The 55,038-nt window shown below is 60.2% G+C and carries 59 protein-coding genes and 2 pseudogenes (1 of these 61 only partly in view); 36 read left to right on the top strand and 25 right to left on the bottom strand.

From position 1 onward, the window contains the following. From QCE73_RS00295 to dnaA, 4 genes are all read right to left on the bottom strand, one after another. On the bottom strand, nucleotides 1-529 hold the 5' portion of the coding sequence (locus tag QCE73_RS00295; RefSeq protein WP_404989756.1) for a phosphorothioated DNA-binding restriction endonuclease. The gene continues 395 nt to the left of window position 1, outside the view; the window shows 529 of its 924 coding nt (coding positions 1-529); the start codon lies at nucleotides 527-529; the stop codon falls past the left edge of the window. Between the two features lie 91 nt (nucleotides 530-620). Further along, complete coding sequence (gyrB, locus tag QCE73_RS00290; protein WP_035508738.1) at nucleotides 621-3,104, bottom strand: DNA topoisomerase (ATP-hydrolyzing) subunit B; 2,484 nt, start codon at nucleotides 3,102-3,104, stop codon at nucleotides 621-623. 112 nt (nucleotides 3,105-3,216) lie between these two features. After that, nucleotides 3,217-4,320: a DNA polymerase III subunit beta gene (gene dnaN, locus QCE73_RS00285; RefSeq protein WP_035508739.1), complete on the bottom strand. Its 1,104-nt coding sequence runs from the start codon at nucleotides 4,318-4,320 to the stop codon at nucleotides 3,217-3,219. Nucleotides 4,321-4,585: 265 nt separating this feature from the next. Beyond that, the gene (dnaA, locus tag QCE73_RS00280; protein WP_309879365.1) at nucleotides 4,586-6,166 is read right to left on the bottom strand and encodes a chromosomal replication initiator protein DnaA; all 1,581 of its coding nucleotides are present in this window, start codon (nucleotides 6,164-6,166) and stop codon (nucleotides 4,586-4,588) included. 404 nt (nucleotides 6,167-6,570) lie between these two features. On the opposite strand from dnaA, the gene rpmH reads away from it, so the two are divergent. The 4 genes from rpmH (at nucleotide 6,571) to yidC (ending at nucleotide 9,309) form a co-directional block, all read left to right on the top strand. Further along, nucleotides 6,571-6,705: a 50S ribosomal protein L34 gene (gene rpmH / locus QCE73_RS00275; RefSeq protein ID WP_004198824.1), complete on the top strand. Its 135-nt coding sequence runs from the start codon at nucleotides 6,571-6,573 to the stop codon at nucleotides 6,703-6,705. Between the two features lie 71 nt (nucleotides 6,706-6,776). After that, on the top strand, nucleotides 6,777-7,253 hold the full coding sequence (gene rnpA, locus QCE73_RS00270) for a ribonuclease P protein component (RefSeq protein ID WP_309879364.1): 477 nt from the start codon (nucleotides 6,777-6,779) through the stop codon (nucleotides 7,251-7,253). Between the two features lie 59 nt (nucleotides 7,254-7,312). Next, a complete protein-coding gene (gene yidD, locus QCE73_RS00265; protein ID WP_309879363.1) occupies nucleotides 7,313-7,630 on the top strand; it encodes a membrane protein insertion efficiency factor YidD in 318 nt (105 codons plus the stop codon). Nucleotides 7,631-7,638: 8 nt separating this feature from the next. Further along, nucleotides 7,639-9,309, top strand: coding sequence for a membrane protein insertase YidC (gene yidC, locus QCE73_RS00260; protein ID WP_309879362.1), 1,671 nt, complete (start codon nucleotides 7,639-7,641; stop codon nucleotides 9,307-9,309). Between the two features lie 70 nt (nucleotides 9,310-9,379). Here the strand turns inward: yidC and QCE73_RS00255 are convergent, their stop codons facing one another. Next, nucleotides 9,380-9,796: a transcriptional regulator gene (locus QCE73_RS00255; protein WP_035508747.1), complete on the bottom strand. Its 417-nt coding sequence runs from the start codon at nucleotides 9,794-9,796 to the stop codon at nucleotides 9,380-9,382. Nucleotides 9,797-10,107: 311 nt separating this feature from the next. Here QCE73_RS00255 and mnmE point away from each other — a divergent pair, with 311 nt between their 5' ends. The 19 genes from mnmE (at nucleotide 10,108) to QCE73_RS00160 (ending at nucleotide 26,246) form a co-directional block, all read left to right on the top strand. Then, nucleotides 10,108-11,496, top strand: coding sequence for a tRNA uridine-5-carboxymethylaminomethyl(34) synthesis GTPase MnmE (gene mnmE, locus QCE73_RS00250; protein WP_309879361.1), 1,389 nt, complete (start codon nucleotides 10,108-10,110; stop codon nucleotides 11,494-11,496). Between the two features lie 168 nt (nucleotides 11,497-11,664). Next, the gene (locus tag QCE73_RS00245; protein WP_309879360.1) at nucleotides 11,665-12,894 is read left to right on the top strand and encodes a tyrosine-type recombinase/integrase; all 1,230 of its coding nucleotides are present in this window, start codon (nucleotides 11,665-11,667) and stop codon (nucleotides 12,892-12,894) included. A 150-nt stretch (nucleotides 12,895-13,044) separates the two neighbouring features. Next, on the top strand, nucleotides 13,045-13,623 hold the full coding sequence (locus tag QCE73_RS00240; RefSeq protein ID WP_309879359.1) for a hypothetical protein: 579 nt from the start codon (nucleotides 13,045-13,047) through the stop codon (nucleotides 13,621-13,623). A gap of 131 nt (nucleotides 13,624-13,754) precedes the next feature. After that, nucleotides 13,755-14,066: a transcriptional regulator gene (locus QCE73_RS00235; RefSeq protein WP_309879358.1), complete on the top strand. Its 312-nt coding sequence runs from the start codon at nucleotides 13,755-13,757 to the stop codon at nucleotides 14,064-14,066. Further along, entirely contained in the window at nucleotides 14,066-14,311 is a 246-nt protein-coding gene (locus QCE73_RS00230; RefSeq protein WP_309879357.1) for a transcriptional coactivator p15/PC4 family protein, read from the top strand. The genes QCE73_RS00235 and QCE73_RS00230 overlap by 1 nt, the downstream gene beginning before the upstream one ends. 539 nt (nucleotides 14,312-14,850) lie before the next feature. Then, entirely contained in the window at nucleotides 14,851-15,027 is a 177-nt protein-coding gene (locus tag QCE73_RS00225; RefSeq protein WP_309879356.1) for a hypothetical protein, read from the top strand. Further along, nucleotides 15,020-15,229 carry a hypothetical protein gene (locus tag QCE73_RS00220; RefSeq protein WP_309879355.1) on the top strand — a complete coding sequence of 70 codons (210 nt, stop codon included), beginning with the start codon at nucleotides 15,020-15,022 and terminating at the stop codon, nucleotides 15,227-15,229. The genes QCE73_RS00225 and QCE73_RS00220 overlap by 8 nt, the downstream gene beginning before the upstream one ends. Beyond that, nucleotides 15,222-15,425 (top strand): hypothetical protein, encoded by a 204-nt coding sequence (locus tag QCE73_RS00215; RefSeq protein WP_309879354.1) that lies wholly within the window; start codon nucleotides 15,222-15,224, stop codon nucleotides 15,423-15,425. The genes QCE73_RS00220 and QCE73_RS00215 overlap by 8 nt, the downstream gene beginning before the upstream one ends. Before the next feature lie 135 nt (nucleotides 15,426-15,560). Next, a complete protein-coding gene (locus QCE73_RS00210) occupies nucleotides 15,561-15,953 on the top strand; it encodes a hypothetical protein (protein WP_309879353.1) in 393 nt (130 codons plus the stop codon). Then, nucleotides 15,946-16,242: a hypothetical protein gene (locus QCE73_RS00205; protein ID WP_309879352.1), complete on the top strand. Its 297-nt coding sequence runs from the start codon at nucleotides 15,946-15,948 to the stop codon at nucleotides 16,240-16,242. The genes QCE73_RS00210 and QCE73_RS00205 overlap by 8 nt, the downstream gene beginning before the upstream one ends. Next, complete coding sequence (locus tag QCE73_RS00200; protein WP_309879350.1) at nucleotides 16,239-19,145, top strand: toprim domain-containing protein; 2,907 nt, start codon at nucleotides 16,239-16,241, stop codon at nucleotides 19,143-19,145. The genes QCE73_RS00205 and QCE73_RS00200 overlap by 4 nt, the downstream gene beginning before the upstream one ends. Continuing rightward, entirely contained in the window at nucleotides 19,142-19,669 is a 528-nt protein-coding gene (locus QCE73_RS00195; RefSeq protein WP_309879349.1) for a hypothetical protein, read from the top strand. Before QCE73_RS00200 ends, QCE73_RS00195 begins: the two co-directional genes overlap by 4 nt. Beyond that, nucleotides 19,666-20,700 (top strand): hypothetical protein, encoded by a 1,035-nt coding sequence (locus QCE73_RS00190; RefSeq protein WP_309879348.1) that lies wholly within the window; start codon nucleotides 19,666-19,668, stop codon nucleotides 20,698-20,700. Before QCE73_RS00195 ends, QCE73_RS00190 begins: the two co-directional genes overlap by 4 nt. Continuing rightward, on the top strand, nucleotides 20,663-21,571 hold the full coding sequence (locus QCE73_RS00185) for a baseplate hub protein (RefSeq protein ID WP_309879346.1): 909 nt from the start codon (nucleotides 20,663-20,665) through the stop codon (nucleotides 21,569-21,571). Before QCE73_RS00190 ends, QCE73_RS00185 begins: the two co-directional genes overlap by 38 nt. Nucleotides 21,572-21,621: 50 nt before the next feature. Next, nucleotides 21,622-23,718: a phage tail tip lysozyme gene (locus tag QCE73_RS00180; RefSeq protein ID WP_309879345.1), complete on the top strand. Its 2,097-nt coding sequence runs from the start codon at nucleotides 21,622-21,624 to the stop codon at nucleotides 23,716-23,718. Between the two features lie 120 nt (nucleotides 23,719-23,838). Then, nucleotides 23,839-24,210 (top strand): hypothetical protein, encoded by a 372-nt coding sequence (locus QCE73_RS00175; protein ID WP_309879344.1) that lies wholly within the window; start codon nucleotides 23,839-23,841, stop codon nucleotides 24,208-24,210. Between the two features lie 407 nt (nucleotides 24,211-24,617). Further along, nucleotides 24,618-25,082 (top strand): hypothetical protein, encoded by a 465-nt coding sequence (locus QCE73_RS00170; protein ID WP_309879343.1) that lies wholly within the window; start codon nucleotides 24,618-24,620, stop codon nucleotides 25,080-25,082. A 380-nt stretch (nucleotides 25,083-25,462) separates the two neighbouring features. Beyond that, nucleotides 25,463-25,666 (top strand): hypothetical protein, encoded by a 204-nt coding sequence (locus QCE73_RS00165; RefSeq protein ID WP_309879342.1) that lies wholly within the window; start codon nucleotides 25,463-25,465, stop codon nucleotides 25,664-25,666. 73 nt (nucleotides 25,667-25,739) lie between these two features. Beyond that, on the top strand, nucleotides 25,740-26,246 hold the full coding sequence (locus QCE73_RS00160) for a hypothetical protein (RefSeq protein ID WP_309879341.1): 507 nt from the start codon (nucleotides 25,740-25,742) through the stop codon (nucleotides 26,244-26,246). 167 nt (nucleotides 26,247-26,413) lie between these two features. Here QCE73_RS00160 and QCE73_RS00155 read toward each other — a convergent pair whose 3' ends face one another. The 4 genes from QCE73_RS00155 to QCE73_RS00140 form a co-directional block, all read right to left on the bottom strand. Further along, nucleotides 26,414-26,830, bottom strand: a complete 417-nt coding sequence (locus QCE73_RS00155) for a DUF4279 domain-containing protein (RefSeq protein WP_309879340.1) — start codon at nucleotides 26,828-26,830, stop codon at nucleotides 26,414-26,416. A gap of 13 nt (nucleotides 26,831-26,843) precedes the next feature. After that, nucleotides 26,844-27,620, bottom strand: a complete 777-nt coding sequence (locus QCE73_RS00150; RefSeq protein WP_309879339.1) for a hypothetical protein — start codon at nucleotides 27,618-27,620, stop codon at nucleotides 26,844-26,846. Nucleotides 27,621-27,951: 331 nt separating this feature from the next. Further along, complete coding sequence (locus QCE73_RS00145; RefSeq protein WP_309879338.1) at nucleotides 27,952-28,422, bottom strand: SgcJ/EcaC family oxidoreductase; 471 nt, start codon at nucleotides 28,420-28,422, stop codon at nucleotides 27,952-27,954. Next, nucleotides 28,419-29,045: a LysE family translocator gene (locus tag QCE73_RS00140; protein WP_187608184.1), complete on the bottom strand. Its 627-nt coding sequence runs from the start codon at nucleotides 29,043-29,045 to the stop codon at nucleotides 28,419-28,421. Before QCE73_RS00140 ends, QCE73_RS00145 begins: the two co-directional genes overlap by 4 nt. A 399-nt stretch (nucleotides 29,046-29,444) precedes the next feature. Here QCE73_RS00140 and sap1 point away from each other — a divergent pair, with 399 nt between their 5' ends. Beyond that, nucleotides 29,445-29,789 (top strand): surface attachment protein Sap1, encoded by a 345-nt coding sequence (gene sap1 / locus QCE73_RS00135; RefSeq protein ID WP_035508792.1) that lies wholly within the window; start codon nucleotides 29,445-29,447, stop codon nucleotides 29,787-29,789. Nucleotides 29,790-30,041: 252 nt separating this feature from the next. Next, complete coding sequence (locus QCE73_RS00130; protein WP_309879336.1) at nucleotides 30,042-30,593, top strand: YaeQ family protein; 552 nt, start codon at nucleotides 30,042-30,044, stop codon at nucleotides 30,591-30,593. A 10-nt stretch (nucleotides 30,594-30,603) separates the two neighbouring features. Here QCE73_RS00130 and QCE73_RS00125 read toward each other — a convergent pair whose 3' ends face one another. Both QCE73_RS00125 and QCE73_RS39370 read right to left on the bottom strand, forming a co-directional pair. Then, entirely contained in the window at nucleotides 30,604-31,011 is a 408-nt protein-coding gene (locus QCE73_RS00125) for a VOC family protein (RefSeq protein ID WP_309879335.1), read from the bottom strand. Nucleotides 31,012-31,440: 429 nt separating this feature from the next. Further along, nucleotides 31,441-31,626, bottom strand: coding sequence for a helix-turn-helix transcriptional regulator (locus tag QCE73_RS39370; protein WP_404989755.1), 186 nt, complete (start codon nucleotides 31,624-31,626; stop codon nucleotides 31,441-31,443). A 2,045-nt stretch (nucleotides 31,627-33,671) separates the two neighbouring features. On the opposite strand from QCE73_RS39370, the gene QCE73_RS00115 reads away from it, so the two are divergent. The 3 genes from QCE73_RS00115 (at nucleotide 33,672) to QCE73_RS00105 (ending at nucleotide 35,929) form a co-directional block, all read left to right on the top strand. Further along, complete coding sequence (locus QCE73_RS00115) at nucleotides 33,672-34,502, top strand: hypothetical protein (RefSeq protein ID WP_309879334.1); 831 nt, start codon at nucleotides 33,672-33,674, stop codon at nucleotides 34,500-34,502. Continuing rightward, the gene (locus QCE73_RS00110) at nucleotides 34,499-34,639 is read left to right on the top strand and encodes a hypothetical protein (protein WP_309879333.1); all 141 of its coding nucleotides are present in this window, start codon (nucleotides 34,499-34,501) and stop codon (nucleotides 34,637-34,639) included. The genes QCE73_RS00115 and QCE73_RS00110 overlap by 4 nt, the downstream gene beginning before the upstream one ends. A gap of 708 nt (nucleotides 34,640-35,347) precedes the next feature. Beyond that, complete coding sequence (locus QCE73_RS00105; RefSeq protein ID WP_309879332.1) at nucleotides 35,348-35,929, top strand: hypothetical protein; 582 nt, start codon at nucleotides 35,348-35,350, stop codon at nucleotides 35,927-35,929. A 166-nt stretch (nucleotides 35,930-36,095) separates the two neighbouring features. Here QCE73_RS00105 and QCE73_RS00100 read toward each other — a convergent pair whose 3' ends face one another. Beyond that, entirely contained in the window at nucleotides 36,096-36,548 is a 453-nt protein-coding gene (locus QCE73_RS00100; protein ID WP_309879331.1) for a hypothetical protein, read from the bottom strand. A gap of 670 nt (nucleotides 36,549-37,218) precedes the next feature. Here QCE73_RS00100 and QCE73_RS00095 point away from each other — a divergent pair. Beyond that, nucleotides 37,219-37,392: a hypothetical protein gene (locus QCE73_RS00095; RefSeq protein WP_309879330.1), complete on the top strand. Its 174-nt coding sequence runs from the start codon at nucleotides 37,219-37,221 to the stop codon at nucleotides 37,390-37,392. Between the two features lie 10 nt (nucleotides 37,393-37,402). On the opposite strand, the gene QCE73_RS00090 is transcribed toward QCE73_RS00095, so the two are convergent. From QCE73_RS00090 to QCE73_RS00060, 8 genes are all read right to left on the bottom strand, one after another. Next, on the bottom strand, nucleotides 37,403-38,125 hold the full coding sequence (locus QCE73_RS00090; RefSeq protein WP_309879329.1) for a hypothetical protein: 723 nt from the start codon (nucleotides 38,123-38,125) through the stop codon (nucleotides 37,403-37,405). A gap of 554 nt (nucleotides 38,126-38,679) precedes the next feature. Continuing rightward, entirely contained in the window at nucleotides 38,680-38,880 is a 201-nt protein-coding gene (locus QCE73_RS00085) for a hypothetical protein (protein ID WP_309879328.1), read from the bottom strand. A 533-nt stretch (nucleotides 38,881-39,413) separates the two neighbouring features. Then, complete coding sequence (gene istB, locus QCE73_RS00080; protein WP_309879327.1) at nucleotides 39,414-40,247, bottom strand: IS21-like element helper ATPase IstB; 834 nt, start codon at nucleotides 40,245-40,247, stop codon at nucleotides 39,414-39,416. Next, entirely contained in the window at nucleotides 40,244-41,743 is a 1,500-nt protein-coding gene (gene istA / locus QCE73_RS00075) for an IS21 family transposase (protein ID WP_309879326.1), read from the bottom strand. Before istA ends, istB begins: the two co-directional genes overlap by 4 nt. Nucleotides 41,744-42,849: 1,106 nt before the next feature. Further along, nucleotides 42,850-44,235 (bottom strand): LAGLIDADG family homing endonuclease, encoded by a 1,386-nt coding sequence (locus QCE73_RS00070; RefSeq protein WP_309879325.1) that lies wholly within the window; start codon nucleotides 44,233-44,235, stop codon nucleotides 42,850-42,852. A 226-nt stretch (nucleotides 44,236-44,461) separates the two neighbouring features. Continuing rightward, the gene (locus QCE73_RS00065; RefSeq protein ID WP_309879324.1) at nucleotides 44,462-44,662 is read right to left on the bottom strand and encodes an antitoxin; all 201 of its coding nucleotides are present in this window, start codon (nucleotides 44,660-44,662) and stop codon (nucleotides 44,462-44,464) included. A gap of 13 nt (nucleotides 44,663-44,675) precedes the next feature. Continuing rightward, nucleotides 44,676-44,999 (bottom strand): hypothetical protein, encoded by a 324-nt coding sequence (locus QCE73_RS39365; protein WP_404989754.1) that lies wholly within the window; start codon nucleotides 44,997-44,999, stop codon nucleotides 44,676-44,678. Between the two features lie 133 nt (nucleotides 45,000-45,132). Further along, the gene (locus QCE73_RS00060; protein ID WP_309879323.1) at nucleotides 45,133-45,324 is read right to left on the bottom strand and encodes a hypothetical protein; all 192 of its coding nucleotides are present in this window, start codon (nucleotides 45,322-45,324) and stop codon (nucleotides 45,133-45,135) included. Nucleotides 45,325-46,286: 962 nt separating this feature from the next. Between QCE73_RS00060 and QCE73_RS00055 the strand changes: the two genes are divergently transcribed. The 5 genes from QCE73_RS00055 to QCE73_RS00035 all read left to right on the top strand — a co-directional run bounded on the left by QCE73_RS00055 (nucleotide 46,287) and on the right by QCE73_RS00035 (nucleotide 49,609). Next, nucleotides 46,287-47,222, top strand: coding sequence for a hypothetical protein (locus QCE73_RS00055; protein WP_309879322.1), 936 nt, complete (start codon nucleotides 46,287-46,289; stop codon nucleotides 47,220-47,222). 589 nt (nucleotides 47,223-47,811) lie between these two features. After that, nucleotides 47,812-47,985 (top strand): hypothetical protein, encoded by a 174-nt coding sequence (locus QCE73_RS00050; protein WP_309879321.1) that lies wholly within the window; start codon nucleotides 47,812-47,814, stop codon nucleotides 47,983-47,985. A 55-nt stretch (nucleotides 47,986-48,040) separates the two neighbouring features. Further along, nucleotides 48,041-48,439, top strand: coding sequence for a surface-adhesin E family protein (locus QCE73_RS00045; RefSeq protein ID WP_309879320.1), 399 nt, complete (start codon nucleotides 48,041-48,043; stop codon nucleotides 48,437-48,439). Between the two features lie 455 nt (nucleotides 48,440-48,894). Then, nucleotides 48,895-49,203: a hypothetical protein gene (locus tag QCE73_RS00040; RefSeq protein WP_309879319.1), complete on the top strand. Its 309-nt coding sequence runs from the start codon at nucleotides 48,895-48,897 to the stop codon at nucleotides 49,201-49,203. Between the two features lie 49 nt (nucleotides 49,204-49,252). Then, complete coding sequence (locus QCE73_RS00035) at nucleotides 49,253-49,609, top strand: hypothetical protein (protein WP_309879318.1); 357 nt, start codon at nucleotides 49,253-49,255, stop codon at nucleotides 49,607-49,609. A gap of 16 nt (nucleotides 49,610-49,625) precedes the next feature. On the opposite strand, the pseudogene QCE73_RS39360 reads toward QCE73_RS00035, so the two are convergent. Both QCE73_RS39360 and QCE73_RS00030 read right to left on the bottom strand, forming a co-directional pair. Then, a pseudogene (locus QCE73_RS39360) lies at nucleotides 49,626-49,874 on the bottom strand (surface-adhesin E family protein); the annotation flags it as partial. Between the two features lie 151 nt (nucleotides 49,875-50,025). Continuing rightward, on the bottom strand, nucleotides 50,026-50,448 hold the full coding sequence (locus QCE73_RS00030; RefSeq protein ID WP_309879317.1) for a surface-adhesin E family protein: 423 nt from the start codon (nucleotides 50,446-50,448) through the stop codon (nucleotides 50,026-50,028). A 361-nt stretch (nucleotides 50,449-50,809) separates the two neighbouring features. Between QCE73_RS00030 and QCE73_RS00025 the strand changes: the two genes are divergently transcribed. Beyond that, nucleotides 50,810-51,376, top strand: a complete 567-nt coding sequence (locus QCE73_RS00025; protein WP_309879316.1) for an NUMOD4 domain-containing protein — start codon at nucleotides 50,810-50,812, stop codon at nucleotides 51,374-51,376. Between the two features lie 647 nt (nucleotides 51,377-52,023). Continuing rightward, nucleotides 52,024-52,377 (top strand): hypothetical protein, encoded by a 354-nt coding sequence (locus QCE73_RS00020; RefSeq protein ID WP_309879315.1) that lies wholly within the window; start codon nucleotides 52,024-52,026, stop codon nucleotides 52,375-52,377. A gap of 70 nt (nucleotides 52,378-52,447) precedes the next feature. Here QCE73_RS00020 and QCE73_RS00015 read toward each other — a convergent pair whose 3' ends face one another. The 3 genes and pseudogenes from QCE73_RS00015 to QCE73_RS00005 all read right to left on the bottom strand — a co-directional run. Then, entirely contained in the window at nucleotides 52,448-53,347 is a 900-nt protein-coding gene (locus QCE73_RS00015) for a plasmid partitioning protein RepB C-terminal domain-containing protein (RefSeq protein WP_309879314.1), read from the bottom strand. Further along, nucleotides 53,344-54,261 (bottom strand): plasmid partitioning protein RepB C-terminal domain-containing protein, encoded by a 918-nt coding sequence (locus QCE73_RS00010; protein WP_309879313.1) that lies wholly within the window; start codon nucleotides 54,259-54,261, stop codon nucleotides 53,344-53,346. The genes QCE73_RS00015 and QCE73_RS00010 overlap by 4 nt, the downstream gene beginning before the upstream one ends. Further along, nucleotides 54,251-55,038: pseudogene (locus tag QCE73_RS00005) on the bottom strand (recombinase family protein); the annotation flags it as partial. The pseudogene QCE73_RS00005 and the gene QCE73_RS00010, both read right to left, overlap by 11 nt.

Genomic DNA, 55,038 nt, shown 5'->3' with positions numbered 1-55,038 from the left:
GCCGGCGCGTAACGGACTTGTCGTCGACGAGCGCGAGCGTTGCTTCGTCGTCGAGCGTAAGGCCGACTGCATCGAGAACGTCTCTGTGAATGCTCTCCGGAAAATGCCGGGCGAGCAGCAAGCGAGCGATTGCGTCGATCGCTTTCGGGTCGTGCTGCAGAAGTTGCTGTACCTCACGCGAGAAATGTCCCGTTGCGTTCAGCTCTCGCAGTTCCGTTTTTTTCACATCGTTTCGTCGCGCGATCGGATTGGGCGTCACGCCTGCGGTGACTTCCCAGATGTCGTCGTTTCTCAATCGAACGAACGGCATCTCGGGGTAGAGCGTGCGACGTTGGGGCGCGAATTCTTTTAGAAGGTCGCACAGTTTGCGCTCGTAGTTTCGGAAAGGTACATCTTTGATACCCCGCGAGAAGAGTCCGAGCGCGAGCAAGACGAGAAGCGGCTTATGAGGCGCGCGTTCGCCGTTGCTCTGCCAGACTTTCAACTCCGCGAAGCGCTGAAGAATTTCAGGAAGGCTGGCAGCACTCATGGTTTGAACAAATAATCGGCGACGAAGAAAAACCCGTGTGGCTCTGCGCGCACACGGGTTTGAATGAAGCGGGAGTGGGTCAAGCAAACACTCAAACGTCGATATTCCCCGCCCGCAACGCATTACTCTCGATAAACGCTCTGCGCGGTTCGACATCATCGCCCATGAGCGTCGTAAAGATGCCATCCGCCGCAATCGCGTCTTCGATCTGCACGCGCAACAGACGCCGCACGTTCGGATCCATCGTCGTTTCCCAGAGCTGCTCGGGGTTCATCTCGCCGAGCCCCTTATACCGCTGCTTGCTGACATTGCGTTCCGCGTCGGCGATCAGCCACTTCATCGCAGTCTTGAAATCCGTCACGGCCATCGACCGTTCGCCGCGCTTGATCAACGCGCCTTCGCCGATCAAGCCCTTGAACGTGTCCGCCGTCGAGACGAGCTGCTTGTAGTCCGCCGTCAACTGAAGGTCTTCATCGAGCACGGTGACCTTCACGTTGCCATGATGACGCCGCTTGACGTGTAGCGAGCGCAACTCGCGCACTTGATCGTAAGCCGCCTCGACGGTCACTTCCGGCTTCAACGGATCGGCGCGCAACCGCGCTTCCAGACGCTTCGCCGATGCATCGGCCGCCTCCTGCGACGAAAGATCGATGACGATGCCATCCATCACCGATTCGAGCGCGGCCGCGTCATAAATGCGGCTCAAACGATCGACAACCGCCTGCGCGAGCAGATACGCGCGCGCGAGCTCACCCAGGGCATCGCCCGAAATGGGATCGGCGCCCTCGTTCGGAATCAGTTCGGACCCTTGCAGCGCCAGCTTCAGCATATGCTGATTGAGCTCGTGCGCGTCCTTCATATACCGCTCGTCCTTGCCCGCCTTGATCTTGTAAAGCGGCGGCTGCGCGATATAGATGAACCCGCGCTCGACGATCTCCGGCATCTGCCGATAGAAGAACGTCAGCAGCAGCGTGCGGATGTGCGCGCCATCGACGTCAGCATCGGTCATGATGATGATGCGGTGATAGCGCAGCTTGTCGAGGTTGTAATCATCCTTGCCGATACCGCAGCCGAGCGCCGTCACCAGCGTGACGATCTGCTCGGACGAAATCAGCTTGTCGAAGCGCGCCTTCTCGACGTTCAGCACCTTCCCGCGCAACGGCAAAATGGCCTGGAACTTGCGATCGCGCCCTTGCTTGGCCGATCCGCCCGCCGAGTCGCCCTCGACGATATAAATCTCGGACTTCGCCGGATCCTTCTCCTGGCAATCCGCGAGCTTGCCCGGCAAGCCGACGCCATCGAGAACGCCCTTTCGACGCGTCATTTCACGCGCCTTGCGCGCCGCATCGCGAGCACGCGCCGCATCGACGATCTTGCCCGTGATGATCTTCGCGTCGCTCGGCGTCTCCTGCAGATAATCTTCGAGCGCCTTCGCCACGACTTCCTCGACCGGCGCGCGCACTTCCGACGACACCAGCTTGTCCTTCGTCTGCGAACTGAACTTGGGCTCCGGCACCTTCACCGACAGCACGCACGACAGACCCTCGCGCATATCGTCGCCGGTGGTTTCGACCTTGGCCTTCTTCGCGATCTCGTTATCGACGATGTACTTGTTGATGACACGCGTCATCGCCGCGCGCAGGCCCGTCAAGTGCGTGCCGCCATCGCGCTGCGGAATGTTGTTCGTGAAGCACAGCACGCTTTCGTTGAAGCTGTCGTTCCACTGCATCGCCACTTCGACGGTCACGTTCTCGCGCTCGCCAACCGCATGGAACACGGTCGGATGCAGCACCTGCTTCGCCTTGTTGATGTACTCGACGAAGCCCTTCACGCCGCCCGCGAACGCGAAATCGTCTTCCTTGCCGGTGCGCTGATCCGTCAAACGGATACGCACGCCGTTGTTCAGGAACGAGAGTTCGCGCATGCGCTTCGCGAGAATGTCGTAGTGAAACTCGACATTGCCGAAGATGGTGGCGTCGGCGAGGAAATGCACTTCGGTGCCGCGATTCTCCGTATCGCCGACGACGGGCATCGGCGAATACTGCACGCCATTCTCTTCGATGATCTCGCGGTTCTGCACGACGCCGCGCGCGAATTCCATGAAGTGCTTCTTGCCGTCGCGGCGCACCGTGAGGCGCAGCCACGCCGACAGCGCGTTCACGCACGACACGCCCACGCCGTGCAGGCCGCCCGACACCTTGTAGCTGTTCTGGTCGAACTTGCCGCCCGCGTGCAGCTCGGTCATCACGATTTCGGCGGCGCTGCGCTTCGGATCGTGCTTGTCGTCGCGCTTCAGGCCGGTCGGCACGCCGCGGCCGTTGTCGGTCACGGAAATCGAGTTGTCGGCGTGAATCGTGACGTGGATGTCGTCGCAATAGCCGGCGAGCGCTTCGTCGATGGAGTTGTCCAGCACTTCGAAAACGAGGTGATGCAAACCGGTGCCATCCGACGTATCGCCGATGTACATGCCCGGCCGCTTGCGCACCGCCTCCAGACCTTCGAGGATCTGAATGGACGATGCGCCATAGCTATTGTCAGGCTTGTTGTCGGGCTGCGAATTTGTGTTTTCAGTCATGGAATTTTCCGGTTCTGCGTCACTGCCTGGGTTGCTGCTCGAACTTTTCAAATCACCTTAAAAACGCCAAAGGGGCGCGCCGCCCCTTGGAGTGTTCTCGGTATTGCGTGCGTCAGATGCGCATCGGCATCACCACGTACTTGAATTCCTCGTTCTCGGGAATCGTGATGAGCGCGCTGGAATTGGCATCGCCGAGGCTCACCTTGAGCGTGTCGACCTTCAGATTCGCGAGCACATCGAGCAGATACGTGACGTTGAATCCGATATCGACGGTGTCGCCCTGATATGCGATCTCCAGCTCTTCCTGCGCCTCTTCCTGGTCGGCGTTGGTCGACATTATCTTCAACTGGCCCGGTTCGACCAGGCAACGCACGCCCTTGAATTTGTCCGAAGTCAGGATGGCCGCGCGCTGCAGCGAACGCTGCAATTCTTCACGGCCGATTTCGAACGTGTTCTTGTGCGACTTCGGAATCACGCGCTGGAAGTCGGGGAACTTGCCCTCGACGAGCTTCGACACGAGTTCCACCTGGCCGAAGCTGAACTTCACCTGCGTCGCCGCGATGTCGATGTTCAGGGAATCGTCGATGTCTTCGAGCAGGCGCTGGAGTTCGAGAATCGTCTTGCGCGGGATGATCACTTCCTGGCGCGGAAACGAGCCTTCGATCTTCATCGACGAAAACGCGAGACGGTGTCCGTCGGTCGCGACCGCCATCAGTTCGTCGCCGTCCACCACGAGCAGCATGCCGTTCAGGTAGTAGCGGATGTCCTGCTGGGCCATCGCGAAATAGACCATGCCGAGCAACTGGCGGAATGTCTTTTGCGGAACCGAAAGGCTCGCGCCGAAGTCAGTAGCCTGGTTGACGGTGGGAAATTCGTCGGCGGCGAGCGTCTGCAGCGCGAAACGGCTTTTGCCGGAACGCACCGTGAGGCGCTTGTCGGAGAGATCCAGCACCACTTCGCCCGAGGGCATCGCGCGCAGAATGTCGAGCAGTTTGCGCGCGGCGACCGTGGTGGCAACCTGGTCGCTGCCGACGCCGAAATCGGCGCGGGTCGTGATCTGGAGTTCGAGGTCGGTCGAGAGGAACGACACATCGGCGCCGTTCTTGGTAATCAGCAAATTCGCGAGGATCGGCAACGTATGGCGGCGTTCTACGATGCCGCTCACGGTTTGCAGCGGCCTTAGAAGATTATCTCGTTCGGTCTTGACCAGTTGCATAGAGTTCCTTCGTTGATGTGACGGCCTGTCCGCCGGTTTCGCCACCAGATTTGCCCAGCGGACAACCTCGTAACACGCGTTGCCGGCCCCCCGCCGGTCACTCGCGAAAACTGCGCTCGAAAGCCGCCCAGGCCACGGACGGCTAAACCTATATTGTGCCTCAAAACGGAACCGCCCCCTAAAATTGGGGGCGATTTCACCAAAAAACAGGCTCTCGAACGCAATAAATGACGCGTGCGTCCGTCGTACAGCGTGTGTTGGCTCGTCAGCCCTTCAGCGTTTGTTCGAGCACGTGCAGTTCGTGGTTCAACTGCGCATCGGTGCCGCGCTCGGCGCCGATCTTGCGCACCGCGTGCAGCACGGTCGTGTGATCGCGCCCGCCAAACAGTTCGCCGATCTCGGGCAGGCTCTTCTGCGTCAGCTCCTTCGCCAGATACATCGCGATCTGGCGCGGGCGCGCAATGTTGGCCGGCCGCTTTTTCGAGTACATGTCGGCGACCTTGATGTTGTAGAAATCGGCGACGGTCTTCTGGATGTTCTCCACCGAGATCTGCCGGTTCTGCACCGTCAACAGGTCTTTGAGCGCTTCCTTGGTCAGCTCGATCGTGATGTCGCGGCCATGGAACTTCGAGTACGCCAGGATCTTGCGCAGCGCGCCTTCGAGTTCACGCACGTTCGAACGCAGATGCTTCGCGACGAAGAACGCGACGTCCTCCGAGAGGCTCACGCCTTCGGACTGCGCCTTCCTCATCAGAATCGCGACGCGCATTTCCAGCTCGGGCGGCTCGATGGCGACCGTCAGGCCGGAGTCGAAGCGCGAGATCAGGCGATCGTCGATGCCGGAGATTTCCTTCGGATAGGTATCGCTCGTGATGATGACCTGCGCCTTGTTGGCGACGAGCGCCTCGAACGCGTAGAAGAACTCTTCCTGTGTGCGCGACTTGCCCGAGAAGAATTGAATATCGTCGATGAGCAGCAGATCGAGCGAGTGGTAGTAGCGCTTGAAGTCGTCGAACGCCTTGCGCTGGTACGCCTTCACGACATCCGATACATACTGTTCCGCGTGGATGTAGCGGATTCGCGCGCCCGCCTTGTCCATCAGCAACTGATTGCCGATGGCATGAATCAGGTGCGTTTTGCCGAGGCCCACGCCGCCATACAGGAAGAGCGGGTTGTACGAGATGCCCGGATTGTCGGCGACCTGAATGGCGGCCGCGCGCGCGAGCTGGTTCGCCTTACCGGTGACGAAGTTGTCGAACGTGAGCACCGGGTTCAGCTTGGAACGCTCGTAGGCGGAATCGGTTTCACCACCCGCCGACGGAGCGCCGCCGGGGCGCCACGTGCGTCGGCCAGCGGCGGCTTCGTTGGCGTCGAGGCTCGGGAGATCGAGATCGGCCTGGTCTTCCTGCGTCGCTTGCGCCTGCTGCGCCGCTTCGGCTGCGAGCGCGTTGATGTGCGCGGTGGCGTTCGCGTGCGCGACGACGGAAGGCGCCTGCGGCACGGCCGCCGACGGCGCCGGAGCGCGCGGCGCGGCGGGCGCGCTCGCGGTCGGGCGCGGCGCTGCGCTCAGGCCGCCGCCGATCGCGTTGCGCGCGGTCGCTTTGGGATCGAGCACGAATTGAACATCGATAGGCGCGCTGAAAAAATCGCGCGCAACATCGGCGATACGGCCCGAAAACTGGCTCTTCACCCAGTCGAGCTTGAAGCGGTTGGGAGCGGCGATGCGCAGGGTGTTCGCGTCGGCATCGAAGTCGACCGGGGTCAGCGGCTTGATCCACGTGACGTACTGCTGCGGCGTGAGTTCACGCGCAAGCAGTGCGGAACAGTGTTCCCAGAAATCGTTCATCGAGTGCGGTCGTTATGGTTGCTCCGCACCTGCAGGCCGTGCTTGCCGAACGTTCGGACAAGTCCCGGCACAGCCGAGCAGGCATGCTCCGGAGGCTTACGCCGCAAGGGTTTGCGGGCGGATGGCGGGCCGAAGCAGCGGGCGGATATTTGGGAGTAAGGCGAGATTCTAACGCCAAAAGAGGGTGACGCGCGAGTTATCCACAGGGTCAAATCAGCACGTCCAACAGGCCGGAAATCTGCCGGAATGCGCGCTCGCTTGCGCTAACCTATTGACGGTCAATAGGAAAACGGTTTAAATAGCGGGTTCCGCGAAAACAGAATTCCTGAACCTCCGGCCATCGCGCTTGCAGTGACCACACTGGAGCCAAGCCCGCGCGGTCAATTAACTCAAGTGAGAGCACCATGAAACGTACTTACCAACCTTCCGTGACGCGCCGCAAGCGCACCCATGGCTTCCGCGTTCGCATGAAGACCGCTGGCGGCCGCAAGGTCATCAACGCTCGCCGCGCGAAGGGCCGCAAGCGCCTGGCTATCTAAGTCTGCCGAGTGCACGCTCGCGTTTGGATCTTGCACTCGACGGCGAGCCGCTTACGCGCCGCAGAGAAGTCTTGAGACAGGACATCGTTCAGTTGCCGGCGCAGGCCACGTTCCCCAAGGCCGCAAGGCTGCTGAAAACGGATGAGTTCTCATCCGTTTTTCGTTTGCGCCCCTGGCGGCGTTCGCCGCACTTCGTTCTGTACGGCAAGCCGTCCGGGAAGGAAGCGCGGCTCGGGCTGGTGATCGGCAAGAAGCAGGCGCCGCGCGCCGTCACGCGCAATCTGATCAAACGGCTTGCGCGCGACATGTTCCGGCTGCGGCGCGCGCAGTTGAACGGGTTCGATATCCTCGTGCGGCTGCACGCGAAGATCGACCGCAAGGCGATGCCGAGCGCGAGTTCTCCGCCGCTTCGGGCGCTCGTCGGCAGCGAGCTGGAAACATTGTTCGACCGTGCCGTGCGCGAAGCCGCGCGCCGCAGGGCCGAAACCGTGGCGGTGCTGCCCGAGGCGCCCGCCGTCGACGAATCACCCGGCCCGTCAGGGTCATGAAGCGCGGTTGCGCCAGACGTTTGCCTTTCACGGCGTGTCTGGCGTGCGGCGCGAAGACTATGCAAACGGCACTCATCGCGTTGTTGCGCTTCTACAAGGTTGCTGTGAGCCCGCTGCTCGGCAACCGGTGCCGTTTTTATCCTTCCTGTTCCGACTACGCGCGCGAAGCAATCCAGTATCATGGCGCCGCGCATGGCACGTATCTCGCCGTAAAGCGGCTGTGCCGCTGCCATCCCCTTTCGGCGGGCGGCGTCGATCTCGTGCCGCCTCCCCGCGGACACGTCGGCACTGACGACGCGTCCGAATCGCGCCCGGACTCGGGGCAAGACAAGCTTTCAACACTAAACGGCGCTGAAGCGCTTTCCGATCGACACTGAGACAACGCATGGATATCAAACGCACCGTCCTATGGGTCATCTTCTTCGTGTCAGTTGTCCTGTTGTTTGACAACTGGCAACGGGACCATGGGCGCCCGTCGATGTTCTTCCCGAGCGCGACGCAACCGGCCAAGACCGCCAGCAACCCGGCACCGGGCTCGGCCGCATCCGGCGCGCAGCCGTCGGAGCTTCCGAACACGCCCGCAGGCACGGCCGCGCCCGGTACGACGACGCCCCCCGCCACGGCGCAAGCCCAGGTAGTGAAGTTCACGACGGACGTCTACTCCGGTGAAATCGACACGCGCGGCGGCACGCTCTCGAAGCTCGCGCTGATGAAGGAAGGTGACGGCAAACAGCCGGATCTCTACATCACGCTCTTCGATCACACCGCGAACCACACGTACCTCGCGCGCACGGGCCTCCTGGGCGGCGACTTCCCGAACCACAACGACATCTTCACGCCGGTTCCCGGCCAGACGTCGCTGACGGGCGACGAGAAAACGCTGAAGATCGCGTTCGAATCGCCGGTGAAGGGTGGCGTGAAGGTCATCAAGACCTACACGTTCACGCGCGGCAGCTATGTGATCAACGTCGACACGAAGATCGAGAACGTCGGCACGGCGCCGGTTTCGCCGAAGCTCTACATGGAGCTCGTGCGCGACAACACGCCTGTCGAGACGCCGCGTTTCTCGCATACGTTCATCGGGCCGGCGGTCTACACGGATCAGAAGCACTTCCAGAAGATCGACTTCTCCGACATCGACAAGAACAAGGCAACGTTCGAACCTTCGTCGGATAACGGCTGGGTCGCGATGGTCCAGCACTACTTCGCGTCCGCGTGGATTCCGCAGCAAGGCGTGAAGCGCGACATCTACGTGCAGAAGATCGATCCGGACCTGTATCGCGTCGGCATGACGCTGCCCGCGCAGACGATCGCGCCGGGACAGTCCGCGAACGTCGATGCGCGTCTTTTCGCCGGTCCGGAAGAAGAGCGCATGCTCGAAGGCATCGCGCCGGGTCTGGAGCTCGTGAAGGACTACGGCATGGTGACGATCATCGCCAAGCCGCTCTTCTGGCTGCTCGAGAAGATTCACAGCTACGTCGGCAACTGGGGCTGGGCGATCGTGCTCCTGACGCTGCTCATCAAGGCCGTGTTCTTCCCGCTGTCGGCGGCGAGCTACAAGTCGATGGCGCGCATGAAGGAAATCACGCCGCGCATGCAGCAGCTTCGCGAGCGCTTCAAGAGCGATCCGCAGAAGATGAACGCCGCGCTGATGGAGCTTTACAAGACGGAGAAGGTGAATCCGTTCGGCGGCTGTCTGCCGGTGGTCGTGCAGATTCCGGTGTTCATCTCGCTGTACTGGGTGCTGCTGTCGTCGGTGGAAATGCGCGGCGCGCCGTGGATTCTCTGGATTCACGATCTGTCGCAGCAAGACCCGTACTTCATCCTGCCGGTGCTGATGGCCGTCTCGATGTTCGTGCAGACCAAGCTGAACCCGACGCCGCCGGATCCCGTTCAGGCAAAGATGATGATGTTCATGCCGATCGCGTTTTCGGTCATGTTCTTCTTCTTCCCGGCCGGTCTCGTGCTGTACTACGTGGTGAACAACGTGCTGTCGATCGCGCAGCAGTACTACATCACGCGCATGATGGGCAAGAACAGGAAGAAGCCGGCGTAAGCGGCTGCTTCGGTCACCCAGATGTGAAAACGCCCGGCTCGCCGGGCGTTTTGTTTTTGTGGGAGAGGATTTACCGCTTCATCGAACCATAGAACTGATCGATGAGTTCTTCGAGCAAGTACCGATGATGCGGCGACAGCGCCTCGATCTTCGTCGCCAACTCGAGCGTCTCCTCGGACGCGGGATATCGCTCGTCGCGCGCGAGGGGCTTCGGCGTCACTTGCGGGTTGCCGCTTGGCGGCGGCCCGTAGTGCAGCCAGTGCTGATCGACCTTGAACCATTCGGCGAGCGTCTCCAGCTTGTCGACGGTTGGAATCGAGCGGCCGGTGAGCCACTTGTGCGCCGTCTGCGGTGAAACCGACTCGCCTTGATAGCGCAGGTTGAAATGCAGTGCGAGGTCAGTCGCGCCGCGCATCCTTTCGGGTGCACGGGTCATCGAGAATTTGAGCCGCTCGGAGAAATCGGCCTTTTCTTGTGGTGTGGGCATGGGCTGGATTGTGCGAGGCAATCGCTGCTTACCAGTCAACCAGTTGCGCTACATTTGTCGCGGCTCCGCACATTTTTATCTTAAATACGCACTCGATTTGATTGCCGTTTGGCAGCGTATTTCCGACGCGATGCGAGTTACCGCGCGCCTCGGCGATTCCATCGGTGCACAATTTCCATTTTAAGTTCAGTGTAATTTTTTATCTCAAAAAAGCTAACACTCGCGCTATCGCAGCGCGAGCGCGAGGCGGCCCGCTTGGCACCCCGCGATACAATGCCCGCACTCCGAAACCATCCGACTGCACCGCCGACATGCTGAGCAACGACACCGATCCGATCGTCGCAATCGCCACCGCGCCCGGGCGTGGCGGAATCGGCGTCGTGCGTCTGTCGTTCGGCCGTGGGGCCGAAGCCGCGGCGCAAAAAGCGATGCACGCGTTGTGCGGTCAGGCTCTGGCGCCGCGTCACGCGAGCTATGTGCCGTTCATCGACGGTAACGGCGAAGCACTCGATCGCGGCATTGCGCTCTATTTCCCCGCGCCGCATTCGTACACGGGCGAGCACGTGCTGGAGTTGCAAGGCCACGGCGGTCCGATCGTGCTGCAACTGGTGCTGCAACGCGCGATCGAAGCTGGGCGCGACTTCGGCCTGCGACTCGCCGAGCCCGGCGAATTCACGCGGCGCGCATTTCTCAACGACAAGCTCGATCTGGCGCAGGCAGAAGCCGTCGCCGATCTGATCGAAGCCAGCACGGAGGCCGCCGCGCGCTCGGCCGGCCGTTCGCTGGATGGCGCGTTCTCGCGTGAGATTCATGCGCTCGTAGAAGACGTGATCACTTTGCGCATGCTCGTCGAAGCGACCCTAGATTTTCCGGAGGAAGAGATCGACTTCCTGGAAGCTGCCGATGCTCGCGGCAAACTCGCGCGGATCCGGCAGCGGCTGGATACCGTGCTCGCCGATGCGCGTCAGGGCGCGCTTCTACGCGAAGGCTTGTCGGTCGTGCTCGCGGGGCAGCCGAACGTGGGCAAGTCGTCGCTGCTCAATGCGCTCGCGGGCGCGGAGCTCGCGATCGTCACGCCGATCGCCGGCACCACGCGCGACAAGGTTGCGCAGACGATTCAGGTCGAAGGCATCCCGCTGCACATCATCGATACGGCCGGTCTGCGCGAAACGCAGGACGAGGTGGAGCGAATCGGCATCGAGCGCACGTGGGGAGAAATCGAGCGCGCCGATGTCGTGCTGCATCTGCTGGACGCGCGCGAGGGCACGACACCGGAGGACCAAGCCATCGCGGCGCGCTTTCCGGCGGGCGTACCTGTCGTGCGGGTGATGAACAAGACGGATCTCGCGGGCACGCCGCCCTCGGCCCATGACGATGAAGGTCACACGCGCGAGGTCAACTTATCGGCGAAAACCGGCGACGGCATTTCGCTGCTGCGCGATGTGCTGCTGAAAATCGCTGGCTGGCAGGCGGGCGCGGAAAGCGTGTATCTCGCGCGCGAACGTCACCTGATCGCATTGCGCGAGACCCGCGAGCACCTCGCACTCGCCGCCGAACATGCCGAACAGCATTCGCAGGTGCTCGATCTGTTCGCGGAAGAGCTGCGGCTCGCGCAGGACGATCTCAATTCGATTACGGGGGAATTCACGTCCGACGACCTTTTGGGCGTGATCTTCAGCCGCTTCTGCATCGGAAAATAACGTGTCGCCAAGGGATGCCCGAGGACGACAGGCCGAAACCCTGAAACTCCCGCCCGCATTAGCGCTCAGTGCAAACTTTGCCAAGGAATAGCAATTGACGCCCACGGCCCATTAGTACACAGTTCAGTACACAAGACGCCTGTGTACTTTTCCCTGTGTACTAATGCCATGCCGAAACTCGCCAATCCGCTCAACGACACACGCATCAAGGCTCTGAAACCGAAGGGCAATCGTTACAGCGTCGCGGACGGCGGCGGCTTGGTGCTTGAAGTGATGGCGTCAGGATCGAAGTTTTGGCGCTACCGTTATTCCCTGCACGGCAAGCAACAGCCAGTCGTCACCATCGGCGAATATCCCGCGACGAGCCTGTTGGCGGCTCGGGAGCGTGCGCGACGCTATGCCGAAATAGTGGCCGGGGGAGTTTCCCCCGTCGCGGACGCGAAAAAGGATCGTGGTTCGGTCAAGACGCTGAACACGGTTCGAGAGTTCGGCGCCTACTGGACCGAGCAGCAGATGAGCAGCAAGTCCGCCGAATACCAACGCAACACGAGCCGCGCGCTGGACAAGGACGTTTATCCCGCAATCGGAAACAAGGCGCTCGCCGACGTCACGCCGGGCGATGTACTGGCGATCTGCGACCGCATCAAGAAGCGAGGCGCGCCGAAGATGGCGCTGCATACCCGGAACGTCATCAAGCGACTGTTTGAGTACGCCATTGCCCGACAATTGACGACGATCAATCCGGCTTCTGCAATTGTGGCGCGATTCATTTCGACACAAGACAGCCGCGCGCGCGTTCTCTCGCCGGACGAGATAGGCCGAGTGCTCCGCGCTGTGTACGCCTCAAGCATCCGCCGGCCGCTGAAGCTCGCAATTCATCTCCTCGTGCTGACGATGGTGCGAAAGTCCGAGCTCATCGAGGCGCGGTGGACGGAATTCGATCTGGACGCGGGAATATGGCGCATTCCCGCTCATCGGATGAAGAAGGATCGAGAGCACTGGGTGTACCTTGCGCCGCAAGCCGTCGCCATGCTGCGCGAGCTGCACGAGAACCGCACCAGCCAAGACTATGTTTTCCCCACGGTGCGTGGCACGGATCGACCGATAGCCAAGTCCACACTCAACCAAGCCATCCGCGCTCTGGACATGGAAGTACAGCACTTCGTTCTCCACGATTTCCGCCGAACCGCCAGCACACACCTTCACGAAATGGGGCAGTCATCGGACGCGATCGAGAAGGCACTCGCGCACACGATCAAGGGAATCAAGGGCGTGTACAACCGCGCCGAATACGCTGCGGAACGCCAGCGCATCCTGCAACTATGGGCCGAGTTCGTCGATGCGCAAATCGATGAAGGCCGGAAGGTTGTAATCGGCAACTTCGGATCTGTAGCCTGACCGGTAGCTGTACAGACAAACAGCACCAGACCTACAATCGTTCGCAATTGTTGCCTCATAACGACAACGAGCAGCACGCCGCGCCTTCATCGGCCAATCGAGCCCTTATCCGGCTGGCGCGGTTCTCTATAGGAGCCGAGGGACGCGAAGATGGACAAAATCACTGATGCCGAAAGGTGGAAACTACTGCTGCCGCTCGCGCTGGCCGATGTAAAGAAAAACGGAATGGACGGCCCGATGATGCCCGCCGTTCGAGCGAAGACGATTGAACTATTAGAAAAGTTGTACGGCGATCTGGATGATGAACTGCGATCCCGGGCGGCCGACTTCGCGTACAAAGCTTTTAGGGAAGTGACGCGAGACTGCAATCGCCTTTCCGCTCTCGACAAAGCTCTAACAGCTCACTCACCATCGGGATTGGAACTCATAGCCTTTCACTTGTTCGCATCGGTATGGGAAGAAGCGTATGTAAAGGCGTTCTTTCGGGCTAACGCGGCAGTAGACGCGACTATCGCAGCGCGAGATCGTGCGAAGGCCCGCCACGCAAAAAGCCCGGAGGCCGCCGCAAAACTCGCGGTTCATGAGAGTTGGAAAAGATGGCAGGCCCACCCTTCCCTGTATCGCAGCAAATCCGCATTTGCCTTATCGATGCTCGACACCAACGACACATTACGCAGCCAGCAGACCATCGAACGATGGTGCCGCCTGTGGGAGCGCGCTGAAAAGTAAGGCGTCTCATGCGCCGTAGCATCCGGACGCAGCAGCGAACAGTACAGATCGTTCGGCGCACGCTGCTTTTGTCACGCTGAATCGCTCACTACGCTGACGGCCATTGCAACCAACGCCCACGGAGGGCAGCAATGGCAACCACCACCAACACGACAAGCGGCGCGCTATCCATCGATACAGCGCGCGCCGCCCGCGCCCGCACTCCCGCCACCCCGAGCAACGAAACGATGCCAGCGACCGGCCTTGGCCGATGGCGCACGTTCGGCCGCTTCGTCGGCGTCAGCCGCGAGAAGTGGCGGCTGCTCGTTCTCGAAGGAAAAGCCCCGCAACCAATCCGAATGGGCATTCGCTGCTCCCTGTATGAGTACGCCGAGATTCATCAATGGCTGTCTGACCCGCTCAACTACCGCGCCCCTGCGCCGAGCTCGACGGGAGCCGCCTGATGCACGCCGCCGCCACCGCCGCGCCCCTGCTCGACCTGCGCCGCTCCGACCACGAGCGATTGCGCGTCACCCTTTCTGAGTTTCGCGGCCGAACGCTGGTCGATCTGCGCTTCTGGTACTTGACGGACGCCGGCGAATGGAAGCCGGGCCGCTCCGGCGTCTCGCTGCGCGCGAGTCAGGTGGGCGAAGTTGTCCAAGCGCTCACGCTGGCGGCGCGCTCGGTCGATCCGAAGGAGGGGAATTGATGAGCGCGAGCAACCTTTTTCGGCATGGCGCATGTGCAAACTTGCTTTCAATTTCTTTTCATGCATGTACAGACGGCTTACGACATATCTTCTCCAGAATGTCCCTACATGAAGTGAAGTACATGACGTTCATGAAGTACATCGATGGAGCGCGCAAACGCCCCGCCGTGGACGCTGCGCTGTTGCACGAACACTGCGCGACGTTAACTGTTTTCCCCGAGTGCATAGAGAATGTGGTGCAAAATGTCGCATTCACGGACACCGCATTGACGGTCGGAGCAGCTCGCCGCTATTCTGAATCCGCGCCTGAGACAACAGGCCACGGGTTTAGCAGCTCGGAAAATGAGAGGCGGACTGCCGCCGCTGTGCGGCTTTTTCATGTCCGTTCGCCTTCGCGCGCCTTCTTCCATGGGCGGGCCTTGGCGGGGAGCCTTCGGGCTGCCGGTTGCCTCCATTTCCGGTCTGCTAACCCCGCTTCGTGCCCGCCCACCCCATTTAGCAGTGGACGGCGGGCCTTCAATCAAAATGGAGGCCGCACTATGCGCCATATCCCCGCTCGCCCCGAGCAAACGCAGTCCCCCATCCAGCTCGAAATCATTCGCCGCGCCCTGCGCGACGCCGCGACGGCCCCTACCGTAGTCGACGCGCTCGACATTACCGGCGACGCGCTGCGCCAGCTCGCGGAGTTCGCCCGCGCGGAGGTGGCGCATGGATAACACACTGCTCCAGATCGACATCGCGCCGGAACAGCTCAAGGCGGCGCGCGCAGCGCTCCAGCGCGCACATCTGCATTTCAGCCGCATTGAATCCGCCCTGGTCGGAAATAACCCCTGCATCGTTCTGGCGCTCGCCCATGCCGTGCTCGGCGCGCGCGCGGCCGACGAAGCACGCACGGCGGCGGAGGTGCTTCATGGTTAAGCGCCTGCAACTCGATCCGGTCGAAATCATCCTTGCGCGCCTGCGAACGCTGGCCGTGCTGCTGTCGGCGGAGGAAGTCGCCGCCGCATTTTCCCGCCTCGACGTGACGGAACAAGTAACGATGTTCGGTCTGTTCGAAAGCCTCGCCGCGGATCTCGCCACGGCGGTGGCTCGCGACGCGGAGGTGCCGGCATGAAAGCGACCCACAAGGCAATCCCGGCCGCGCTCGCATTCGAAGCGAGCGAGGCAGAACCCGCATTGAGACAGCGTGTGCCCGCTGGCGCGCTTTCGCATATGCGCGCCCTTAAGGACTCCTCAATGGGAGGCGCACATGCTTGAACACGCTCTCCTCTTTGCGGACTGGCTCTACGATCACAAACGGCGCGACGTGGCAATCGTCTTTTCGGCGGCATGGCCCTACCGGTTCGCTGCCGTGCTCGATACGCAGCTCGCGACGGCTGAAACGCTGAACGAGCGCGCGCCGGAGCTCATTCCCCTGTTGGCGGAGATCTGCGAGCGCCAGCGCGACCGGCTGCGCGGCTTCGACTACTCGATGGCTTATGAGCCGTGGGAGCCGATGACGTTTGACCCCCATATGAACCTGGCCGCGCTGCGCTTCGATCCGCGTGCGACGGACGCGGAGCAGATCAATCGCGACGGCCCTTCCATCGTGTTCGCGCTCACGCGAGAACTCGAACTCGCGCGGGAGTGCCGCAATGCCTGACCACAGCGAAAGGACCAGCACGGTGCTGGACGAGCCCAAGCAGACGGGATCGCACACGACCAACGAAGTGTTGCGCGACAAGGCGCTGCTTCGAATCGAGGAAGCAGCGAACGGCGCGCACGCGCTGGCCGCGGTCGCGGCGCTTCAGCTCAGCGGCGTGGAGCTCGACACGGCGGAATTCTGCGTGCTCGTTTCCGATGCGGTAGAGCTGCTGAACAGGCGCCTGCACGCAGTCCACTTGTTGATTGGTGGCGGCGGGTTGCCGTCCACGCTGACGGAGGCGCAGTGAGCCACACCCATAACATTGAAACAGAATTCGCCGGCGCGCTCGCGGCGGCGGGCTTTCCGCCGGCCGAGATCATCGCGGACGGCGAGTTGCATCGCATCGACGGTCCGGAGGACAAGCGAGGCAAGAAAAGCGGCTGGTACGTGTTGCACGCGGATGGCATCGGCGGCGGCGCGTTCGGCTGCTACAAGACGAACATTCGGCGAAAGTGGCGCGGCAGCGCGCCCGCCGCTATGACGCACAGTGAACGCGATCTGTGGCGCGAGCGGATCAAACGGCGGCGCGAGTTGGCCGATGCGGAGCGCGCCCGCGTGCGCGCGGAGGCCGCGAAGGAGTCGCGCGAGCTGTGGGACCATGCACGCGCGGCGACGGTCGATAACCCCTACTGCAAGCACAAGGGCATCAAGCCGTTCGGTCTGAAGGAGTTCCACGACAGGCGCACGTTGATCGTGCCAATCAGCAACAGCGCCAGCGAGCTGATGAACGTCCAGTTCATCGACAAGGACGGCACGAAACGATTCAAGACAGGCGCAGAGGTGGCGGGCTGCTCGTTCCAGTTCGGCGGCGAGCCGAGCGCGACGGGCGCGCTGCTGATCGGCGAAGGATTCGCAACGTGCGCCAGCGCGTTCATGGCCACGCGCGCACCCGCCGTCTGCGCGTTCAATGCGGGGAACCTGCTGGCCGTGGCACGCGCCTGGCGGGCGAAGCTGCCCGGTGCGCGCATCGTGCTGCTGGCCGACGACGACCACCAGACGGACGGAAATCCGGGGCTGACGAAGGCGAGGGAGGCCGCGCAAGCGGTCGGCGGCGTGGTGGCGGTGCCTGAGTTCGGCGAGAGCCGCCCGGACGGCGCGACGGACTTCAACGACCTGCACACGCTCGCCGGATTGGAGGCGGTGCGCCTCATCATCGAGCGCGCCGCCAACGGCAGGCCGATGCAGGCGAACGCGGAGCCGCCGAGCGACACGCCGACGCCGATCGATGCCGAGCGGCCCGCCGCCACGATGCTCAGAATTGTTCAGGCTGCGATCGCGCGCACGGCGGGCGGCGACGCGGGCGCGCTGTTCGAGGTGGTCGGCACGCTGCGCGATCTGCGCGCCGATCATCCCGCCGAGTATGCGCGCGTGCGCGCCCGCATCCGCCGCGAATGCCGCGACGTGCCTATCGGCGAGCTCGAACGCCAGATGCGCAGCGACGTGAATACGACCGATGAAAAGTCGGTTGCGGATCTGCTGATCGAGCTGGCGGACGAACGCTGCGAGCTGTTCCGCGATCCCGACCGCATGGCGTACGCGCTGCTCGACGGCGGCGGACATCGCCAGTGTTGGCCGGTGCGCAGCGACGGATTTCGCGAATGGCTCGCGTACAGCTTCTATCAGCAGCACGGCCGCGCGCCGACCGATCTCGCGATCACCACGGCACTGGCCACCATCGAGGGCAAGGCGAAGTTCGACGGCGACGAGCGGCGCACGCATCTGCGCGTGGCGAGTCTGGAGGGCGCGGTCTGGATCGACCTATGCAACGAGGCGTGGCAAGCCGTGGAAGTCACCGCGACGGGCTGGCGAGTGGTGGACGCGCCGCCGCTGCACTTCATCCGCACGGCGACCATGCGCGCGCTGCCGTCGCCGGTCGCGGGCGGTAACGTCGCGCCGCTGTGGGAAATCGTGAACATCCCGGACAGCGATCGGCTCCTGGTGCTGACGTGGATGCTCGAGTGTTTCCGCAGCGCGACGCCCTACGCGGTGCTTGAGCTGACCGGCGAGCAAGGCTCGGCGAAGTCCACTACGCAGCACTACCTGCGCGAGTTGATCGACCCGAACCGCTCGAACAATCGGGCCGCGCCGAAGAACGTCGATGATGTTTTCGTGGCCGCGCAGAACGCGCACCTGATGAGCTTCGAAAACCTGTCGCACCTGCCCGCGGCGTATCAGGATGCGCTCTGCGTGCTGGCGACGGGCGGCGGCTACTCCACGCGCCGCCTGTTCACGAACACGGATGAAACCGTGCTCGACCTGAAAAAGCCCATCGCGCTGAACGGCATTGCCGTCATCGTGACGGCGCAAGATCTGTCCGATCGCGCGCTGCACATCGACTTGCCGACCATTGAGGCGCGCGCAACCGCGAACCAGATTCAGCAGGCATTCGAGCTGCACCGCGGCGCGATCTTCGGCGGGCTGCTCGATCTGCTGACGCGGGCGCTTGCAGAGCTTCAGACCGTGCGCACGGAGCCGCTGAAGCTGCCGCGCATGGCCGACTTCGCGCAGCTCGGCGAAGCGGTCTATCGCGCGCACGGCAGGCCCGCCGGCGCGTTCCTGCTCGACTACGAGGAACGTCGGCGCGAGAGCGTTCACCGCACGCTGGAGGCGTCGCCCGTCGCAATGGCGATGCTGGCTTATCTCGACGCGAACCCCGGCGGGTTTGAAGGCACGATCGGCCGTCTGCACGAAGTGCTGGCGGGCTTCCGACAAGATGCGGAATCGTGGCCGAAGTCAGCCAAGGGCATGGGCGACGCCTTTCGGCGACTCGCGCCCGCACTGCGCCAGATCGGCGTCGCGGCATGGGCGAGCGAGCGGCGCGGAATGCACGGCTACGCCTGCACGCTCCGCAGGGTCAGCCAAGCCAGCACGCATTCGGCGAATTCCGCTGCTGAAGGTCAGCTTGATTCGCAGCGTTCGGCGAGTTCGATCACGCGCGCGCATGTACTTGATGAACTTCATGAACATGACCTCACGCAGCAACACTCCGGAGAAGGTACATCGAAAGGCTTTTGTAACGATCATCGAGGCTCATCCGATGTACTTGATGAACATGATGAACATCACCTCATGCGGCAACATCGCCGAGAAGATATATCGAAAGAAAATCGTAATGTTCGTCGCATAGATCAGCCGGAGATCGACTTATGAGCGTCGCGCAAATTCTGAGCAAGGCGCGGGCGCTCGGTGTTCGTCTGCGCATTAAGGGCGATCTGATCAACATGCGCGGTCCCGCTGAAGCACTCGCGGCGATCAAGCCGGAGATCGCCGAGTACAAGCCCGAGATCATGGCGATCCTGAGGGCGGCGGGCGGCGCGCTGATCGACCCGGACGGCAGCGCGTATTTGCCGTGGGGACCGTATTTATCGTCGGCTGATGTGGTGCGGATGCGCGCCGAGTTGGCGGAGGCAATCGAAGACTTGGCGGATTTGGAAGACTGGGCCGCGACCTACCGCGATGAAATCCTGTCGCGGGCGATGCGCGGTCCGCTGTGCGATCTGCTGCCCAATCTGGCGCACTTCCGCGAGCGCGTGAGCGACCACAACGCCGAGAGCGAAGCGCGGTTCCTGCTGCGTCGGCGCGCATGGCGCGCCGGCGACGATCTGACGAATCGAGGGTATCCGATCGAGGGCGGCACGGGTAAGCCTGCTCGCGGCGGGAGGGCGGGCCGATGATGCGCTTCGTCCCTTCGCAAGACAGAGCCGCCGCCCTGCTCGCTTTCGCCGCCACAGGCACGGCGGCGTGCCTGTCGATCGTCGCGGGGTGGCAGCGTGGCGGCTGGCCGGCCGAGCGGGCGCTGTGGATCGTGCTCGGCGTGGTGCTGGTGGTATCTGCCCATCTGCTGCCCGCACTCTCCCGCGGCTCGCGCTGGCCGCTGCGCTGCGTGGGCGGCGCGCTGTGGATCGGCTGCACGCTCGCGACATGCAATGGGCACGCCACGTTCTTTCTGATGGCGCAGCAGCACGCGGGCGCGTTACGCGCGGCGACGTTACCCGACACACCGCCAGTCACGCCCACCGCCACGGCTGGCCGCTCGCTGACTCGCGTGACCGCCGAGCGCGCCGCCGTGGTCGCGCAGCTCGTCACGGTGAAAACGCTCGCCCGTCAACGCGTGCTGTCAGCGCGACTCGATGCGCTCGACGCCGAGGCTGGGGAAGTCAGGCGAGAACAGGCCGCAATCGATCGCGCGAGGACGCTGGAGGACCGCACGCACGCCGAACGCGACACGGCGCGCAACGACCCCGCCACGGCCCGGATTGCCGCGCTGCTGGCCGTGCCGGTCGCTCGCGTGGATCTGCTGTCGGGGCTGCTGTTCGCGGCGGTACTGGAGGGCGTCGCCTGCTTCTGCTGGCTGCTAGCGATCCGGCCGCGCGAGACGGCGGCGGCGCGTGACTCGATACCCGAGGCCGTGACTCAACCCGTTACCGCGCCAGTCATGCCGAGACAGACGAACGTTACGGCGGACGCCGCTGCCGAGTTTTCGGACGGCGACACGCGCGCGCGTGCGGAGCCAGTCGCGGAGGCAGTCGACGACGCCGCGCGCGTGCGAATCGCGATATCGGACGGACGGCTGCGCGGCACGGTCGCAGAAATCCGCCGCTTCCTTGGATGCTCGCAAGCAAGAGCCTCCGAGCTGAGGCGGCAACTTGCCAACAGGGAGGAAATCGATGGCACTCGCGAAACGCGCGCTATCTGTGAAGTTTGACCTTGCGTCGAAAGCGTTCCCCTCGGGGAGCAAAACCCTCACGCTCAAGAACCATCGCGTGCAAGCGCAGATCGCTACGGAAATGTATGGGCCGCTGGCGGTGTACACGATGGTTCTGCGCATCTTCGGGATGCGCATGGAGGACATGGACACGCTGTCCACCTGGAACACCGAGAACGTGATGATCGGTGAGAACGAGGTGACGTTGAGCGCGGCCAGTATCGAAAGCAATCCGCGCGCGACAGGCGGAAACGACTTCGCGCACATGGTGTTCATGGGCGTCATCTACTCGGCTATCGTCGAAATATCGGACGCGGCCGAAGCGTCGTTCGTGGTAACGGCACAGGGTGGCCTATACGATCGGCTGGCGCCGATCGCGCCAAATTCGTATCCGGGCACGCAAGACGTAGCGAGCATCATCAAGGGGCTGGCGCAGCAGGCCGGCTACGCATTCCGCGACCACGGCGTTACGGCAAAGATCAATGGCCAGTATCTGAACGGCCCTGCCCTCGAACAGATACAGACGATCGCCGGCGCCACGCAGACCTTGGTATTTGTCGATAACGGCGGCGTCATCCACATTTGGCCGAACGGTCAGACGCCTGACTTTCCGGAGCTCGAACTCTCCGCGGAATCAGGGCTAGTCGGTTATCCGAAGTTCACCGAGTTCGGCGTGGCGGTCAAAGCCGAATTCGATCCTGCATACCTGTTTGCGCAGACCGTCAAGCTGACTTCGATCATCCCCCGCGCCAGTGGCGTATGGCAGATCGGCGGCCTGACACACGACGTTGCAACCGAAACGGCAGACGGCCCGTGGTTCACCAATCTGAACCTGATGCTCGTCGGGTTCAATGTCCTCAAAAAGTTTTGATTTTCGACAAACGACTCTCGGCGGATCAGAGCCGTCGATAAGGAAAACGAATGCCCACCATCATCGATAGTTTGATCGTCACATTGGGCCTTGACCCAAGCGACTATAAGCGCGGTGCCGACGAAGCCAACAGCACAGGCGAAAAACTCGCCAAGACACAAGCGACCGCCGCTAAAGCGGGCGCGGATGCGACAAAAAGGGCATCCGCGCAGCAGGTTGCGAGCATGGCAAAGACCCAGGAGTCGGCGAAGAAACTCGGCGAGTCCTTCTCGAAAGTTCGTCTCGAACTCATGGGCATGACGGCCGGAATGCTCGGCGCGACGGGACTCGGCGCTTTCGTCAGCAAGACGATCGGCGGCTTGGAACAACTCGGCTACACGGCCCGCAATCTCGGCTTGCCCGTGCGCGAGCTCGACGCGTGGCACCTCGCCGTGCGCAAGCTCGGCGGCGCTGACGCGGATTTCGACAAGTTCGCTGCGCGCGTCGCGCGGTTCAAAGCGGATTGGGAGCAAGGCCGGGCCGATATGCAGGACCGCCAATTCGCGGGCACGCTGACGAACATGTTTGGCGTGGATGCGGCCGACCTTAAGGCAGGGAATGTTCTCAAGATCATGCGGCAGATTGCACAGTCTCAGGCCAAGGTGAGCGCGACGGATTCACACACCAATCTCAGCCGGTGGCTTGGTCTGGATGACAGCATGATCCGCCTGCTTCAGCAGGGCTCGACCGGCGTGCAACAGCTCTATGACGACGAGTACGCGCTATCGAAAGCCACCGAAGAGAACACGCAGAAAGCCGCGGAGGCGGCTCAAGTGTGGCGACAGTTCGAAAACACCCTGAGCGAAATCGGCACCACGATTGCCACCGATCTGACGCCGGCCCTGAAGGAAGTGAATACGCTGCTGGACGGCTTCAGCAAGTGGATTGCAGCCAATCCCGGCGCGGCCGGCAAGATCGGCATAGGCGGCGCGGTGGCTGTTTCGGCGGGCGGCGCGGCTGCCACCGGGGCGGCGATACGCGCGCTGACGGGCGGCGCCGCGGCTGCGGGCGGTGGCCGTGCGGCGCCGATAGTAGCGGCCGCCGCGGGCGGATTTACGCTTGGCAGTGTCATCCGCCCGTACTACGACAAGTACGTCCGTAAAGTGACGGGCGGCGATCGGTGGTCGCTGCGCGACTACTTCACAGGCACCCATCGCAACGCCCTGAAAGCGACGAGCGGATACACGCAGGACGAGCTCGACAGCGTGAAGGCGGGCGGCGGCGCGAAGCTATCGGCGGATGCGCAACGCCGACTCACGGCCGCGAATGACATCAAGGAATCCGCGAAGTCTCAACGCGCCGCCAGTAAGGCAATCGAGGATTCGACCAAGAAGCAGCAGCAAGCGACGGTCGACCTCGTTTGTACGTTGAAAGACCTGGGCGAGTTCTTCAACAGCAAAGTGAGCGCGCCGGACGCGGGCGGCGGCTCAGTGGCGAACGGCGACCAGAAGGGAGCGGTCGACTTCTTCATGAGCAAGGGCTGGACGAAAGAGCAGGCGGTGGGCATCGTGGCCAATCTGCACGTTGAGAGCGGCCTGGATCCGAAAGCGAGAGGCGATTCCGGTTTGGCGTATGGCGTCGCGCAATGGCACCCCGACCGACAGGCAGAATTCAAACGCCAGTTCGGCAAGGACATTCACGGATCGTCGCTCGCGGAGCAGCTCGCCTTTGTTGATTACGAGCTGCGCCACGGTTCCCCATTAGAGCGGCGCGCTGGTCGGGAACTGATGAACACGCGCGAGGAAGGAGAAGCAGCGGCCACGGTATCCCATCGGTATGAGCGGCCCGCCAAGGACGAGCGGGCAAAACGCGCGGCCGTCGCCCGTCAGATCATGGCGGGACTCAGAACGGGGGTTCCCTCGCCCGCCGGCGGCTCCGGTCAGTCCGCCAGCCGTTCGGCGAATGGTCCGTCAATGGCGCCGATGCTCGCGGCAGCGAATCGAGCTAACTACGGTGCCCCAGTTATCAACAATCAGTCCGAGACGCATATCGGCCAGATCACCGTGATAACCGACGACGCGCGAAACGGGAGGAAGGTGGCAGCCGACATCAAAGACGGGATACGCGAGCGAAGCGCTCAACTGGGATCGCTTCAGAGCATGGGTTAAGCGCATTTCGCCTGCCAACGCGAAGAATGGTTGTGCGGGCGAAATAGGTAACGAGTCCACGAGCAATAATCGCCGGCGCCGGAGCATCCCGCGCCGGCTTTTTTTTGGGAGTCCCTTGCAATGAAAGCTGTACGTGTTGCCGCGTCGCTGCTCGCCAGCGTCTTTCTGTTCGCTGGCCATGCCGGCCGAGCCGAAAGTGCGACCATGCCCGAGGGTAAGCAAATGCTGCTCGCTGGGAAGATCGTGAGAACGAATGACGGCAAATTTTCGTCCGGGCCTTATGCGCGAATCGATCTGATGAAGCCGGAGCTGTCGCCTTGCGATGGCAAGCGCGTGTCCGTGATGCATGTCACGCGGGAGATTGGCGACGACGATGGGCTGCTGGCCGAATATGCGGGGCAGCAAGTGGCGATTGTCGGCCAGATACTCTGCACAACGGCGCACATCATGTTCAGGGTGCGCCCAGGTTCGCCGGTTGTCCCGATCTGGTGAAAGTGGCCGTGTTTCCACGCGGCTGTTTCCAGTGTTGTTTCCACGGAAACCGGGGTTTTTACCGTCTATAAAAAGGGCGGGGGCGCGGAATATTTGAGCGCTGCCGGTCGCACTTTCCACCACAGGTTACCAGTGCGGTTACCACGGGAAACCGAGGTTGACAGCTGCAATGAAAACGACGAATACAGCGCGCATTTCTCCGGGCTGAAACGGCCCGCCGGACACGGCTCGGAGCCGCGTTCGGTGGACCATAAATCCGCGCCGGCGCGGTCTTTCCGGCTGATGATTTCGTATTCTGTGGAGGCGCAATGCGCGGTGGATTGAGGGCGAATGCGGGCAGGCCGCGAACGAAGCCGCAGACGTCGCAGCTCCGATCGATCGATGTGCGGCGGCTGCAACGGGAAAACATGCTGAGCGCGGGCCGCTCCTATGGCTGGCAGTGGAAGGACGAGGACGGCAACCCGGCGTCAAGCATCGACGTGCGCACGCATGAGCGCGCCGTCACGCTCGAATACGTGATCAACGGCGATGGCGTCGAGCAGCGCATCGCCCTGCTGGAGACGCCCTGCACCTACGGCGGCAGGCGGGCATGGTTCGAATGTCCGTGCTGTCGGCAGCGCGTAGCGCTGCTGTACCTGTCGCGGCAAGTCGCCTGCCGTCGCTGCTTTCGGCTTGCCTATCCGAGCCAATCCGAGGATCGTCTCGACCGCATGTGGCGCAAGCAAGGCAAGATCGAAACGCGCCTGGCTTCCGGCAAGCGCATGACGAGCGCGACGCGTGCCCGGCTGGAGGATGAGCGAATCCGCGTGGAGCGCGCACGCAATGATGCGTTCATCGCGATGGCGCGCCGCCTGCTCGGCGAGCGCTTATAGGCTGCGGTACGCACTCAGGTACGCACACAAGTACGCACACAAGTACGCACGGAAACCGGGGTGTTGGCACGCCCGCGCCCACAGTTCAGAAAGGTTCCGCGGGCGATGTGGATAACTCGCCGCCGCGCGATTGCTCATAAACAATGCAAACCCGCCCCACCCGCTGCGCCCTATGCGGCGGGCGTCTCCCGTAAAGCGGAGAAAACTTGTCCACATGTCGACATTCGATAATTGGACGTTATGTTAAATTGCGGACGTTATCGTGCTTTCTTTCCGCTTTTAGAGAATGACAATACAATAACCGCTTCTTCACTCTCGCGCGCGTGAGACACCATTTCGGCGCACTCACCGAAATGGCCGCGCCGCCCACACGCCGAACCATGACACCCGACGAATTTCAAACCGCTCTCGCCCAGCTCGGCTGGAAACAATCCGACTTCTGCCGCATGGCGGACGTGGACAAGAACACGCCCAGCCGCTGGATCAAGGGCACCACGCCCATACCCGGCTGGGCCGCCCGGTTCCTTGGCATGGCGCTACAGATCCGCACGCTGGCGGCGCTGATCGAGCCGCCAAAGGCGTGACCCGCTGGCCGCGCTGACAGCGCCACCGTCGCCCCGCTATGCTTACTGCTCCCACCACTTCGGGGAGAAGGTTATGAGCGGAGCAGATTCGAGCGATGGCATTGCCGTTGTGACGGGTTGCATCGGCGCCGTAACGGGCCTTGCGAGCCTCGCCCTTTCCGTTATCACATACCGGCGCGCCAATCGCACCAAGGCGCTTGAACTTCAACTAGAACTACGCAAGGCGACGAGCGCCGTACAGAACGAAGCTATCGCGCTGTTCGATCTGCTCGCACGCGCAGGGAAGTCACGAAGTGCAGTTCTAGCCGCGCGCGGGCTCGGCCGCTCAGGCGCGGAGACGGCATGGCAAACCCAGATCCAGACCGACATAATGGAGGCGACGCGGTTACACGGCGCCGCCGCTGACTTGCCTAACAGCGACCGCACGCGGCCGGACGAGGAGACAACCGCCGCGCTCGCAGCGGTTCACGATCTGCAGTTGCAAGTCTCTGGACTGACCGCACGCTACCAGGCCGAGCTGGCGCAAGACGATGAGGCTCGCCGACAACTCGCGCGAGCTGCGGCGGAACGATCACGATAGGCAGCGCATCGAGTCCGCACCCTGACCGGCCAGGAGGGTTGGGGGCTCTGGGTCGTCAGGTGGTCGCCGCGTCGACAAGAGCAAGGCGGTCGTGCCGCCCTGACGTATCCGGACGCAATGCATCGGGATGAGCGCCCGGCGACGCGCCGCCGCGCTCCCCTCCCCGCCTATCGGTATTCGTCAATCTCGATTGCGACGCCCATCGCTTCGCACATCCGTCGAATGTCCTCCGGTACTTCAGGTGTGCGGTTCCCCTCGTAGTTGTTCCAGAAGCAGAAGAAGCGAGCGCGTGCCTCCTGTTGCTCGAGCTGCGCGCGAAGGTCGGCAACAGGAAAGCGCAGTCGAGCGATCAGATACCGCAGATGCGGCTCCAAGGCATCACTCTGTACAGCCGTTTTACTCTTCATGCCCCATATGCCGACGCGGCCCGGCACGCTACTCAGGCGACCGGACGGCGTAGTGAACGGCTGGCCCTTGACGATCGTAGTGTCCGGCGTCACGCCGAGATATGACGTCCAGAACTCAGGAACGAGCGTATCGCCCGCTATCAAAAAAGAAGCGTGGGCAAGTTGATGTGTATTCACCAGTGCGGGCCTTTCAGTTCGTGTAATCGTGCATGTTGCCGATGATGCCTCTCTTGAATTCAATGTCACCGTTGTCATGCCAGATCACATTATCGTCACCGCGCAAGTCGAGGTCGTACTTCATCGCGTGGATCATGTCGCCGAACGTGTTGCGGTCGTATCCCAGCATCTTTGCTGCGTAGTTGGGATTGTTCGTGCTGGCCGCGATATCGAACGAATCGTCGCTAAGTTCGTCCGGCGCGTATTCGAGTGGTCGAGCGTCACCGAGCATCGAGCCGCGCTCGCCTGAGTCGCCGAAGCTGTCCAGCATCGTTTCGCCACCGCCATCGGATAGCAAGTCGCCGGGCTTGGCGAGCCAGGCCGCCATGCAATCGTCCGCGAAAAGTCGTGGCTGGACCGGGCGGTCATAGTAAGAGCCTGTGCGCGTTATGCGTGGCGCGCCCTTGAAAAGCTGCGACGGTGTGAAAGTCGCCGAGCGCGGCCTTGGCGCATCACCATCGCGCCCGCCACGCAGTCCGCTGCTCGGTCGGTCAGGAATCGTCACGACATCACCCAACTCGAAGGCACGTTGCACCTTCCATCGCACATTCGAGGGGTCGGCCTCGTCAATGCTCAGCAGCTCTTTTAGCTTCGACATCAGCGCCTGATCGCGCGTCCAATCGAACGAGCCAGCGAGAAACTCTCGCCTCGCATTTTCGGCGCGCTGCTCTTCGGCCGTGCTTGTGAAATGGACGTCGCGCCGCCGACGCAGTGTCAGCGAGCGGTTCGCCAGCCGAATCTCTTGAATCAATTCCTGCCTCTCTCTGTGTCTGAGGGAGCGTATTGGTAGCACGGCTAATCGGTTGAGCGTTTACCCGCGCACAGAAAGACACATTCGCTTAAAGGGGCAAGTTAGGGGTATCCGCAGGAAGCACTCCGAATTCCTTTGGTACTCGCGGAAAGCGCGCGCCATGCCGCCCGCATCGTGCCGATGCGAACGTGGTCGATACGCGCAGAAAGAAGAGACACTTCGCGTTTTTAGTACACAGGTTAGTACACAAAACGAAAGGAAATTCATGCGACGTCCGCCAGGCACGGTGTTGGTCGGTTTCGCAAGGTTATGCATCGTAAGCGCGGACGGACTACGCGCCCTCCGGTTTGCCGATTTCGCGCAATTCCGCGTTGAGCTTCTCGGCCTCCTCCGGCCGCCCGTGAAACGCCGCCGGCGTGTTCTGAAACATCTCGATCCGATACACGTCATCGCAGAGCGACAGGACCATCGTCTGAATCGCGCTCAGGCTCGGTTCGAGTTCCGTCGCGCCGCGCGGCCACATTCCCGCGACGGCGCGCAGCAGCAGCGTCTGCCCGTTCGCCATGCATCTCACCTCACGCACCTTCGCAACGAAGCGCGGTGTCGGATGCTGCGCGAAGATCGGCCGAAGATGCGTCTCGATGGCGGCACGCCCATCGATCGCGCTGCCGTCGAAGCCGACCAGGCTGCCGCGCTCGGTGAAACGCGCCGCCATCGCGGCCGCGTCCTGCCTGTTCCAGTCATCGAGCAGACCGGCGTACACGCGCCGCGCACTCGCGGTCCAATCGTCAGGCTGGCTCATGTCGCCTTCTTCCACGCCGCCGCGAAAACACCGGCGCCCATCAGCAGCGCGCCGCCCGTTCGGTTCACGGCCCGTTGCACGGAAGGCTTGCGAATCGCCTTGCGCGCGCCCGACGCGAGCAGCGCGTAAGCGAACGCGTTGGCCGCCGCGAGCCCGACGAAGGTCGCTTCGAGAATCGCGATCTGCGAGACGCTCGCTGTGTGCGCATCGACGAATTGCGGCACGAACGCGACGAAGAAAATGATGCTCTTGGGATTCAGCGTCGTGACAGCGTAGGCGTGCGCCATGATGCGGCTCGTGCGAAGTTCGCCGGTGGGCTGCACGGCGTCCGTATCGACGACCGGCGCGCTCCACAACTTGATGCCGAGGTAGACGAGATACGCCGCGCCGATCCACTTCACCACCATGAACAGTTCAGCGGATGCCGCCAGCAACACGCCGAGGCCGAGCATCGACGCCGTCATCGCGGTAAGGTCGCCGAGCGCGACACCGATGGTCGTCGCGAATGCATATTTGCGGCCGTGGCCAAGCGCGTAGGACACGACGAGCAGCACGGTCGGGCCTGGAATCGCGACAAGAATCGCCGACGCTATCGCAAACGGCAGCCATTGAGCAAGGGTCATGCGCGTTCTCCTGAGTTCGATGGGTGGATTTATCCATGAACCCGGAGCAGTTGCAATAGGCCGGTCAGCCAGCTTGACGCCATGGCGTCTCCGCTCGCGAACTGTTGGATGCACCTCGATATCGCCTAATGCGGTGCACCAAAACGCAGGCGAGGCAAATTGCCGCACTTTCGCTCGCATATATGCGGCCTTTCGTTCCGCTCATAGCGGCATTTCGATGATTTTCAATTAATCCGCGGTTTGCCAGATTTGCTTGAAAAGCCTGCGACAGTCTGTCGTGTTGCGGTCGCACACAACATATGCTTGCAAGTTTGCCTTACTCATCTAGCATGAGTCTTGCGGTCTTCCGCTTTTAAATACATAGCTAATTTCGAAACGGCTTCGTTTGGGAGGCTATACATGCAGAAACGCGTCGGCACTCTTTTCGCGATGATGGGTTTGTTTGCAGTCGTTTCCACGGCGCAGGCCCAGGACAGCGTCATTCAGGCTCAGCAGACATTCACTTTCAGGCCTAATTCGTATGGCTGCTTGTCCAAGGACAAGTTCGATTCGGCCGATCAGCACGCGAAAGCTGGCGAGCATCAACAGATGCAGCAGTTTTTCGAAGGCTTCGAATGCATTTCGACTCCGGTCGATTCGCATTTTCGCGTGATTCGCGTGGTGGGCCATGACGTCGAATTCGTCAACGCCGCCAATAGCGACACGCAAGGCATGTGGACCGCGGATCGATTCATCGACCAATAAGCGGTTTTAGCGTCTAATTCAAGTCCGCAATCCGGCGCGATTTTCTGAATCGCGCCGGCGCTTCGATTTATCGGCGAAATAATCGTCGGAGCGAATCGGATGCGGTTTTCTCCTCCGCGCTTTCGAGCGCGCGTCTCTCGCTGCCTTCCACATTTCCGCCGATTCGCCGCACAATGTCGGTTTCGCGCGCAATCCACCGCCGCGCCTCGACATACCTTCTCCGCCGTCCTACGCACCGGCGCATCACGCTGAATGGCTCTCAAATCCACGATCTACAAGGCCGACCTTCAAGTCGCCGACATGGACCGCCACTACTACGGCGATCATTCCCTGACCATTGCACGCCATCCGTCGGAGACCGACGACCGCATGATGGTTCGGGTTGCCGCGTTCGGGCTGTTCGCCGACGAGCGACTTGAATTCTGCAAGGGCCTCTCCGATACCGACGAGCCCGACCTGTGGCAGAAAGATCTCACCGGCCAGATTCAGACCTGGATCGAAGTCGGTCAGCCCGACGAGCGACGCATCTCGAAGGCGAGCGGGCGCTCGGATCGCGTGATCGTCATCGCTTATGCCGGCAGGACCGCGGACATCTGGTGGAACGGCGTGAAGGGCAAGGTCGAGCGACTGCAAAACGTGACGGTGTGGTCGCTCGCTGATGGCGTCGCCGAAGCGCTTGGCAAGCTGGCCGAACGGACAATGCGTTTGCAGCTGATGGTGCAGGACGCGGACGTGTCGCTGAGCAGCGAGACCGTCGATGCCGTCGCGATTCGCTGGAACGTGCTCAAGGCGGGGGCGGCTTGATGGCTGGCGTTCAGGCTTCGGGCGGCCCTTTGAGTTCGACCATGTTGCCCTCGGGATCGAACAGATAGAGCGACGGACCGAAGCCGTCGGCGCCGTAGCGACGCGCCTCTTCCCCGATGCGCGCACCGTGCTTTTGCAGATGCGCGCGCAACGTATCCGCATCGAATGGCTCGACGCGCACACAAAGGTGATCCATGTTGCGGCCCGCGCCCGGCTGGCCGCTCTCGGGCCGATCGATCTTCGCGCCGACCGCGAGCAAATCGATCAGCGAACGGCCCGCGCGCATCTGCACGAGGCCGAGATCGCGCTGTTCTTTCTCGACCGGACATCCCAGCACCGTGCGATAGAAGTTCATCATGTTGTCGAGATCGGCGCAGCGGATCACGACGTGATCGATTTCGCGTATGTGGATGTGCATGTCGCTCTCTCTCACAGTCGATGTGAGGTTCAGTTTAGCGCGATGGTGAGAATAGGCTGGTGGGCGGGGGAATGAAAAAAGGGCTTGGCGTTTGAGCCAAGCCCTTTGAATTCGTGGTGGAGAGGAGGAGGATCGAACTCCCGACCTTCGCATTGCGAACGCGACGCTCTCCCAGCTGAGCTACCAACCTATCCAGACGGCTGTCGGTCTTGCTTGGGGCTAGTTTAGCCAATGAAACGGGACACCTGAATGTGATACCTTATACCGGTAATTGCCGCCTGTCCGCAACCGACCCGCCTCGGCGTCATGCATCAGATGAGATGCCGCACGCGACCGCGATCAGCCTGCCTCGACGTAGCACGGCGGGATTGCGGCGGCCATTCCGCACACCCTCCACAAACAGCTGGGCACTTCATCGGTTGGCGGCCGTCAGGTGCCACCGGTAGTTGCTTTGTAGCCCGACGGAGACGCCAGAAACGCTTCAATATCGGCGACGCGCCATCCGACCGACCGCGCGCCGAGCCTCACTGCAGCGGGAAAAGTTCCGGCCTTCATGCGGCTGTAAATGGTCGCTCGGGAGAGACCGATTTCGCGCTCGACCTCTGGGCGACGCATGATCGCGTAAGGCGCGCGTCGCCCTAGCTCAGCCCTTTGTTCAGCAGCAACCATGGCGGATTGCACCACAGCTTGGGGCGCGTCAGCTTGCTCCCGTGTCCGCCTACCCGACCGGACACCAAATTCGATCAGCATTTGCGCAACCTGCTCCCCGGCAGCGCACCATCGAGCGAACGCTTCGCAATATGATGCTAACGCGCAAGCGTCCATTGCATCCAATACGTCAGCGTCGCATAACTGCCTGGCAGCGACAGGCCAATACGCTACGGCAGCAGGCGTCAACAGCTCCACCACGCGTGCATCGATAGCCCGCGGATAGCGGGATCGTTGATTCGGTGTATCAGCTCGCACCGATGCAGGATTGTGGTCCGCTTGGCTTGATTTTTGTGCGCGCACATCCCCTCCTTTCAAAGATTACAAGAGCGCTTAGGCGCCTTGACTCAGTTATCGACGCGGAACAAACAGCGAGCCAGTGCAAGGATATACACAACCCTAGTCCAAAATGAACAGGTTCACCGATGCCGCTCGTTACTCCCGAACCGTCGGCGCGATAATGTGTTGGGCGTCTCGCGTTGACGCGTTTGCACCAAGTCGCCCATGTCTGGCGATTTATTAAACAGACGCGGCCAAAGCCATTGCCAAAGCCCGATTGCGGCACTGTTGCGGCAAGTGAGCGAAAGAAAGGAGCCGGCTACATCCGCTACCTTCGCCGCGTCGGAGCGCTCCCGAGGTGAACATTGGCGGTTTTCGCGCGCGCTGCATGCAGCACGAACGGTGCGCGAGTGACTTTGCCGTCGCCGGGTGCAATCTAGGCATGCAATACCGCAACCGTCCCCAGGCAAGAGGCTTCGTAGCATGCTCGACGGAACGCGGAATGGCGCGCCATGTGAAGAAGTCCGCACAAGCTAATTTTCTTGCTGCAAAGCGACTCAGGACAACCGCGGGAGTCGCATTTCTTTTGAGATAGATTCACGAGGAATCTTGAAATCAAAGTAGCGCAAAAGATCGGTGATCAGTAAGCGGTGACTTGCTTGATTCGAGATGGGGTTTCGCGTAAAAATCTCATACACCGCCGAACATTCAGGAGGTAGATACTAAAATGTGTTTTCGAGAATTGCGCAAGGCAAGAGCGAAGCGGCTTGCAAAGGAAAGACCGGGCGAAAGATTTATGCGCAGATACATCAACGTCTTGTGGTTGATTAGTGCATCGATTCCGATTGTCTATGCAATTTTTCATACACGCGTCATGCATTAGACGCGTCAGCAAACTATCGCGGCCCTGTTGTTGGATTAAAATATTGGACGCAGCTTCGACTCGAGAGCGAAGAAATTTGGTTCATTAACCGTGTGCATCGATTCGAATGTCGATCGAGGCCATCGTTTTTTTTGAGTGTCGGGTCGTTTTGCGATGACTTCGAGAGGTCTCACCGGCGAGAACCACCGCTGAGGATCTCCTTGTAATCGGCAGTTTTGCGCCAAACGCGCGGCGATCCGTCCCTGCGCGCGGCCCAGCGACCCCAAGTCGCAGAGGACGGCGGCACGTGCTTAGAAAGAAGCAGCATGAACGCGCCTGTTTCCCCCTTCGAACCAGCACTCGTAGTGGTGCCGCGCCCACGACTGACGAGCGAGTGTGTCCAGGGCGACCTGCCATAGCGACTGGACGTCGCGGTTAATTACGTTGCGCGGCCCTTCTGAACCTGAACAACGACACGCTCTCGCAGTATGTGGACACCGAATCTGATGTCGCTCAGTGAGACCGCATGATCTCGTAGCAGTGCTCGCCTACCCTGTTCGTGCCCCGCTCACGATTGGAGCCGCGCAATGAACCAATCTAACAACGTAGTTTTTACCATATTTTCCATCACGTTATGCTCTCGGTCATTGAAAACAACGTCTTCAAACTTCCCGCGGAACCGAGACTGATCGTCTCGCGGCCACCCCTCTCTTCACAATAACTGACAGGCATCGCTAGGACAGGCAAACCCTGGCCCGCGACTTGACGGAATGGCCAAGACTGGCTCACGCAAGGGGTCTGGAGCAATGCATTGACCGATAGTGGGTTCACACTCGGCGAGCTGCGCACGCAGCTCGAGCCGCTACCGAATACCCGCAAACAAGCGATGCTATGCACACTCGACACCCACGGCACGCTCGACCACGCGGTCATCCTCGGGCGGAAAGAAGCGCTGCGTGTGCCCGCATCTGACTTCGCCCGTGACATCGTGCGTGCGCAGGCGGCTCACCTGCGATTAGACTATGTGTTCTGGGATACCACGAGACGGGCCAGGCCGCGCGGTTGTTCGGACTGGAGGACAGCGTGGGGGAGCTCTCACAATGTGCCGCAGCTTCGCCGAGTTACAGCAGCTCTACGACCGCATGGCGTGATCGATATGCAGGTCGAGGCTGTAAATTTCGTGCGCGATCTTCATATGGGGGTGAGGATGGACAAACCGCTCGACTTCGAGCTGGGCTGGTTCCTGGTGAACGTCGTGGCCCCCATTGTGGTGCCAATCGGCGGATTGCTTCTGGTTGCCGGATTTCCGCTGACCGACGCACAGAGGGCAAGACTTAGTCCGATGACCACAATCAAGGACGGACAGCTGTGTTGGATATCGGTAACCTATTGCATCCTGGCGCTATACGAACTGCATGACTTTTTAAGGCGTGAGGACCACTACTTTGAATGGGCCGGCTGGGTCGAGGCCTTTGCCTACGTTATGATCCTACTCGGCATGTTTATTGCCGCTGGAGGTGCTGTTACCTCCGAAACGGTAGATGCTGGAGAGTCGGATAGCGACCTGATGATCGGGTCTATAATAGTCACTCTGGCTTCTGCATATCTATTTGTTAACATTCATGGGAGGCTCCATCCATGACTACGACCAGCGGATTACAGCCGCGTGCAACGCGCAGCGCGGCCGCGCAGGTGCGCCGCCGTATGGCGCTTGTTGCGTCTACGATCGCGATCGCCATCGCGGCGGCGACGGCCGTTCTGACGGTTATTCACCACTGAGGTAGTAGCTCAATAGCCCGTCCGCCAGCGGGTTGTTTTTGCTGCTCGATTGACATAATAAGCACTTTTACTCTTATCCGCCCCTTTTTAAATTTCTCCTTTCCCTTGGGTTGGACGGCCTTGGGATCGAACAAATGTGCACTCGAAATGTGCACTCGTTAAGTTAATCGCGACCACGGTCCTGCTGCCCCGATGCCTTCGTCAAGGGCGTAACGCAAAACATTGAAGATCGCCGTGAAACAGGTATAGATCGTGTCTAACCATTCGTTTGTGAGATCAATGCGCGGATCTTCGCCCGGTAATCGCAGCTAAGTATGCAGGACGTGCATTGCATATTTCAGCTTCAAAATCGAGGCCTCTTTGAAGGAACAATGGTCGCTGGGCTGCCTCCAAACGCACGCAATATGTTAGGAGTTTCAACAGGCAACACGGAGATTGCATTCACAAACGCTCTCCGCCGGAGCCTTAGATTGCCCGGTCTTCGATTTGCTTGTTAGATTTGAAAAGAGCGTGAACAATCCATTGCGATACAGTTTTTTGAATACGAACTGTCGCCGCATGTGCCTCATTCACAATTGCGCATCCTCTTTTCCGTCTTTTGCTGCCGCGATTGAATGCCGGCACCAACTCGTAATTGCCACACGACTATTGCCGGCATTCCTGACGCGATTTGCTTCGCTGTAAGGGCTACTTTACCGGCGCGATCCGATGGCCGACGACGACGCAGAAGAACTTCCGGGCTTTTGGAAATCAGTCACATCCCACCTCCGCGGCCTGGCGGCTGCGGCAGCGGCGCTGTTAACGGCCTTGGGTCATCGTGAGCGGCGCCTTCACGTCGAGCGGGCCGTGCGTCGTCGCCCCCGCGTTCTGCTTCTTGCGACACTGCAAGGCTGCGCCACCAAGACCAGGCTCGTGTGGACCTCATCGGGCAACGCCAGTTCGATTTTGACTGTCGTAAATCTCCCCTCAGCGTCGCTTTTTCGCGCGACCGCCAGTGCGCAAGTCGATGTTATAAATTGCACCCGCCTTGTGCGCCTTTTCCAAGAGCTCGTTGGACAGCAGTTGGACCTGTCCCGATTGACAAGACGGACACTTCTTTTCCCGATCGTCGGGAAGCAGGAAGACTTTTTGACATGCCAAGCATTGCAGGTTCATCGTCGCACCTCATTAGTTGCTGTCGAGCCACGCCCTCGGCCAGCCGAGGCCGCGCTGATAGGCGGCTGCCTGAGCGTCGTAGTAACCGATGTCGAAAAAGTGGGCGATCCGCCCTTAATCCTCATCCTCCCATGAGCCACGCTCAACTTCGACCCATGCGCGCCAGTGAAAGCCCTTGTGCTCTGGGTGTGAGTCGAGCTTCCACTCTCGGTGAGTCGCCTTCATACATACGGCTCCACAGGCTTATCCACGGTTTTTGTGGATAATGGGGTCGGCGACAGACCATTAGTTGCATGTGATCCTAGGGGAATAATGCATTGACCAAACCAGCGACCTGGTAAATGCCGAATCCAACAATGAGTAGAAAAAGGATCAGCAGTAAAATCGAGGGGCGTATGCGTTCCATCCGCGGGGACGGATCACGGTGAACACGCGCGTATTCGGTATCGTGCCGGTTCGCCTCGTCAGCTAACTTTTGAGCCTCAATCATTTCCTCCCAAGTAGCCGGCTTGACGAGGAGAGATTTCGCACCTCTTTCTTCCCGAAGAGCCTCGACTTCCATCTGCAGCTTCTCAAGCGTCATCGGATGTTTAGCCAATTCGTTTAGAAGCTTTCGGTTCTCGAGCCTGACCTTCTTTAACGAGCCCCAATTGACGAGAAAGCCTACAACAGCCGCGATCGGAACAGCGGCCGCAACGATGACCTCCCAATACGGCTCTAAGTCCGACCGCAGTGTCGAAATCCAAGCAAGCATGGGTGCCTCCGGGGAGGGTGTGAAGCACGCATTTCTCGGGGTCGTTTCTACCAGTGCTCGACCAGGCGCGGCACGCACGTCTGCGGCAGCGGCAATGCGAGCCTTGCCTTGGTCGCCCTGAAACTTGCCCGCGGAGAGGCTGCTTCAAGGGCCGGCAATTCCACGCGCACCGTCCGGCCGAACGTGATTTCCTAGTCTGCAGCAGCGCCGAATTCGACTGAGAGCGCCTCACCGCACCGTTGACGGTTTGAAAGACCTAAGTCACGACCGAGTGGATCTGCGAGGCACAAAGACATCCCCAACGATACGCCATATTAGAGCGTGCCTCGTGCAATGGACAGCTTGAACAAGCTAGAGCTTCAGAAGACTAGCGAAGGGAGGAACGGGGCCATGCAGATACGATTTTTTAAATTAAATAAATAGACAGTTATTTAGATGGTTTCACTCAGGCGACAACGCACGGCTTCGCGATCGACGAAACGCTTGTAGACAGACCTCGGCCACACACCATGGTGGTCTTAGAACTAGACGTCTCAGTGTCGGGGCCTCAAGCCTAATTTTTTCCACGGACGGATCCGATCCTTATATAGCCTGGCGCCCGCGGAAAAGTCGATCCTTAGAGGGCCGAGCGGGGGCAGCGTAAGATCGAGATTCCACAAGGGGAGGGCGAATGGCAGAGCGCAAAGTCCAGCAGTTCTACGAGACAGAGGACCAGTTCTACGAGCAAGGTGGCGAGCAGATGCTCGATCTTTCAGAGGGGGAAATCGCCAAGCTGGAAGGCGGGGATGGATCACCCATCTATCTCAGCGAGAAAAACGGCTTCTTCGTCCTGGCGGACGAATAGGCCGGCGGCGCTAGGGGCGCTGGCGCGCCCCTTCATCTGCGCCCTTCTTTGGAGGTTTCAGGATTTTGCCTTTCTTGAGGACGTGCCTCGAGCGCTGATCGAAATCATTTGGCGTGATCGTCATACAAAGTCGAAAAGCCCAACGCGGCCACTTACGGAACAAAAACCGGTCGATGTAATAGGCCGACAATGTCGCATGCTCGCAGACCAAGTCCCACAGCTCCTTTACTCTGACGCTCGTCCTCATAATCTGGAACGCATGTGCACCCCTGCGCTCAACCGAGTTCTGCAGGGCAGCGAATTTATCCAATTCCTTTTTGAACGCCCGAAATTGAGTCTGACACAGGTGCAAATGAGCGGCCAAACGCTCGCTTACATCGGTGATTTGCCCTATCAGCGGCCCATCGAGGCTCGACACGTCAGGCAGTTCAGCGATGAGCCTTTCGCATAAAGCCTGTTCGTTGTTGCGCAGCGGCGCGAATCGCTGATTCGACGCCTCGAGGATCGCGAGGTCGACCAAAATCAATCGCGCGCCGATCCGTTGTTCTCGCCTGACGCTGTTGCCAGCGACAACGAGAGCACCGACCACGCCCATCAAACCACCAATGACCGCGCCACTTAGATCCTGCCACTTTTCCAGAAATGCTGGAAGTTCAAACCCGCCCGGTGGCAGAGGAAGGTGCGAGCAAGCCAGAGCGGCCGCTTGGGTTATCTGGTAGGTCGTTTGTTCCATATCGCCTCGAACGATAGCGGCCCGAATCACGGGCCGCTATTTACCTCCGCAAATTGACTGTGTTAGGCTAAGCGCAACAGTGACGAAATCATCATCACATTGCGCCGTCGGTGTCGTCGAGCTTCACCTGAAGAGAAAGGCAAATAGATCGACGATTGACGCACAGGCAAGACATACGTAATGCGCGGCGAGCAGGATTGCCGCCGCAAGTTGCAGTGCTGTAGCCACAAGGTCCTCCGGGCTTTTGGCGAACAGGGGCACCCGCCTTACTGTGAGAGGTCGGAGCGAGTGTTTCCTGGGGAAAGGGAGTGGCGAAAACCACTCCCTTTTGCTTTTAGGCGAGAAGTTGATCGCCTGAAATCATCCTAAACCCTTTCGAATTTTTTTTCACGCACTTGCGTTGTTCATTTGCTTCGAAGACTTCCTAGCTTGGTGAGTTATTTTCGTTCACCTACAACCGTCATCCCATTCCGGCGCCTCTAAGGCTCTCCGCCATCGTGAACTTCGCGAGCGCGCAGGTGCCTCTTCACTGACTGGCGCTCCGCGTGCGTCTCTTACTGCGGCAGCTCGCCGTCGCGCTGTGCCTGGTGGATCGCCGCGTCGATGTGGTCCAGGCAATACGAGATCGCCCAGCGCGCCGCCTTCTCCCGATCATAGGCCGCCGTGTTCGAGTAGATTTCGTCCTCGATGTGCTGACGCATCCCTTCCGACCACGCTGGATCGTGCAGCTTGGGCCGCCTGCCCTGCAGCGCCATGCGGTAGTAGAGGGTCGCCCGTTTTCGCGTAGTTCTCGCAGGCGCTTGCCCGCGCGTCGAAGTTCTCGCATTGGCCCGCCTGCGCGAGCCCAGCAATAGCAAGGTGTAGCCCTGCCGCTGTCACCCCCTTCCTATCGCCCTCCACAGGCCCATTGTAGTTTCTTGCAGCTGGCCCTATTCTACCGGCGCACGCAACGTCCATTGTCGAGCAGCACAAGCTTATATCCGCCAGCCGATCCGCACCCATGAGCCCTCGTCCTCGCAGGACGCGCCAAGGGCGGCGTTCGTTTTGCTATTCCGACCAATCAGCGGCGGGGCGAAACTGAGTAGTATTGCTCATAAGTAATCGGTAACTTACAATAGCCCCAGCGCTGTTTCGAAACTGAGCGGAGGTGGGAGGATAACCACCGCGGCCGTTCAGGAAGCAGAAAATGCAGGCGGGGCGAGCCCCGAGCGAAAGAGCAGCCTGCCAGCTGTAGATTGTCAATTACGATGGCCGCCCGGGCGACAACTATCTTGGCCGGTCGACGGGGTTAGTTGTCGCTGCTCAGCTCGGCATAGTTGTCGCTCCTTCCGATGGGGTGGGGTAATTGACGCCGCCGCGCGCGCTTGTTGTCGTCGGCACTGCGACGCCGGTAGCTCTCCACGTTCAGCTCGAAGATCGTCGAGTGATGGACCAGTCGGTCGATGGCGGCGACCGTCATTGAGGGATCGGGGAAGACATCATTCCAGCCGGAGAACGCGGCGTTGGCCGTGATGAGAAGGCTTCGACGCTCGTATCTTTCCGCAATCAATTCGAACAGCACGCTCGTTTCGGCCTGGTCCTTTCTGACGTACGACAGGTCATCGAGGATGATCAGATCGAAGTGATCGAGCTTGGCGAGCATCGATGGCAACTGCAGGCTTTGGCGTGCCGCCTGCAGCTTCTGCACGATTTCGCCGGTGCGTGTGAACAGCACCCGGTACCCGGCGTCGATCAGCGCATGACCAATGCCGGAGCCTAAATGGCTCTTCCCGGCACCCGGCGGCCCAAACAGCAGGATCGTGGCGCCTTTCTCGAGCCACGAGTCGCCGCTCGCGAGCGCCATTACATGTGCCTTGGACACCATTGGTACCAAGCCGAAGTCGAAGGCCTCGAGTGTCTTGCTTGGGTCCAAATGCGATTCGACGCGATGCCGCTCGATGCGCCGTTTCGCGCGCTCGGCCAGTTCGTGCTCGAGCAGCGCGCCGAGCAGGCGCGTCGATGGCCAGCCTTCCTTGTCGGAGCGCTGTGTGAACTCGGACCATAGCCGCGCGATCGTCGGCAAGCGCAACTCGGTGAGCATCAGCCCCATACGGGCGGCATCGTAAATTGCGGGCGCGTTCATACTGATGCCTCCTCGCCAAGCAGCGTGTCGTAGAGAGCGGCCGTCGGCATGTCCACAGCCACGTCTGGGCATTGCGCCTGCCGCGGCGCAAATTCATTCTGTAGTTGCTCGAGATCGGGCAGCTCGCCAGCGGCGAGCAACGCCTCGAGCCGCTCAGCAAGAACGGCCTCGACTCCGTGATTCGCGGCCAGTTCCAGTAAGCCGACCATGGTCTTGCAGGCTTCGCGCTGCGTGAGCCGAGCCTCAAGCCGCTCCCACGTCCGGCGGTACGCCTCGCGCGGAAACAAGTCGTCGCGAAACGCTAGCCCCTTGAACGCCTGGGGCTTGCGCTTGAGCGCCTCAATGAAGTGCCGGTAGTCGAGCTTGCGACGGCGGCTATTGGCCGCATGCGAGCCCCGTGCTGTGCTGTGCACGAGCGCGCCGGACAGATAGCAGTCGAGGTGATCGGCATAGACGCGCACCTTCAGACGGTGACCAATCAGGCGCGACGGCGCGCTGTAGAGAATGCCCCGCACGGTGAAGGTGCCACAGCGTGTCACGCGTGCTTCCTCTTCGATGAAGTCGGTCGTGCGATGTGCGGGCAAATCCTGCAAATGTTCGCGCTCAGCGTTAAACGCCGCTGCGTTACGACGGTTACGGCGCATGACGACGTCGCGAACAAACGCCTCATAGGCAGCCCGATCGTCGAAGTCGCGATGGCCACGCAGCATCAGCGCTTGGTCAATCGCCTCCTTCAGATGGCGGTGCGAGGATTCCACACTACCGTTCTCATGGGCCACGCCGACGTTATTGCGCGTGCCGGCCATGCCGTAATGCACCAGCAGTGCGTCATAGCGAGCCGTGAAGTCCTCTTCAGTCTGCAAATTCTTGAACGCTGCCGATAGGCTGTCGGTGCGATGCTCATGCGGGCAGCCGCCGGCTTGCCACAGCGCGTTCTGTAATCCGGTGGAGAGGGCCTCGAAGCTCTCGCCACCTTCGACGACATAGGCATATTCCCAGTGCGAGAACGCGAGCACGAAGTGATAGAGCCGGTGATCGAGGGGCGCACCGGCGACCGTCACGCGCAGATCCCGCATGTCGGTAAAGTCCGAGAGCCCCTGCACGCCGGGCAAGTGCTGCTGCGGGAAGAAGATCTCCTTGCCAGGGCCCTCGAGTGCGCGCCATTGGCTGACGCGCCGCTCGAGCGTACGCCGCATGCTGTCAGGGAAGAGGCCCGGATGCGCCTCCTGCAGCTTGCACAGCAACGTGATGGCCTTGAGCCGGGGCGCGTGGCGCAGCAATGGCACGACCTCGCTCTCCCAAACTTCCGCGAACGGATCGTGACGTGTACGCCACGCGCGCGATGGCTTCTGCGACGGCAGACGGCCCTCATGCTCGATGCGCCGGGCCGTGCGAACGCTCATGCCCGCCATCGCCGCGGCGACTTCCTGAGTGTGATGTTTGCGCTTGCTCATATAGAGTCGGACCTGCTGGTCCGTCACGTAGGTTCCAGGCATGGCTGTTCGCTTCTTGTTCGACGCGATCAGCCATCGTAAAACCCCGTTACTCCGGCGCCGCCGGTAGTTCGTCGTCTCCGGCGGCTACGCCGCCTTCGACTCCTCACCACCGGCCAAGGTAACTGTCAAAGGACCGGCCAAGATAATTGTCGTTCTCTAGCCAGCGATGTCGCAAGTGGGAACTCGATGGCGACTAGGGTGGGGGCGTATCCTTGCAGAGCCCAAGAGTGGACACGATGCCTTCGTGTTTAAGTCTGCGGATGGTTGAGCACAAGTGCGGGAAAGGCAAATTCTCCGCCACCCGGGCAGACGGATGGCCTCGCGAGAGGTTATCGAAGACGCCGGGCAGTCAATTCGCCCGAACCTTGCTGAAAGCAGCTGGGTTTGGGAGAGCTTTGACTGCTCCGGATGTCTTTCAATAGCAAATATAAGAATAGTAGAAGTTTGTCTAATAGAGCTTGAGCGCCTCTTGGTCCCGCATCATTCCGTCCCCGTCGGCGGTTCGCGGCGCTCCACTCGGCAGTCCGGTATCTCTCGATCTCATGCATGGCCGATTCGACCCAGCCCTGTCATTAGCGCGCATGCGATCCGCAGCTTTCTAGGCGGAAGTCTTGTCAGTCAGGTGCCGAAAGCGTTACGAGTCAATCAATCGGCCGAGATCGCCTAGTGGCCGCGAAGGATCTTCGCAAGAGAATCAATCAAAGGAAATATCACCACCTACTCGGCAGCGACGAGGAATAGCCCCGTTCCGATGCCGTTCAACAATGGGTGCCGTAACGCGATTCCGACATACCAATTTCAAAGCGCATTTTCGAAGCAGCGTGCGGGGAGCGTCGATGCCGACTGCGGCAGAGGCATGGCTTTCCGGATTTCCAACAGCTCTTCTACTAGAACCTCGGCCCGATCTGGCGACATTCGTGCGGCGGGCAGGCGCTTGAACAGCGTAAGAGTGCATGTCATTTGGCCCCCTCTCGAACGTCCTGAATGGTAGCCGCTCCCGGATCTGCGACTCGGCAACACCCCGCCTGCGCCGGTGCTATGGACCATGCTGGGTGCTCGGAATGCGAACACACCATCAAGCCTCGGCGGCCGAGAACTGTATCACCTCACTCACCTCTGGTCACAAAACCACCGTATATGAAGTTCCGGTTTCCTGCCAAAGAGAGGTTCCAGGATCGCGCCGGCCCACTTGGTTCGACAGCAGTCACCTCCTCCCAGGCTACATCGCCCTCAGCAATAGCGGAAAAGAAACCGTCACTAAAGCCCTTCAGCTTTGTATAGCGTAGTTGCGAAACGCGAGTCGGGGTCTGTTTGCGCCAACTCGTTAAAGCTTGCCGAAGCTCTTCAGGCAAGTCTCGAGCAACCTTGAAGTTGTGGCCACTGCGTTTGCTTTTAGAGACGGACGTGTAGACGAGATGCTTTATAAAGTCGTCGTGTGAGATAGGAAGGTAGCTGTTGCAATTACCCCGAGAAGACATCGCGGCCTCTCGAGCTGCCTGCACCGCCCGTTCCTTGGATGTCGCGCCGATCCTGCTTCCGAACGCCTCAAGCGCATCTGGGTCAGACGAAATAAAGCGCCAACTTTCAAACGGTCGGCCATCTCGTCGACTCACCGCCTTATGCACCTTATGCCGCACTTGACCTCGAATGCCGAACTTGTGAAGAAGCGTTCCGATTTGGCACAACATCCGTTCGTTCGCTAGGCCAACTTCAAGGGCCCACGTGTCCTTGGAACGGCGACAGATGCATCCATCGCATGCGATAAACAAGTTGAGAAAGCGTGCAAGCTGTTGCTCCTGCAGATCGAACAGTTCGTCAGGTATGAATTTGGTTTTGCTGCGCAAGCCCCATACACCGTGTCTTTCCAGCATTTGGCGCATGCCGTTCTTTGAGCCCGCTTGAGGCCCGCCGGTCCGATCTCCATTCGTCAATTGCCAATTCAACCCGTCCGTCGATTTCGGAATCAATCGATAGTGTGCGGCGGCATCCGCCATAACTTGAATGATTTCGGGGGTCTGATTGCAGATACCGTAGTTGTGCCCCTCTGCGAGCCACAAGGCAAGAAGGTCAACCTCATGCCCAGGGAGGATACGTCCTCCGAACGCCAGCCTCTTCGGAACCGCGACCAAGTCGCCTAGCTTGATCCTTTTCGCATCTGTCCACACACCATTAGCCAAGAGCAGGCGATCCGCAGGGCAACGTAGGGACCGGTAGGCTGTCTTGACAGTCAAACCCTCGGAAACACCTTTGGCAACAACACAAATTACCTTGCTCGAATCAAGGCGATAGAATTTTTCATTCAGCGAGAGGATTGAATCACCGCCCTTTAGCGCTTGAAACCAATGCTCTCTTCCGCAGGCCATACTTATCGTAGTGCCGTCCCTTCGGAAGCGATCGTGTGCAGTTCGCGGAGAACCCCACCCCTCCTCCTCGGAAAACAAATCCATCTGCATCGATCTGCCAAGCATCTGGACGTATGCGGAGGATCCCATGAGGTTCCCTAGGTGGTTAAGTTTCGTGCCCTCTCTCGCCTTCACGGAAGGTCACAACGCGCCCAGAACAACGTTAGACCGATCAACCCAAACAGACGATCGCCGCTTCAATAGAAGCTTTCGATCCTGGAGTTGCGGTTCTGCACGGGCTACAAGGACGCGCCCAACTAGACCGCTGGAGGCGCTCTCTACCTTCATCTATCGCATCGGGGCCCGTTTTCCTCGGTCAACGTCCTTTACGGGCTTTTCGCCTTTCTTCGATGTGCACACGCATTTCGGCGACGACTTGATCGTGTGGAATGAGCTTGCCGTCATCAGCTTCGGCGAGGCCCAGCGCGACCTCGCGACGGAACCACCACGCATCATAAGCCACTGCATCGTCAACGCAATCCTGATCGGTCGGAATATGTGCAATTGGAACTCTCATCGCCGCCCTCCCGCTAGTTACAGTCAGTCCATCCGACTCTGCTCGGATGCGTGGTGGCAGACAACCATCCTTGACGCCACCAACGCCATCGCGCGCTCGAACGGCTTCTATCGTGCGGGTTCTTCTCGATCGGCGCGCCGGCCGTCCGGTGAAACCAGCCGTCTGCGAAGGCGTCACGCCTGATGACCCACCGCCGAGGCTTGCGATGCTTTCGTCTTTTCGCCATGCGCGCACGCAGGTCAGCCATTGCAACGTCGTGTGGGATACTCGGGCGGGGATCATCGAGTGCCCGCTGGGTATGCTCTCGCGCCCACTCGTCGTATTCCTCCTCGGTCATGTAATTGAACGCGGGATACATCGGATGTTCTTGGTTCGTTAGCGGATTCGACATAGCGAATGTTTCGCGATCAGGCTGCTGATCGGTTGAATAATTGCAACTATACGAACCACCCTCGTTAGTAACTGTTCTCTCACGGATTTTTTCGTTGAGCCAAGCGCTCTCGCATCAGTTCGTTCGTCCGTTGTAGCGATACTTCGATTCGGTCTATCGTCGCAAGTATGCCGTTGACTTCGTCGTCGAGCATGTCGCGCAACTCGTCGACGCGCCGCTCTATCTCGGCCAGCTTGGCTAAGATCAGGTCACTTTCCTCGGACTCGTTCAATTGTCCCTCCGGTTTTACAAGTGCCTCATCTTTGCTGGCACGAATTGCCCTGTTCGATTGGGCTTAGTGCCCTGCTTTGTCACCCGCCGTCGCCCGGGTCTCGCAGAAGGAAATCGATAGGCGTCGCGGGCCACTCTTTGGCAGCAAGCGGGCCCCATTCCGCATGAGTATTCTTAGGGTTCCATTCTCGCCAGATTCGTCGCCGCTGACAAGCAAGTCACCCGTTACTTACCTTAGGTATCCGATTCATTGCAGAGATGAAACGAAATCAAGGCAATTCGCTGACGAGCTTAAAACCGAATTATTCGCGCCGAGTTCTCGGCATTCACCGCGACTCACTGACATTCGTCGAGTTTTGTATGCCCAGTGGCGATGTCACGAGTCAATCCTAACAGACGTCGTGGCGACGAGCAGGCCCGTCGCTCTGCCACTGGACTCCAGACGAACCACGAGGCGCGTGGCACGGTCCGTCACGGCGCGGGGCCACCTACTACCTACACGCCATCCGGAGAATTGCCCCTGAGCGCCCCAGAAACTTTCGGCGCCACTTCTGAACACAGCGGGCCGCGCATCCGGCGGGCGCCGGCGGCGAAACCAAGTTTTCGGGCGCACAGACCTGCATATGTCTTTGTTTCTGCTCACAGAGAGCAGCGTTTGCTAATAACTACCTTCTTACCTTTCTCAATACCGCCTTGGAGAGCATCTCAGACGTCTCCCACTCTCTAGCTCTCCCCTTACTCGTCTTGCTACGACGCCCCCCATGTAGTCAGTTCGTCTCCAATTCCAAAACCACCCTATCTCGTCCACGGTAAGTCGCAATAGATAAGTAAGCGGTGACTATACTGGTCTGTGGCACGACATCCGTCCTTTCCTTGCCCGTGGTTTTCGGGCGTCCTTTTTCCATCATCCTTGGGTATCTTATGCAGTCGCAAAGAAGTCTCTGTCAGAGGTTCATGTTTCGCATGTCGGTCGACTGGCTCTCGTTCCGAGTGCGACTGGCCGAAACCACTCAAGCGGCCGCGTTCAAACAACGATTCGAGGCTCGAGGTGTCTCATGGGTCCAAGCTCACAACGCCGGCCCGGGAAACGCCGCGACGAACTTCTCGGTGCGTGTCCAAGATCTTGAGGCCTTCTCCACGGTCAAACAACTCCTCGGCGAAATCAACGTGTGGAAGGGAGTGTTGGCTCCCGCGCGGATCGACGGAATTGAGATATCGTTCGACGCGACCCCGTGTGAGCCGGATCCTGAAGCGCTGGAAATGATGACCTTCCGACTGATGCGGCAGACACTACCTCCCATGATTTACAGCAACGCTAGGATCGTGGGTGCCGACCGTCGGGAAAGGCCGCTGCTTTCTGCGCAGCGATGCGCACTGTCCAGCAACACAACGCTTTATATAGGGGATTGGGGAAGAACGAATAGCCTTCCCGCCGAAGGTTTGGGGATTCGGGCCTACAAGAAGACAACCGACAACAATAGGTCACTTCCTGAGGCTCAGCACCGCGCTCGGATCGAAGCGGTCATCTCCGGGTCAGACCTCGATCACTATGGCCTTTCGGACCTCGACTCGCTAGGTGGGTTCCGGTTTGAACGCTTGGCGGGCCTGTTTCGCTTCGCAACACCCATACCTGGCCGGCTGGCCGAACTCTATGTCAAGCGGGATCATCCCGGGCATCTCTACTACCGCCAGCGTGGAGTCGATGAGACGGCCCCGGCATGCATCATCAATCACCTGGGCAGAAGGGACAGTCGTGGCAGGTGGCGCTCAAAGAGCAGCGTGCTTGGCATTGAGCCCGAGATGACTGAAATCGCGCGCGACCAGCTGCGGAAGCTGACGAGGAGATTCAACGATCGTTGCTTGGCGAGCATGCGTTCCAACACGAATTCGAGGCGCTGACAGTCACCGTTGCTTTCTTCGGCATGTTGCGGTTCTCCCTCGATTGGATTCCCGTTGTCACCGGACGTGATCTTCTGTTCGACGCTGCAGCACGTGGGTGTGCGCAAGGGGCCTCTTTGGACTCGCCCGACGACCAGTCGAGCAGGAGAAAGGCGCGGTTCGCCTTCCAGATCTACCACGGGAGATCGAGAAACCGTGTTCCTGCAGCGCTAAAACATCGGTGTCGCAGTCGAACGGGAACCTTTGGGAACATCGTGCGCAGGAAGGGAACAGGCTTCCCGACTCCGCGCCTCACGTCCGAGCTGACGGTCACGTGCGACTGCCACACCGAGCAACAAGCGATCGGACATCTATGAGCACGCCCTGGGGCGTTTCGGGGCTGTGAGTGGTTACCCGCGCCCAACGGGGCGAGCGGGCCGCTCTTTGTCGAGCATGGCAACAGGCTGCATGTGGGCGAGAGCAAGATAGACATGCGCGATCGACCCCGACGTCGCGGACCTAGCTAGGAGCTGGTGATGACGGAATGCGATGAAGTGGCAGAAGGGATGCGCGACGCCTTTCTCAACTGGGTTTCGAGGAGGATCGCGAGTTGACCCACTATGCCGCGCGCCGCTACGTGTGCAATCAGCTGCCCGACGAGACACAGACGATCCGCGAGAACGTCGCCTTGAGCCTCTACGCCACCGCGCGGGTGCGCTCGGACAATCGCTCGACGAAGGCGCGCATCGAGGCAATGGATAGCCCGCTCGCCGGGAGTTGGTGACTAAAGTTTAGGCACAAGGTGCCGATAAGCAAGCGTGAATACCTGAGAGGAGGAAATGGTGAAGAGAATTCTGGCGGCGCTGACCGGCGCATTGATCTGCGGGCACGTCGTGGCGGCACCCAATTGGATTTTCTACTCGAAAGCGCCCGCCCAAGACTGGTATGTCGACGCTAATTCCATTAAGTCCGCCGGCACAAATGGTTACAGCCTTTGGATGAAATACGTGATGACAGGCAGCGATCCGAAAGTCGCGCCGGGGGTTTCGCAGGTGGTCATCCATGCGTATGGCAAGTGTGGTGCCGCGAGCCTTATCCTCGACAGCATTGCCGCTTTTGACGCCGCTGGCAACGTGGTGGCGACGCAAGATACGGAACAGAAAGTGGGCATGCCGCCCGGCAGCATCTACGAAGGAATAGCCTCGACGGCTTGCAAGGTGACTCAGGCCTCGAAGTAATGGTTTGTCCATGAGTGGTTGGTATTCGGGGCGCCTCGGGCGCCTCTTTTTTTGCCTCCAGCACCACGCCAAGGCTCGCGTGCTATCGCGTCGCGCGCAATCGTTATCAGCGCTCACGCGTCCAAGATGCAAGCGCCGGGCCCGAAGACCCGTCTCTACAGTGATACCTGTCGCGACGCATTGTGCTACAAGAAACGGGAAAGGAAGAACGGTCCTGAACCACGCGATTCGAGTTGCTCCGAGATGCTCAGATTTCAATTTAGCGCGATACAGCGCACGACTCGTCGCCTCCCTTGGCTCCTCCGAGTTCGCGCCGTCCGCTGAAGCGCTCGCCCGCGAGTGTCCGCAGACGCTCGACAACCTGTATCGCGACGCCTACGAGGATGCGATCGACGCCATCCAACCACAGCATCGACGTCGTGCCTGTCTCTATGGTTTACGCAGCCGCGAAGGTCATGTTCGCGCGCGCAGCCGAGGGGAAGCTGGTCTACGACCTGTCCGGTGACTGCGCTGCGGACGGTGCGTCCCCGTGGGAATACATCTGCTCCTCGCCCGAAGAGTGGGCCGCGTGCTTCGCGCGCCGCCTGGTCGAGACGCAAGGTGGCCACGTCGAAGACGCAGAGGTTGATGCCGAGGTTGTAGGCCGCGTGCGCTACCCGCTGCGTCAAGCGGGCGTGCCACTCACCGACAAACTGACGACGATGATCTGCCACGACAGCGAGCCGCTGCTCGAAACGTTCAGCGAAGCGCTCCTGCCTGAATAACCCCCTGACATGCCGGGGCCGCGCGCCCGGGCGCGGCTTGAAGAAGCACATGAGCGAAGTGACGCAGATCTTCAACGTGGACATCATCCCCGCGATCTCGACCTGCCACGTCTCGCAGGAAACGGCTGAACAGCTGGATCTTGGCGACAGCGAGAACAGCTGGACGATCGTCGCCGCGTATGAGCGCGGCTGGTTCCTCTACGTGCAGCCGGAAGACCTGATGTCGGTGTCGGAGCTCGGCATGCCTGCTGACCTCGCAGACGTCATGGCATGGGGCCGCCGGCACAAGGTCCAGTGGGTTCGCATGGACTGTCGACACGGACTCGGGCACGACGCGTCCAGGCGCGACGTCGCGAACGATCGCTTGCGCATCTGGGCCGAAGCCCACCTCTCGCGACTGTTCTAAGCGCAGCGTTAGGCTCTCACTTAGCGCATACGAGTTTCATTACGTGCTCTCCTACCGAATCCGGCGTCACGTCACGTCGTGCGGTGGCGTCCGAATCGCTATAGATCAACTCGCCTGCCGGATTGTATGAGTGCAGGCTCAGCGTAGAAGTAGTGCCCTCGTCACAGTTGAAAGACCAGACTGCCTTTATTTCGCCAATCTGTCGCTTCGCAGGGTCCGCGCTGTAAGGAGGCTTGTAGACTGACCGGGTCCACACCTTTACGAAACCTCCGGATTTCTAATCGAAGCGGCATCTATGTAAAAGTCGGACTTAGCGTCGCTGCTCACCAGTTGCCAATCCGAGCCGAAGCACGTTCCTGAGACGCTTGCCAGCGTCACGCTGACTACCCATTTCCAAAACATCATTCGAGCCTTTATCAGTTAGTTTTTGGCGCGTCTTCCCAGACGCGCGCGGCGCAAACAAATGCCCGCATCAGTTCGCCTGCTGAACCGGGAACCGTCTCTTCATAAGGCAGGTTCTTCACCTCTTGGAGACTGCTGCCTTCATTATCGTAGCTGACGGCAAGCAACACTCTTGAGTCGTGAGAGGTGCAGCTAAACGTCTCATGCGAGAGTTGATAGGCGAGGGGCTTCATTCCGATCTTTGGTGGATTCTTCCGGAACACGAACTTCGTCCAGCCGGTGACCAAGGTGCCTTGACGCTCCAGACTGTCCTCGTCCACGAGATAGCGCACCTTTGGGGAAGCGGCGACCTCGATCCATTTTTCCGCAAACGCGAATCCTGCGGCATTCATCAAAGCAATGCCGATGACACTCATTTTGAGCAATCGATGGCTCATGTCTCGACCTTCTAATGATGATCCGCGCACGCATGTGAACGGCAGTTCGTGGATGAAATACAGAGTGTTATTTCATGCTTCGAGTCGTAGTATAGACGAGGCAAGCTATCTTGCTGATTCTAAACAAGAATATTGTATTTCCGTGATGCTCGCGTTTACGCGATCAATTCGCAGCCAATTCAGACCACCATGAAGAAGGCCCGACCCGCAATAGAGACACGGCCCGGGCGATCCGCATCACCAGCAATACCTAGAGAACCGTCGATCCGAACCATACTGACGCCGGAACATACGCAAGGTCCTGCTCGCCCGCCAAGACTCGGTAGCAATAATGAGAGAGATGACAACTACGGTGACAATCATGATCGAGTTCTGGCGGGATATTCCCGGCTACGAAGGCTTTTACCAAGCAAGCGACCTCGGCAACGTCCGATCAGTAGACCGCAATCACATCAACCACAAGGGCACAGTCCGCGTCATTCGCGGGAAGCTACTGAGCCTCGTTCCCGAGAGCGGAAGGTATTTCGTCGTGGAGCTAAGCCGCAACGGGGTGCAGAAGCGGAGATATGTGCATCAGCTAGTGATGGAAGCATTCGTCGGCCCGTGTCCGCCCGGAATGCAGGTATCCCACACACACGACCGAAACCAACAAAACAGCCGGCTCGGGAATCTGCGATACGACACACCGACAGGTAAAACAGGGGACACAGGGGACAAGTATGCCCATGGCACGCTCATCCGCAAGGTGAAACCGCCGAAGGCAGTCGCGGCAGTTCAGTCCACCCCGATTATGAGAAAAAGCCGTCTCACGAAGGAACACCAAGAAGAGATTCGGAGACGACGCGCGGCAGGGGAAACAGGCATGTCAATCGCAAGGGAGTTCGGAGTGTCCCAGCCGAGAATCAGACAGATTGTATTAGGAGTGTAGAGGTTAAAGTGAAGAGAGGGTCGTCACGTCTATAAGAGACCTTGTGGCTGGACCTGATCGTTGTCTTTCAATCGACGTTCCAGGAATTTTTCTTAGAGGACAGCCCGAAAAGCCCTGCGAATGGGCCATCACGCCCAATCCAATCAAGCCCCGGCCTATTTCTCCAAACTCACGCCCCTCCATAGACGTCCCATCGTCTAAGTATCGGCAAGCCGCGGCGGCGCCCCTATGGAAAGTAACCCCTCCAAAAACTTATGCGGCAGTGCCGTGGAAGAGATGGGCGCTCGCGTCCACGTATGTTCCAAGCCTTGCTCGGGAGAACGTGAAGCTCACCAACCAGCGCAGGGACAGCAGCATTCCCGGTCCTCTCTGCACGTTCGCCTGGCTAGAACCCGATTGCCGACTGCCCGTAAGGGCATACCGTAGACGACAGTCGAAGGCCCCGCTAAGGACTGCCGTTTCGAACCAGTAACTCTGGACATGGCGGCGCGCCAGAAAACTGCCCCTAAACCAATAGTGAAAGCTGACTATATTGTCTTTGCCTATCAACTTACAGGAGCAAGACGAATTTCAGTATTCAACGTCGCGGTAGAACGGCAAACCGCAAAAGCTAGAAAGCAGACCTACAACATTCAAGGGCGCCCATAATGACGACGACAACGATCAAGACAGTCTCCGCCTCGGCTGCTATTCACCTCTTGAACAGCGAGCTCGGTTCAGAAGACCACAACTCGTCAGATTTCCTAGCGGACAACATAAGAGGCCGCCAAAACATAGCGGGGTTACAACTGCTGCCTGTTGCGCTTCGTCGGTATAGAGGCGCATTTCGGCCCGTCTACGACCTCGAAGCGGTTCATGCCTTCATCAAGGACGTTCGAGCCATTGTTCCCTCCGCCGTGCCTGCTCCTGTGAAGGTGATGGCACTTGCCATCGATCAAACCAAACATTGGCGCATGAACAAGTTCGATCCGAGCGGCGTGCCGATAGCCATGCACCCATAGCCCATCAAAAGTTTTATAGTGCGGCAGTTCATGGCAAGACGAGTGGCGCAACATAAAAATCTTTGGTGAGCTATTCGCGCTCTGGACTGCGACTGTCCGCCGCGATGGCCTCCATCGTTGCCACCAGTGTCGCCAGTAAGTCAGGGTGATGCCGTCGCAGATGTTCATGGATTGTCTCGTTTCGCAGCAGTCGAGTGGTGAAGCCCTTGGCGACGACTAGCGTGAGCATCGTGTCTCCGATGCTCTCCTCGGCCGCTTGGCTGTCCAGGTTCAGCCGCTCCATCTCCCTTTCCATTCGCGCGAGGTCCTCTTGAGAGATCTCGCCGCCCTTCTTCGCTTTCGCCGGCTCCGTCAATGCGTCGGGGCGCGTGGTCGCCAGAAGCATCCCAGCGTAGCTCGCCGTGAAGCGATTCGCCGCGATCATCATTTCGCAGGCTTCGATTTGCCGCATTGGTTTCATCCTTTTCAAGATCGAGAAAACTCGTGGAATCACCATGCGGTCTTTGAGCAAAGAGACCGCCTCGGGAGCGATGCCGTCGAGCAAGTGAATTTTCTCCCGAACGCGTTTTACGTCCATTTGCAACGTCGCCGCGATGCGCTCTTCCGAAGCTCCCTTGGCCAGAGCCGCCCGGATCATTCGATGATCGTGAACGGCTGTGCTCCGGTTAATGTGACGATTAAAAGTGTAGCTCTCGTCATCAGACGAGACCATGCACGGCGCGGTTTGTCTTTTCAATTCTTTGAGCGCTTCTAGCCGAAGGCGCCCGTCAAGCAGGTAATATTCGCCCGCGTTCTCAGCCGATCGAAAAACAGCCAAAGGCTCAATCACGCCCAGCTCTCGCACGGAGCTAACAATGGTCCGAAACTTCGGCGTCGACAAGATTCGCGGTCCCACGGGCGCGCTCAGATGGATAAGGGCAATAGGGACTTCAATGATTTGCCGCTCAAAACCGTGCTTGACGCCGCTCATGGCAGTAGGTCCTCGGGGATGCGGCTTGCGAGAGCTTGCGGAATGTCTTTGATCCCTTCTGCTCGGAGCAGGGTGCGGAAGTGCTCGTCCGCAAGTAGCCTTCGAAACGTCGATGTAATCATAAGAAGCCGCTGCTCTTGAAAAGCCGCGTTTTGGACGATCCGCCTTTGACGCCGAGCCTCGGTTTGATAGGTTCGAAGCAATTTTTGTGGGGTGGGCGCGTCCTTGGGCATCGGCTTCTTGGAGTGGTAGGCCTTCCCAATCGCTTCCCGCTTGCTGATCAGCTTTCGCACCTTGATGAGTTGGTCGCCTTTAAGCGTCCCGCTCTCATAGGCGGCGAGCATCGCGGCTTGGATCTCATCGCTTGACGAGCGCGAGATATCGAGCGCCACCCACATGGGGATTTGTTTTTTCTCGACGGCACGAAGCAGCCTTTGCTCGCCCTTCTCCAACAAGTGCAGGATGTTGTTGATGTAGCTCGAATCCAAATTGGTCTTCTTCGCGATTTGCTCGCTTGTATATCCGCGATCTCTGAGGATCTGCAAGCCACTGAGAAGCTCCTCCGTCGTGTGGCGTCTCCTTGCGATGTTTTCCGTCAGACTGATGAGAAATCGCTCTACTCGATCCGCCTCGACCACGCAACACGGGATCATTGTCTCGCCAAGCGATTTCAGCGCCTCAAATCGCCCTTGACCGCACAGCACCTCGTGCCAAGGGCCGCCCTCGTCGTTGCCCCCGAAAGCCACGGTGATGGGGCGCTTCAAGCCAACCGTCGCGATATTCTCCACGAGTTGAGCGAAGAAAAGGCTGTTGCGAGTGCGCGGATTCAGGACCCGAAGGCGCCCCGCTGGTAATAAGGTGATCAGTTCCTCACGGGGCAGCGTGGCCCCCAACTCTTGCGTTTCACCATCCATAAGACGCTCCTCGCAAAGGCGCTCTTCGCCCCAAATAGGCCAACATCTCCAGGTCGTCAAAGCGATACGCCTCCAAGCCACGCTCATTTTGTTCGCCGATGCGCAGCATCGATTCGCCCATGCCCCATGCCGGCAGGAGGTAGTAGTCGCGGATGGCTTGAGCGTCCGGCTCCATTCGGACGGCGACGGTCAGATCGGGCCGCAGCGCGTGGTCCAGCCGAACAATCCACCGAAGGCGGCCGCCAGACGTGGCGCGGCATCGGCAGAGGACCAAAGAGGATTTGAACTCGGCGTTGACCCACAGAAGGCCTGTATCCGCGTCCGCCTCGATAGACGCCCCAGCGGCGAGCATTGCCTCCTTTGCCCGCCGGACAATCTCAGGATGCATGGCTCGCAAGCATCGGTTGATCTCGACATACTTGTAATCCCGGTCCGGGCGATAGCCGATGAGCGAATACGTCCGCAGCAGGCTTCCAAACCGGCCGCGAAATGCGCTGCTTGACGGGCAGCCCGGCGTCTCGTCGATGACTATTCCAGAAAGATAGCCGTGCTCTCGGAGCGCGCGCCGCAGGGCGTCGAGCATGTCGGAGTCGGTTAGCCGGTAAGAACGTGCAAGGATCATTTGGCGGGCCGCATCGAACAGGATCTGATCGACTACTGGCTCGAAAGCGTTGTCCTTTGGGCAGCGACAATTGTTTTGGCCGGTCGTTGACGATCGTTTTGGCCGGTGGTGAGGAGTCGAAGGGCGGCGCAGTCGCCGTAGACGATGAGCCACCG

Source organism: Caballeronia sp. LZ029 (assembly GCF_031451275.1).
Lineage (GTDB): Bacteria > Pseudomonadota > Gammaproteobacteria > Burkholderiales > Burkholderiaceae > Caballeronia > Caballeronia jiangsuensis.
This window is presented reverse-complemented; position numbering and strand designations above follow the sequence as displayed.

What these genes read in the sequence shown, in the direction of transcription:
- gyrB (WP_035508738.1), bottom strand. Translation starts at nt 3,104, where the DNA reads ATGACTGAAAACACAAATTCGCAGCCCGACAACAAGCCTGACAATAGC.
- dnaN (WP_035508739.1), bottom strand. Translation starts at nt 4,320, where the DNA reads ATGCAACTGGTCAAGACCGAACGAGATAATCTTCTAAGGCCGCTGCAA.
- dnaA (WP_309879365.1), bottom strand. Translation starts at nt 6,166, where the DNA reads ATGAACGATTTCTGGGAACACTGTTCCGCACTGCTTGCGCGTGAACTC.
- rpmH (WP_004198824.1), top strand. Translation starts at nt 6,571, where the DNA reads ATGAAACGTACTTACCAACCTTCCGTGACGCGCCGCAAGCGCACCCAT.
- yidD (WP_309879363.1), top strand. Translation starts at nt 7,313, where the DNA reads ATGCAAACGGCACTCATCGCGTTGTTGCGCTTCTACAAGGTTGCTGTG.
- yidC (WP_309879362.1), top strand. Translation starts at nt 7,639, where the DNA reads ATGGATATCAAACGCACCGTCCTATGGGTCATCTTCTTCGTGTCAGTT.
- QCE73_RS00255 (WP_035508747.1), bottom strand. Translation starts at nt 9,796, where the DNA reads ATGCCCACACCACAAGAAAAGGCCGATTTCTCCGAGCGGCTCAAATTC.
- mnmE (WP_309879361.1), top strand. Translation starts at nt 10,108, where the DNA reads ATGCTGAGCAACGACACCGATCCGATCGTCGCAATCGCCACCGCGCCC.
- QCE73_RS00245 (WP_309879360.1), top strand. Translation starts at nt 11,665, where the DNA reads ATGCCGAAACTCGCCAATCCGCTCAACGACACACGCATCAAGGCTCTG.
- QCE73_RS00240 (WP_309879359.1), top strand. Translation starts at nt 13,045, where the DNA reads ATGGACAAAATCACTGATGCCGAAAGGTGGAAACTACTGCTGCCGCTC.
- QCE73_RS00235 (WP_309879358.1), top strand. Translation starts at nt 13,755, where the DNA reads ATGGCAACCACCACCAACACGACAAGCGGCGCGCTATCCATCGATACA.
- QCE73_RS00230 (WP_309879357.1), top strand. Translation starts at nt 14,066, where the DNA reads ATGCACGCCGCCGCCACCGCCGCGCCCCTGCTCGACCTGCGCCGCTCC.
- QCE73_RS00225 (WP_309879356.1), top strand. Translation starts at nt 14,851, where the DNA reads ATGCGCCATATCCCCGCTCGCCCCGAGCAAACGCAGTCCCCCATCCAG.
- QCE73_RS00220 (WP_309879355.1), top strand. Translation starts at nt 15,020, where the DNA reads ATGGATAACACACTGCTCCAGATCGACATCGCGCCGGAACAGCTCAAG.
- QCE73_RS00215 (WP_309879354.1), top strand. Translation starts at nt 15,222, where the DNA reads ATGGTTAAGCGCCTGCAACTCGATCCGGTCGAAATCATCCTTGCGCGC.
- QCE73_RS00210 (WP_309879353.1), top strand. Translation starts at nt 15,561, where the DNA reads ATGCTTGAACACGCTCTCCTCTTTGCGGACTGGCTCTACGATCACAAA.
- QCE73_RS00205 (WP_309879352.1), top strand. Translation starts at nt 15,946, where the DNA reads ATGCCTGACCACAGCGAAAGGACCAGCACGGTGCTGGACGAGCCCAAG.
- QCE73_RS00195 (WP_309879349.1), top strand. Translation starts at nt 19,142, where the DNA reads ATGAGCGTCGCGCAAATTCTGAGCAAGGCGCGGGCGCTCGGTGTTCGT.
- QCE73_RS00190 (WP_309879348.1), top strand. Translation starts at nt 19,666, where the DNA reads ATGATGCGCTTCGTCCCTTCGCAAGACAGAGCCGCCGCCCTGCTCGCT.
- QCE73_RS00185 (WP_309879346.1), top strand. Translation starts at nt 20,663, where the DNA reads ATGGCACTCGCGAAACGCGCGCTATCTGTGAAGTTTGACCTTGCGTCG.
- QCE73_RS00180 (WP_309879345.1), top strand. Translation starts at nt 21,622, where the DNA reads ATGCCCACCATCATCGATAGTTTGATCGTCACATTGGGCCTTGACCCA.
- QCE73_RS00175 (WP_309879344.1), top strand. Translation starts at nt 23,839, where the DNA reads ATGAAAGCTGTACGTGTTGCCGCGTCGCTGCTCGCCAGCGTCTTTCTG.
- QCE73_RS00170 (WP_309879343.1), top strand. Translation starts at nt 24,618, where the DNA reads ATGCTGAGCGCGGGCCGCTCCTATGGCTGGCAGTGGAAGGACGAGGAC.
- QCE73_RS00165 (WP_309879342.1), top strand. Translation starts at nt 25,463, where the DNA reads ATGACACCCGACGAATTTCAAACCGCTCTCGCCCAGCTCGGCTGGAAA.
- QCE73_RS00160 (WP_309879341.1), top strand. Translation starts at nt 25,740, where the DNA reads ATGAGCGGAGCAGATTCGAGCGATGGCATTGCCGTTGTGACGGGTTGC.
- QCE73_RS00145 (WP_309879338.1), bottom strand. Translation starts at nt 28,422, where the DNA reads ATGAGCCAGCCTGACGATTGGACCGCGAGTGCGCGGCGCGTGTACGCC.
- QCE73_RS00140 (WP_187608184.1), bottom strand. Translation starts at nt 29,045, where the DNA reads ATGACCCTTGCTCAATGGCTGCCGTTTGCGATAGCGTCGGCGATTCTT.
- sap1 (WP_035508792.1), top strand. Translation starts at nt 29,445, where the DNA reads ATGCAGAAACGCGTCGGCACTCTTTTCGCGATGATGGGTTTGTTTGCA.
- QCE73_RS00130 (WP_309879336.1), top strand. Translation starts at nt 30,042, where the DNA reads ATGGCTCTCAAATCCACGATCTACAAGGCCGACCTTCAAGTCGCCGAC.
- QCE73_RS00125 (WP_309879335.1), bottom strand. Translation starts at nt 31,011, where the DNA reads ATGCACATCCACATACGCGAAATCGATCACGTCGTGATCCGCTGCGCC.
- QCE73_RS39370 (WP_404989755.1), bottom strand. Translation starts at nt 31,626, where the DNA reads ATGCGTCGCCCAGAGGTCGAGCGCGAAATCGGTCTCTCCCGAGCGACC.
- QCE73_RS00110 (WP_309879333.1), top strand. Translation starts at nt 34,499, where the DNA reads ATGACTACGACCAGCGGATTACAGCCGCGTGCAACGCGCAGCGCGGCC.
- QCE73_RS00105 (WP_309879332.1), top strand. Translation starts at nt 35,348, where the DNA reads ATGGCCGACGACGACGCAGAAGAACTTCCGGGCTTTTGGAAATCAGTC.
- QCE73_RS00100 (WP_309879331.1), bottom strand. Translation starts at nt 36,548, where the DNA reads ATGCTTGCTTGGATTTCGACACTGCGGTCGGACTTAGAGCCGTATTGG.
- QCE73_RS00095 (WP_309879330.1), top strand. Translation starts at nt 37,219, where the DNA reads ATGGCAGAGCGCAAAGTCCAGCAGTTCTACGAGACAGAGGACCAGTTC.
- QCE73_RS00090 (WP_309879329.1), bottom strand. Translation starts at nt 38,125, where the DNA reads ATGGAACAAACGACCTACCAGATAACCCAAGCGGCCGCTCTGGCTTGC.
- QCE73_RS00085 (WP_309879328.1), bottom strand. Translation starts at nt 38,880, where the DNA reads ATGGCGCTGCAGGGCAGGCGGCCCAAGCTGCACGATCCAGCGTGGTCG.
- istB (WP_309879327.1), bottom strand. Translation starts at nt 40,247, where the DNA reads ATGAACGCGCCCGCAATTTACGATGCCGCCCGTATGGGGCTGATGCTC.
- istA (WP_309879326.1), bottom strand. Translation starts at nt 41,743, where the DNA reads ATGCCTGGAACCTACGTGACGGACCAGCAGGTCCGACTCTATATGAGC.
- QCE73_RS00070 (WP_309879325.1), bottom strand. Translation starts at nt 44,235, where the DNA reads ATGGGATCCTCCGCATACGTCCAGATGCTTGGCAGATCGATGCAGATG.
- QCE73_RS00065 (WP_309879324.1), bottom strand. Translation starts at nt 44,662, where the DNA reads ATGAGAGTTCCAATTGCACATATTCCGACCGATCAGGATTGCGTTGAC.
- QCE73_RS39365 (WP_404989754.1), bottom strand. Translation starts at nt 44,999, where the DNA reads ATGACCGAGGAGGAATACGACGAGTGGGCGCGAGAGCATACCCAGCGG.
- QCE73_RS00055 (WP_309879322.1), top strand. Translation starts at nt 46,287, where the DNA reads ATGTCGGTCGACTGGCTCTCGTTCCGAGTGCGACTGGCCGAAACCACT.
- QCE73_RS00045 (WP_309879320.1), top strand. Translation starts at nt 48,041, where the DNA reads ATGGTGAAGAGAATTCTGGCGGCGCTGACCGGCGCATTGATCTGCGGG.
- QCE73_RS00040 (WP_309879319.1), top strand. Translation starts at nt 48,895, where the DNA reads ATGTTCGCGCGCGCAGCCGAGGGGAAGCTGGTCTACGACCTGTCCGGT.
- QCE73_RS00035 (WP_309879318.1), top strand. Translation starts at nt 49,253, where the DNA reads ATGAGCGAAGTGACGCAGATCTTCAACGTGGACATCATCCCCGCGATC.
- QCE73_RS00030 (WP_309879317.1), bottom strand. Translation starts at nt 50,448, where the DNA reads ATGAGCCATCGATTGCTCAAAATGAGTGTCATCGGCATTGCTTTGATG.
- QCE73_RS00025 (WP_309879316.1), top strand. Translation starts at nt 50,810, where the DNA reads ATGATCGAGTTCTGGCGGGATATTCCCGGCTACGAAGGCTTTTACCAA.
- QCE73_RS00020 (WP_309879315.1), top strand. Translation starts at nt 52,024, where the DNA reads ATGACGACGACAACGATCAAGACAGTCTCCGCCTCGGCTGCTATTCAC.
- QCE73_RS00015 (WP_309879314.1), bottom strand. Translation starts at nt 53,347, where the DNA reads ATGAGCGGCGTCAAGCACGGTTTTGAGCGGCAAATCATTGAAGTCCCT.
- QCE73_RS00010 (WP_309879313.1), bottom strand. Translation starts at nt 54,261, where the DNA reads ATGGATGGTGAAACGCAAGAGTTGGGGGCCACGCTGCCCCGTGAGGAA.